The 56,218-nt window shown below is 69.9% G+C and carries 42 protein-coding genes (1 of these 42 only partly in view); 21 read left to right on the top strand and 21 right to left on the bottom strand.

The annotated features are described in order from the left end of the window. Positions 1-4,771, bottom strand: a 4,771-nt coding sequence (locus tag EV148_RS08740) for a cadherin domain-containing protein (protein WP_199222743.1), incomplete at its 3' end; no start/stop codon positions are given. Positions 4,772-4,879: 108 nt separating this feature from the next. Next, entirely contained in the window at positions 4,880-5,404 is a 525-nt protein-coding gene (locus tag EV148_RS08735) for a hypothetical protein (RefSeq protein ID WP_131996625.1), read from the bottom strand. 453 nt (positions 5,405-5,857) lie between these two features. Between EV148_RS08735 and EV148_RS08730 the strand changes: the two genes are divergently transcribed. Then, entirely contained in the window at positions 5,858-6,214 is a 357-nt protein-coding gene (locus tag EV148_RS08730) for an HU family DNA-binding protein (RefSeq protein WP_131996622.1), read from the top strand. Between the two features lie 82 nt (positions 6,215-6,296). Here the strand turns inward: EV148_RS08730 and EV148_RS08725 are convergent, their stop codons facing one another. Beyond that, the gene (locus EV148_RS08725; RefSeq protein ID WP_158287399.1) at positions 6,297-8,663 is read right to left on the bottom strand and encodes a DUF3772 domain-containing protein; all 2,367 of its coding nucleotides are present in this window, start codon (positions 8,661-8,663) and stop codon (positions 6,297-6,299) included. Positions 8,664-9,036: 373 nt separating this feature from the next. Continuing rightward, the gene (aceE, locus tag EV148_RS08720; RefSeq protein ID WP_131996616.1) at positions 9,037-11,730 is read right to left on the bottom strand and encodes a pyruvate dehydrogenase (acetyl-transferring), homodimeric type; all 2,694 of its coding nucleotides are present in this window, start codon (positions 11,728-11,730) and stop codon (positions 9,037-9,039) included. Positions 11,731-11,931: 201 nt separating this feature from the next. Here aceE and EV148_RS08715 point away from each other — a divergent pair, with 201 nt between their 5' ends. Together EV148_RS08715 and EV148_RS08710 are read left to right on the top strand one after the other, a co-directional pair. Further along, the gene (locus EV148_RS08715) at positions 11,932-13,134 is read left to right on the top strand and encodes a glycoside hydrolase family 18 protein (protein WP_131996613.1); all 1,203 of its coding nucleotides are present in this window, start codon (positions 11,932-11,934) and stop codon (positions 13,132-13,134) included. Positions 13,135-13,261: 127 nt separating this feature from the next. Continuing rightward, on the top strand, positions 13,262-14,197 hold the full coding sequence (locus tag EV148_RS08710) for a glutaminase (protein ID WP_131996610.1): 936 nt from the start codon (positions 13,262-13,264) through the stop codon (positions 14,195-14,197). A gap of 72 nt (positions 14,198-14,269) precedes the next feature. On the opposite strand, the gene EV148_RS08705 is transcribed toward EV148_RS08710, so the two are convergent. From EV148_RS08705 to EV148_RS08685, 5 genes are all read right to left on the bottom strand, one after another. Next, positions 14,270-14,797, bottom strand: coding sequence for an ECF-type sigma factor (locus EV148_RS08705; protein WP_131996607.1), 528 nt, complete (start codon positions 14,795-14,797; stop codon positions 14,270-14,272). 85 nt (positions 14,798-14,882) lie between these two features. After that, the gene (locus EV148_RS08700; protein WP_131996604.1) at positions 14,883-15,935 is read right to left on the bottom strand and encodes a choice-of-anchor Q domain-containing protein; all 1,053 of its coding nucleotides are present in this window, start codon (positions 15,933-15,935) and stop codon (positions 14,883-14,885) included. 98 nt (positions 15,936-16,033) lie between these two features. Further along, positions 16,034-18,328, bottom strand: coding sequence for an NADP-dependent malic enzyme (locus EV148_RS08695; RefSeq protein ID WP_131996601.1), 2,295 nt, complete (start codon positions 18,326-18,328; stop codon positions 16,034-16,036). 131 nt (positions 18,329-18,459) lie between these two features. Next, the gene (locus EV148_RS08690) at positions 18,460-19,773 is read right to left on the bottom strand and encodes an amidohydrolase (protein ID WP_241988029.1); all 1,314 of its coding nucleotides are present in this window, start codon (positions 19,771-19,773) and stop codon (positions 18,460-18,462) included. 70 nt (positions 19,774-19,843) lie between these two features. Then, entirely contained in the window at positions 19,844-21,100 is a 1,257-nt protein-coding gene (locus EV148_RS08685; RefSeq protein WP_131996595.1) for a peptidase MATCAP family protein, read from the bottom strand. A gap of 104 nt (positions 21,101-21,204) precedes the next feature. Here EV148_RS08685 and EV148_RS08680 point away from each other — a divergent pair, with 104 nt between their 5' ends. Next, on the top strand, positions 21,205-23,361 hold the full coding sequence (locus EV148_RS08680; RefSeq protein WP_131996592.1) for a choice-of-anchor Q domain-containing protein: 2,157 nt from the start codon (positions 21,205-21,207) through the stop codon (positions 23,359-23,361). Between the two features lie 4 nt (positions 23,362-23,365). On the opposite strand, the gene rsgA is transcribed toward EV148_RS08680, so the two are convergent. Next, positions 23,366-24,436 (bottom strand): ribosome small subunit-dependent GTPase A, encoded by a 1,071-nt coding sequence (rsgA, locus tag EV148_RS08675; RefSeq protein WP_131996589.1) that lies wholly within the window; start codon positions 24,434-24,436, stop codon positions 23,366-23,368. Between the two features lie 165 nt (positions 24,437-24,601). On the opposite strand from rsgA, the gene EV148_RS08670 reads away from it, so the two are divergent. The 4 genes from EV148_RS08670 to EV148_RS08655 all read left to right on the top strand — a co-directional run bounded on the left by EV148_RS08670 (position 24,602) and on the right by EV148_RS08655 (position 28,452). Further along, positions 24,602-25,840, top strand: a complete 1,239-nt coding sequence (locus EV148_RS08670; protein ID WP_131996586.1) for an aminotransferase class I/II-fold pyridoxal phosphate-dependent enzyme — start codon at positions 24,602-24,604, stop codon at positions 25,838-25,840. Positions 25,841-26,029: 189 nt separating this feature from the next. After that, positions 26,030-26,650, top strand: a complete 621-nt coding sequence (locus tag EV148_RS08665; RefSeq protein ID WP_131996583.1) for an SGNH/GDSL hydrolase family protein — start codon at positions 26,030-26,032, stop codon at positions 26,648-26,650. Between the two features lie 181 nt (positions 26,651-26,831). Next, positions 26,832-27,434: a C40 family peptidase gene (locus EV148_RS08660; RefSeq protein ID WP_241988028.1), complete on the top strand. Its 603-nt coding sequence runs from the start codon at positions 26,832-26,834 to the stop codon at positions 27,432-27,434. A 76-nt stretch (positions 27,435-27,510) separates the two neighbouring features. After that, complete coding sequence (locus EV148_RS08655; protein WP_131996577.1) at positions 27,511-28,452, top strand: aldo/keto reductase; 942 nt, start codon at positions 27,511-27,513, stop codon at positions 28,450-28,452. Positions 28,453-28,506: 54 nt separating this feature from the next. On the opposite strand, the gene EV148_RS08650 is transcribed toward EV148_RS08655, so the two are convergent. Next, positions 28,507-30,546 carry an Ig-like domain-containing protein gene (locus EV148_RS08650; RefSeq protein ID WP_158287398.1) on the bottom strand — a complete coding sequence of 680 codons (2,040 nt, stop codon included), beginning with the start codon at positions 30,544-30,546 and terminating at the stop codon, positions 28,507-28,509. Between the two features lie 249 nt (positions 30,547-30,795). On the opposite strand from EV148_RS08650, the gene grxD reads away from it, so the two are divergent. After that, positions 30,796-31,719: a Grx4 family monothiol glutaredoxin gene (gene grxD, locus EV148_RS08645; RefSeq protein WP_131996571.1), complete on the top strand. Its 924-nt coding sequence runs from the start codon at positions 30,796-30,798 to the stop codon at positions 31,717-31,719. A 120-nt stretch (positions 31,720-31,839) separates the two neighbouring features. Then, entirely contained in the window at positions 31,840-32,355 is a 516-nt protein-coding gene (locus EV148_RS08640) for an adenine phosphoribosyltransferase (protein WP_131996568.1), read from the top strand. Between the two features lie 244 nt (positions 32,356-32,599). Here EV148_RS08640 and EV148_RS08635 read toward each other — a convergent pair whose 3' ends face one another. The 3 genes from EV148_RS08635 to EV148_RS08625 form a co-directional block, all read right to left on the bottom strand. Next, the gene (locus tag EV148_RS08635; RefSeq protein ID WP_131996565.1) at positions 32,600-33,310 is read right to left on the bottom strand and encodes a VIT1/CCC1 transporter family protein; all 711 of its coding nucleotides are present in this window, start codon (positions 33,308-33,310) and stop codon (positions 32,600-32,602) included. A gap of 43 nt (positions 33,311-33,353) precedes the next feature. After that, on the bottom strand, positions 33,354-34,142 hold the full coding sequence (locus EV148_RS08630; protein ID WP_131996562.1) for an AMP nucleosidase: 789 nt from the start codon (positions 34,140-34,142) through the stop codon (positions 33,354-33,356). A gap of 145 nt (positions 34,143-34,287) precedes the next feature. Next, positions 34,288-35,625: a hypothetical protein gene (locus EV148_RS08625; RefSeq protein WP_131996559.1), complete on the bottom strand. Its 1,338-nt coding sequence runs from the start codon at positions 35,623-35,625 to the stop codon at positions 34,288-34,290. A gap of 101 nt (positions 35,626-35,726) precedes the next feature. On the opposite strand from EV148_RS08625, the gene EV148_RS08620 reads away from it, so the two are divergent. Both EV148_RS08620 and EV148_RS08615 read left to right on the top strand, forming a co-directional pair. Continuing rightward, on the top strand, positions 35,727-38,147 hold the full coding sequence (locus tag EV148_RS08620) for an acyl-CoA dehydrogenase (RefSeq protein ID WP_131996557.1): 2,421 nt from the start codon (positions 35,727-35,729) through the stop codon (positions 38,145-38,147). 2 nt (positions 38,148-38,149) lie between these two features. Next, positions 38,150-38,812 carry a 2-hydroxychromene-2-carboxylate isomerase gene (locus tag EV148_RS08615; protein ID WP_131996554.1) on the top strand — a complete coding sequence of 221 codons (663 nt, stop codon included), beginning with the start codon at positions 38,150-38,152 and terminating at the stop codon, positions 38,810-38,812. A gap of 57 nt (positions 38,813-38,869) precedes the next feature. On the opposite strand, the gene EV148_RS08610 is transcribed toward EV148_RS08615, so the two are convergent. Both EV148_RS08610 and EV148_RS08605 read right to left on the bottom strand, forming a co-directional pair. After that, positions 38,870-40,549, bottom strand: coding sequence for a sensor domain-containing diguanylate cyclase (locus EV148_RS08610; protein WP_131996551.1), 1,680 nt, complete (start codon positions 40,547-40,549; stop codon positions 38,870-38,872). Between the two features lie 111 nt (positions 40,550-40,660). After that, the gene (locus EV148_RS08605; RefSeq protein WP_131996548.1) at positions 40,661-41,716 is read right to left on the bottom strand and encodes a threonine aldolase family protein; all 1,056 of its coding nucleotides are present in this window, start codon (positions 41,714-41,716) and stop codon (positions 40,661-40,663) included. Between the two features lie 94 nt (positions 41,717-41,810). Here EV148_RS08605 and EV148_RS08600 point away from each other — a divergent pair, with 94 nt between their 5' ends. Next, positions 41,811-42,443 (top strand): DUF4124 domain-containing protein, encoded by a 633-nt coding sequence (locus EV148_RS08600; RefSeq protein ID WP_131996545.1) that lies wholly within the window; start codon positions 41,811-41,813, stop codon positions 42,441-42,443. Between the two features lie 49 nt (positions 42,444-42,492). Here the strand turns inward: EV148_RS08600 and EV148_RS08595 are convergent, their stop codons facing one another. The 3 genes from EV148_RS08595 to EV148_RS08585 form a co-directional block, all read right to left on the bottom strand. Continuing rightward, positions 42,493-42,996, bottom strand: coding sequence for a methylated-DNA--[protein]-cysteine S-methyltransferase (locus tag EV148_RS08595; protein ID WP_131996542.1), 504 nt, complete (start codon positions 42,994-42,996; stop codon positions 42,493-42,495). A 121-nt stretch (positions 42,997-43,117) separates the two neighbouring features. Continuing rightward, the gene (locus EV148_RS08590; RefSeq protein ID WP_131996539.1) at positions 43,118-44,584 is read right to left on the bottom strand and encodes a DNA-3-methyladenine glycosylase 2; all 1,467 of its coding nucleotides are present in this window, start codon (positions 44,582-44,584) and stop codon (positions 43,118-43,120) included. 194 nt (positions 44,585-44,778) lie between these two features. Next, positions 44,779-45,558, bottom strand: coding sequence for an SDR family oxidoreductase (locus EV148_RS08585; protein WP_131996536.1), 780 nt, complete (start codon positions 45,556-45,558; stop codon positions 44,779-44,781). Between the two features lie 75 nt (positions 45,559-45,633). Here EV148_RS08585 and EV148_RS08580 point away from each other — a divergent pair, with 75 nt between their 5' ends. From EV148_RS08580 to EV148_RS08550, 7 genes are all read left to right on the top strand, one after another. Then, positions 45,634-45,885 carry a lipoprotein gene (locus EV148_RS08580; protein WP_131996533.1) on the top strand — a complete coding sequence of 84 codons (252 nt, stop codon included), beginning with the start codon at positions 45,634-45,636 and terminating at the stop codon, positions 45,883-45,885. Positions 45,886-46,012: 127 nt separating this feature from the next. Next, positions 46,013-47,842, top strand: a complete 1,830-nt coding sequence (locus EV148_RS08575; protein WP_131996530.1) for an FAD-dependent oxidoreductase — start codon at positions 46,013-46,015, stop codon at positions 47,840-47,842. 55 nt (positions 47,843-47,897) lie between these two features. After that, entirely contained in the window at positions 47,898-49,775 is a 1,878-nt protein-coding gene (locus tag EV148_RS08570) for a 2-oxoacid:acceptor oxidoreductase subunit alpha (RefSeq protein ID WP_131996527.1), read from the top strand. Further along, positions 49,776-50,054 carry a hypothetical protein gene (locus EV148_RS08565; protein WP_131996524.1) on the top strand — a complete coding sequence of 93 codons (279 nt, stop codon included), beginning with the start codon at positions 49,776-49,778 and terminating at the stop codon, positions 50,052-50,054. 2 nt (positions 50,055-50,056) lie between these two features. Further along, positions 50,057-50,572 carry a hypothetical protein gene (locus EV148_RS08560; RefSeq protein ID WP_131996521.1) on the top strand — a complete coding sequence of 172 codons (516 nt, stop codon included), beginning with the start codon at positions 50,057-50,059 and terminating at the stop codon, positions 50,570-50,572. Further along, complete coding sequence (locus EV148_RS08555; protein WP_131996518.1) at positions 50,565-51,065, top strand: hypothetical protein; 501 nt, start codon at positions 50,565-50,567, stop codon at positions 51,063-51,065. The genes EV148_RS08560 and EV148_RS08555 overlap by 8 nt, the downstream gene beginning before the upstream one ends. Further along, complete coding sequence (locus EV148_RS08550) at positions 51,062-52,117, top strand: 2-oxoacid:ferredoxin oxidoreductase subunit beta (RefSeq protein WP_131996515.1); 1,056 nt, start codon at positions 51,062-51,064, stop codon at positions 52,115-52,117. Before EV148_RS08555 ends, EV148_RS08550 begins: the two co-directional genes overlap by 4 nt. A 279-nt stretch (positions 52,118-52,396) precedes the next feature. On the opposite strand, the gene sppA is transcribed toward EV148_RS08550, so the two are convergent. Then, complete coding sequence (sppA, locus tag EV148_RS08545) at positions 52,397-54,241, bottom strand: signal peptide peptidase SppA (RefSeq protein WP_131996512.1); 1,845 nt, start codon at positions 54,239-54,241, stop codon at positions 52,397-52,399. 137 nt (positions 54,242-54,378) lie between these two features. Next, positions 54,379-55,782 carry an MATE family efflux transporter gene (locus EV148_RS08540; protein ID WP_131996509.1) on the bottom strand — a complete coding sequence of 468 codons (1,404 nt, stop codon included), beginning with the start codon at positions 55,780-55,782 and terminating at the stop codon, positions 54,379-54,381. 96 nt (positions 55,783-55,878) lie between these two features. Between EV148_RS08540 and EV148_RS08535 the strand changes: the two genes are divergently transcribed. After that, positions 55,879-56,218, top strand: partial view of a DUF3667 domain-containing protein gene (locus tag EV148_RS08535; protein ID WP_131996506.1) — the 5' portion only. The gene runs 875 nt beyond the window's last position; 340 of the gene's 1,215 nt are visible here — the first part of the coding sequence; its start codon is at positions 55,879-55,881; the stop codon falls past the right edge of the window.

Raw genomic sequence — 56,218 nt, 5'->3', positions numbered from 1 at the left:
GCGCCACGTTCTCGCCCGGCTCGATCACGTTCGTCACGTTCACCGTCACCGTGCCCGTGCCGCTCAGCGCACCGTCCGACACCTCGATCGTCAGCCCATAGCTCGACTGCGTCTCGTAGTCGAGCGCACCGGCCACCGTCAGCGCACCCGTCGCCGGATCGATCGCGAACGCGCCGTTCGTGTTGCCGGCCGTGATCGCGTAGCTCAGTGCCGGCGGTGTCGGCAGACCGTCGTCGGTCGCCTGCACCGTGCCGATCGCGGTACTTGCCGCAGCATCTTCCGCAACCGTGAACACCTGGGCCGGTACCTGCGGCGCGATGTTCTCGACGCCCGGCCCGCCGACCACGTCGGTCACGTTCACCGTCACCGTGCCCGTGCCGCTCAGCGCACCGTCCGACACCTCGATCGTCAGCACGTAGCTCGACTGCGTCTCGTAGTCGAGCGCACCGGCCACCGTCAGCGCACCCGTCGCCGGATCGATCGCGAACGCGCCGTTCGTGTTGCCCGCCGTGATCGCGTAGCTCAGCGCCGGCGTCGGCAGACCGTCGTCGGTCGCCTGCACCGTGCCGATCGCGGTACTTGCCGCAGCATCTTCCGCGATCGCGAACACCTGGCCCGCCGTCACCTGCGGCGCGATGTTCTCGACGCCCGGCCCGCCGATCACGTCGGTCACGTTCACCGTCACCGTGCCCGTGCCGCTCAGCTGACCGTCCGATACTTTTATCGTCAGCGTGTAACTCGATCTCGTCTCGTAATCGAGCACCGTCGCGATGGTCAGCATTCCCGTCGTCGGATTGAGCGCGAACCCGCTGTTGAGCGTCGTAATGGAATAACTGAGAGCTGATGACTTCGGTAGGCCATCGTCCATCGCCTGCACGATACCGACCGCCGCGCCGGTCGACGCATTTTCCGCGATCACGAACACCTGGCCAGGGACCACCTGTGGCGCGGCATTCTCGGCACCCGGCCCTCCGATCACGTCGGTCACGTTCACCGTCACCGTGCCCGTGCCGCTCAGCGCACCGTCCGACACCTCGATCGTCAGTGCGTAGCTCGACTGCGTCTCGTAGTCGAGCGCTGCCGCGACCGTCAGCGCACCCGTCGCCGGATCGATCGCGAACGCACCGTTCGTGTTGCCCGCCGTGATCGCGTAGCTCAGCGCCGGCGGCGTCGGCAGGCCGTCGTCGGTCGCCTGCACCGTGCCCAGGCTCGTGCCCGCGGTCGCGTCTTCGGCGATCGCGAACACCTGGCCGGCCGGCACCTGCGGCGCGATGTTCTCGACGCCGGGACCGCCAATCACGTCCATAACGTCGATGGAAACGGTGGCAGCAGTACTCAACATCCCATCCGAAACATTGACAGCAAGCGAATACGACGACAACGTCTCGTAGTCGAGCGCATGCGCAATCGTGAGCGCGCCCGTCGCCGGATTGATCGCGAATACGCCGCCGACGTTACCCGCCGTGATCGCGTACGTCAGCTGCGCCGGCGTCGGCAAGCCGTCATCGGTGGCTACGACCGTACCAATGGACACTCCCACGGGCGTACTTTCGGAAACCTGGAAAAATTGGTTATCGACCACGGGCGGGGTGTTTTCGCCGCTGGGGTAATAGAGCCAGCCACCGGCGCCAGGAACGCCCATCAGCATGGACGAACCGGTCCAGTGCGCTGCCTTGGAGTAGAGAGGCGCACCGACACTGGTGATCGCTTTCCAGGTATCGAGCGCGGGGTCGTATCGCCCACCGTTGGCGCCATCGGCGAACACGATCATTTCCGTGCCGGACCATACGACAGCCTCGGCGTCCACTGCGCCAGGCGGCGAGCCGGTCGCGGTCGCATTGGCCCAAGCGTCAGCGACGGGGTCATAAAGCTTTGCACTGAAAGCGGGCTGATCAAAACAGCAAACGAGCATTTTGCCGCCCGTCCAGACGACGTGCCGGTCGGCCGAAGCGGGCGGCGCGCCGACAAGACTGGTCGTCTCCCAAGCATTGGCTCCAGGATCGTAGCGCCCCCCCGAGCTCGTCGGGTTCGGGCTCAAGCCGCCCTGAATGACCATTCTGCTGCCCGTCCATACGGCGACGTGGCCCTTGCGGGCACTGGGTGCAGGCGTGGCGGCGCTGATCAGAGTCCACGAATTCAAGCTCGGGCTATACGACGCACCATCCCCGAGCAGTTGCCCGCCATCGCCTTCGCCACCCCATATGAACGCGCGGTCACCCGCCCAGACGGTGCTGTGGCCAGCCCTTGCTGCGATCGGAGCTGCGGCAATCGCACTCCATGCATCGAAGAATGGCGAGTAGCGCGCACCATCGCCAAAATGGACAGCCCCGTTCACGCCACCCCACACGAGGACATCGGTTCCCGTCCAAATCGCTCCATGATCGTGCCGTGCCGATGGCGCACCTGTATTCGACAACCTTCTCCAACTTGATGCTGCCAGATCGAATGCGTAGCCCGTGTTGTAGCTCCCGCCCCAACCGACAAGTTCCACTCCCGTCCAAACAAAGCTTTGATTCGCGTCTCCCGGAGGCACACCGAAGCTGGTTTCACTCCAGACGCCTTGCTCGGCCGCCAGCGGATCGAACAGCGCCACGCGCGCCAACGACCGGTTGTTTTCTGCGAACGGGTTGGTGCCTCCCCAGATGAGCATCTTGCCGTCGGCATCCCCTCCCGAAGCCCAGACAGCTGCATGCTTCGAGCGTCCATATGGCACACCAACGGTAGTGGTGGGGACCCAGCTGCCCGGTGCCCCATCGGCACCGCCGGGAAAGTACTGCGCACCGGAAGCCAGATAGCCGAGGAAGTAGTAGCCGCCCCAGACGATCATCCTGTCGCCGGCCCAGATGACGCTGGCCCCGGTCCTGAGACTTGGGGCATTGGTAGTGGCCATCGCCGTCCAGGCACCGGTTGCGGGATTGTAACGATGGCCGGTATTGGTCAGCGCATATTGCGCGCCATTCCACAATTCCCCTCCCCACACCAGCATTTCGCTACCCGTCCAGACAGCGGAACGGTTTCGGCCAGATGCCGGAGCGCCGGCCAATTCAAAAATGTTCGACCAAGTGTTCGTGAGGGGATTGTACCGCGCACCTCGCCGGTAGCTTCCCGTACAGGGCACGTACGTCGTGGCATAGTCGCCGGAACTGGAATCGCATTCCCCGCCCCAGATCACCATGACCGGCGACGCGATTCCGTCCGTCCAGATTGCCGTATGTCCGCGACGCGGTGCCGGAATCTGCCCACCGGACGTTGCCGTGGCCTGCCAAATTCCCGTCTGCGGATTGAATCGTCCGCCGCTGTTCTGCGGACATTCCCAATGCGTAATGATTGGCGGCTCACCTTCGACATGCGAGCAGTCTCCCACTCCGCCCCATACAATCATCTCGGAACCGGTCCACACAGCCGTATGGCCGCTGCGAGCCGTCGGTGTCGAGTCCGTTACGGGCACAGATGTCCAGCTCGCTTGACCCGGACCCCACATACGACCGGCATTGGAGTAGGCGCCTTCTGCGCCACCCCATACAATCAATCGCACGCCGGTCCAGATTGCGGATCCTCCATGCTGCGGCTCATTGGCGGTGGGCAGGGAGGTCCATACATCGGCCGCAAGGTCATAGGCGTAAAACGAACCGCCCTCCCCTTGGGGAATGACGATCATCTGATCGCCGGTCCACACAGCCTTGTAGGCATCGTCACCGTATGGCCGAAGCTCTTCGGGGAAATGGAACCAGTGCTCGCCCTCGAGTGACTGTGTCGGGACCGCGAGCGCAGCTGCAATGTCCGGCATGTGGAGGGCCTTGGCTGGCAGCCGGCCCAGCCGACCGATGGGAATCGACCTTGATGTTTGTATCCACCAGTCGTCGAAGCCCAGCGTCGGCACCAAGTAGCGCCTCACGTCCAGGCGCCCCGGGGACTGGGCAACAAGGCGCTCGACCAGCATTCCGGCAGGAGTCGCACGTACCTCTGGCGATACGGAAAGCCGCTCACGAACAAGTGCGAACTCCCCAGGGTCGAGGGCTGACTCACCATCAGCGCCAATCGAACTGTCATGACGCTCGCCGTAAGCGGAACCCTTCGCAGTGCTCTTCGTCTCGACATAGGCGTAATCCCACGCCTGGATGTCACGCGATCTCAGTTCAGCATCATTCACTTCCGACGACCTGGCGATCTTCTCCGCCAGCTTGCGCGATGCCACGTTCTTGGTCTCGTCAGCAAGGAAGGCAGCCGTCAGGTGACGGCGCACGAGATCCGGCCTTACCAGACATTCGCCAATCCGTACTGGATCATTGCCCAGAGCATCGAACAAGGCCCGCAACTGGTCCGGTGCGCGCGTCTGCGCGACCATCCGGTCAAGTTCCGCCTGCAGGTCAGAGGCAGCAATCTCGCGCCCATACAAGCGCCGCAGAGCCTCCTCCATGCGCAGATCATTCTCGACGCTCGCCCGAATCCCCGCCTGGCTCATGACTTCGGCCAGCGGCGGCTTTGCACCCGGATTTTCCTTCGGCCAGATACGATACGACCAACGCACGCCCTCAATGGCCGTACGACACTCGACCAGTCGATCCACGGCGGGCGACGCGGCCAGCGCGCTGCCATGAAACTGCAGCAGGAGGAAGAATGCGACCGTCCACGTCAGCCAGACAGCGAATCGTCCAGCGTGACATCGGGCGCGACGCAGGATATTTGCGCCATTCCCACCGTATCCGCCTGCCTGCTCCGCAACAGCGAAGACATCAAATTCAAAAGCCGTTTGCTGCGTGGAAATGCACATGAACAACCCCCGATGAAATGTCGCTGCGTCCCGACCGGAATGACCTTCAGCGCTCGGTACAAATGCCCCTTCAAGCGGCCCCGGCCTCCCGGTCCGCATGGCCTGTAATCACGGCGCTCTCGGAATCTCCCAGCACCCCCCAATGGCCGCAGATGAAATGCTTCCTGAACCGCTGGCGGTGCTCACGTCGCCGTATGAAACGACCACTCCAGCTATCGGGCGCAGGCACAACCGATCGCATCTGAGCGTCATGAAAATGTCGATCGACCGGATTTTCCAGTCGCCGCCGCCCGCATAGGTGGACACGTTGGAATGCGCGATGGAGTGGCCGTCGCCGATCTCTTCCTCGACCCTGAATTGCTCTTGCCACCCGCATATCCGCCCAATGAGAAACTCGCGCGCCTTAACCAGTTTCCCCTCGACGTCGGCGCCAGGCTTCAGCAAAAGGGACCGGTCGCTGCTCGCCGCCATCGTGAAGACGATCGTCGCGTCGCTGCCGCACAACCGGTGCAGTGGGAGCGCCTGCCGCTTCGTCAATTGACCAAAGAGAGCGGACAGGAACCTGTCCATCATGGTCGACGAATCCGTTTCGCCAAAGGCGCGTTCGCGAACGGAGTGCGCGGGACTACTCATGACTGCTCCAATCCATTCCCTGGACATGACCTGCTCTTTCAAAGAGACCGTCCGTCGCCGGACCCCGGAATTTGGTCAGTATTTTTTTTTTGAGCCGTACGTGGCAAATGAAAAGATGCGATCGATCCATCAAGATGGCTGATCGCAATTCACGCGATGCATGCGGTGATTACAGGTGGGAATTAGCGATTCGACCGACGTCGCTTCATTGCCGGCAACGACTGGGCGAGGCAGAGGCCGAACAGCAGCAAGCGATGGCTCACTTTCGACCTTCGCGCCATACCCCGCCCTGATCGGCCGGCCCGCCCACCACGCAGAGGTGCATTGCGCACGTCGCAGCGCACAAACCGCCTATTTCAAGCATTCTCTTGCGCGCAGCCCCCGAAAACACGCTACGCTAGGCCCAGCGGCGCGTGCACTGCGCCGCGCTACCCCCACGGAGAAACGAAAACCATGGCTACATCCAAGAAGCCGGCCGCCAAGAAGGGCGCGTCGAAGCCGATTACCGAACCGCTGAGCAAGTCGGGCCTGGTCGCGCACCTGGCCGAGCAGAGCGGCGTCGAGACCAAGGGTGTCCGCGCCGTCCTCGCCGCGCTCGAGCAGACGGTCGCCAATTCGCTGCACAAGAAGGGCGCCGGCGTGTTCACGCTGCCGGGCCTGCTGAAGATCACCGCGGTCGCCGTGGCCGCCAAGCCGAAGCGCAAGGGCATCGACCCCTTCACGAAGGAAGAGCGCTGGTTCGCGGCCAAGCCGGCCAGCGTGAAGGTCAAGGTGCGCGCGCTCAAGAAGCTGAAAGACGCCGCGCAGTAAGGCGTTCGCTGCATTGCCGTACCCGCCGCCGGCCTCGTGCCGGCGGCGTCGTTTCGGGACCCGGGCCCGCGCCCGGCGCGGGTCAGTCCGCGCCCGCGAGCGGGCCTTGCGCGCCGAGATCGCCGACGCGGCCAAGGTTTACCTGGTACGGCGTCGACAGCGCGATGTCTTCCGCGCGCAGGCGCGCGAGGATATCGAGCAGCAGGTCGCTGCGCACCTGGCCCGACTGGCGCGGGTTGGCGATGAAGCCGACCACGACGAACATGAGACTGCCGTTCTCGATGCTCTCGAGCAGCACGTTCGGTGGCGGCTGGCGCAGCACGCCCGGATGCGCCGCGAACGCGGCCTTGATGATCCCGACCACGCGCGCGGGATCGCTGTCGAGCGGCAACGGCACGCGGAATCGCACGCGCCCCTCCGCGTTGGCGAGCGTCACGTTGCGCACGCTCTTGGTGATGAGTTCGGAGTTGGGCACGATCACGGTCGAACGGTCGCCCATCTGGATCTCGGTCGCGCGCACGTTGATGCGCCGGATGTCGCCTTCGGCGTCGCCGAGCACGACCCAGTCGCCGACCTTGACCGGCCGCTCGACCAGCAGGATCAGGCCGGACACGAAGTTCTGCACGATCGCCTGCAGGCCGAAGCCGATGCCGACCGACAGCGCGCTCGCGACCCACGCGATGCGGTCTAGGCCGAGGCCGAGCGCCGACAGCGCGAACGCGACGACGACGACGATGCCCGCGGTGCCGAGCAGGGTCGTCATCGAACTGCGCATGCCCGGATCGAGGCGCGTCGTCGGCAGGTAGCTCACGAGCAGCCAGCGCTGCAGCGCGCGTACCGCGGCAATGCCGAGCACGAGCACGGCGAGCGCGCCGAACACCGCGACCGGCGTGACTTCGATCTGGCCGATCTTCAGGCCGGCCGCGCCGCGGGCGAGTTGGGCGACGAGGTCGCCGGGCTCGGTGCCGAACGGCGCCAGCGCGGCGAACAGCGCGATCGCCAGCGCGAACACGCGGAACACGCCGGAACCGAGCACCGCGACCTGGTCGAGCACGCGCGGATCGAGGCCGAGCGTGCGTTGCACCCAGCTCGCCCGCGACGAGAGCGCGGCCGCAAACAGGTCCTCGACCACGTGCACGACGAGGTAGAACGTCGCCGCGACGATGCCGAGCCCGATCATCTGCCGCGTGACCTGGTGCGCGAACGCGACGTAGCCGGCCAGCGACGCGACGATCGCGAGGGCGACGCCGATCCACAGCAGCGACATCGCGGCGCCGACCCACGCCGGCCGGCGCAACGACTCGGCATGCGCACCCGCGACCGCGGGCGTGCGCGCCGCGCGCAGCAGGCCCCAACCGATCAGCCCGGCGTAGACGAGCGCGACGACGAGGCTACCGGCGATGGTCGCCGACAGGCTCGTGCCCGCGGTCTGGTTGAAATGCTTGATCAGCACGCTGAGCGCGACCGCGCTGCCGAGCATCAGTGGCCAGTGGCGCAGGCGCACGGCGACGTCGTCGGAGATCGGCGGCAGTCGCCACGACGGCCGTGCCGCGGCGAGCAGCGCGCGGCCGAGGCCGGTCACGTAGCTGCCGAACACGACCGCGGCGACGACCGAGCGCGCGAGCGCGCGCGCGTCGTCGCCGAACACGCCGTGCCAGTCGAGCGCCACGACGATCGCCTGCGCGCCGAGGCCGGTCAGCAGGGTCGTCGCGACGACCAGCGCGACGGCGAGCGCGGAGCGGCGCAGGCGGCCATGCGGCACGCGATCGGCGGTCCAGCGCAACAGCGCGCGTTCGACCCACCAGCGCCCGAGCAGCACCAGCAGGACGCCGAGGCCGACGCCGACGAAGCTCGCGACGCGGTTGGCCGGCGCGAACGCGGCCGTGGTCCCGGCGACCATGCCGGCGACCAGCTCGCGCGCGCGGGCGAGGTCGCGATCGAGGCTCGCCCCGAGGCCGCGCCAGAACGTCGGCGTCAGCGGCGACGGCGTGCGCTGCGACAGTCGCGCCTGGAAGTTCGCGCGGCGCGTGTCGGCGACCTGCGCGACGACCTGGCCGCTGTCGACGATGAGCAGCTTGGCGCGCTTGATGTCGGCATCGAGCGCGCTGCGCTGCTTCTCGAGTTCGGCGCGCTGCACGGCGATGTCGCGCGCCTCGCCGCCCTTCGCGGGCGCGGGGCCGAGCTGGTCGATGCGCGCGGTGATCGCCTCGAGCTTCGGCGCCAGCTCGCCGAGCAGCGTGTTCGCGTGCGTGTCGACCGCCCCCATCTGCTCGCGCAGCTGCGCCAGCGTCGCATCGTCGACGTCGCCGCCGTCAAGCTGCTTGCGCGCATCGGCGATGCGCTGGCGCGCCTCGTCGAGCAACTTGCCGGTGTCGGACGACTGGGCCGCCACATCCATCGCGGCGAGCACGAAGGCGAAGACGAGGAACAGGCGGCGGGCGAGCATCATCGGCGGATCATCGAAGCGCGCAAGGCGCGCCGTCAATGCGAGGCGCGCCGGCGGTCGGCTGCGCTTCAGGGGAACGGCCGGCGAGCCGCGTCGTACGGGGGACGCAGCGGCGTGGAGCGGACGGACGAACGAAGAGCATCGCGACTGGAGCCGCTCCCACGGGAGCGCCGTCATCCGAGTCGCGCGTGGCGGACCTGTATCGACGGAACGTAGCCGGAGCGAGCCGCGAAACGGCGGATCCGGCGCTGCGCGCCTAGATCCGCCCTGGCTGCCCGCCGAGGGCCGCCATGCCCTGCGACGAGGCCGCTCCGTCGACGCCGGCGGGACTCCCGGTCGCGCACCGACGCAACCTGCCGCGCACCGCGCCGCTGCGTCACACCGTCAACGGATTCGGCTTGTCCGGATCGAGCTTGTACTGCTTGATCGCGCGCGCGACGTCTTCCGGGTTCATCTGGCCGTCCGCGGCGAGCGCGGCGATTGCCGCGTGCGCGATCCACCAGCGATCGACCTCGAAGAACGAGCGAAGGTTCGCGCGCGTGTCGCTGCGGCCGAAACCATCCGTGCCGAGCACGACGTAGCGCTTGCCGTGCGGCATGAACGCGCGGATCTGGTCGGCGTACTCGCGCACGTAGTCGGTCGCCGCGATCGCCGGGCCGGCACGCGATTCGAGGCATGCGGTCACGTGCGCCTTGCGTGGCTTCTTGTCCATCGGATGCAGGCGGTTCCAGCGCTCGGCGTCGAAGCCGTCCTTGCGCAGTTCGGAGAAGCTCGGGCACGACCAGATGTCGCTGGCCACGCCGAAGTCCTTCTCGAGCAGCTCGGCCGCGGCGATCACCTCGCGCAGGATCGTGCCGGAACCGAGCAGCTGCACGCGCGGCTCGTTCTTCTTCGGCTTGCCGCCGTCCTTGAACAGGTACATGCCCTTGACGATGTCGGCCTCGACCCCGGCCGGCATGTCCGGATGCACGTAGTTCTCGTTCATCACGGTGACGTAGTAGTAGACGTCCTCCTGCTCCTGCAGCATGCGGCGCGCGCCGTCCTGCAGGATCACCGCGACCTCGTAGGAGAAGGTCGGGTCGTACGCACGGCAGTTGGGGATCGCGCCGGCGAGCAGGTGCGAATGACCGTCCTCGTGCTGCAGGCCTTCGCCGTTGAGCGTGGTGCGGCCGGCGGTGCCGCCGACGAGGAAGCCGCGCGTGCGCATGTCGCCCGCGGCCCAGGCGAGGTCGCCGATGCGCTGGAAGCCGAACATCGAGTAGTAGATGTAGAACGGCAGCATCGGCACGTCGCTGACCGAGTAGCTCGTGCCCGCGGCGATCCACGCGCTCATCGCGCCGGGCTCGCTGATGCCTTCCTGCAGCACCTGTCCCTTCTGGTCCTCGCGGTAGTACATGAGCTGGTCGGCGTCGACCGGCTTGTACTTCTGGCCGAACGGCGCGTAGATGCCGATCTGGCGGAACATGCCTTCCATGCCGAACGTGCGCGCCTCGTCGGCGACGATCGGCACGACGTGCGGCGCGAGCGCCTTGTCGCGCAGCATGAGATTCATGCCGCGAACGAACGCCATCGTGGTGGAGATCTCACGTTCGCCGGTGCCCTTGGTGATCTGCTCGAACGCGCCCAGCGCGGGCACGGTGATCGACGTACTCTTCGTGCGCCGCTGCGGCAGGAAGCCGCCGAGCGCGCGGCGGCGCTCGAGCATGTACTGCACCTCGGGCGAATCCTTGCCCGGGTGGTAGTACGGCACGTCCTTGAGCTTTTCGTCGGGAATGGGGATCTGGAAGCGGTCGCGGAAGTGACGCACCGCGTCGTCGTCGAGCTTCTTCTGCTGGTGCGTCGGGTTCTGCGACTCGCCGGCCGAGCCCATGCCGTAGCCCTTGACGGTCTTGGCGAGGATTACGCTCGGCATGCCCCTGGTGTTCGTCGCTTCGTGGTACGCGGCATACACCTTGTGCGGATCGTGGCCGCCGCGGTTGAGGCGCCAGATGTCGTCGTCGGACAGGTTCGCGACCAGCGCGGCGGTTTCCGGGTACTTGCCGAAGAAGTGCTCGCGCGTGTACTTGCCGCCGAACGCCTTGCAGTTCTGGTATTCGCCGTCGACGGTTTCCATCATGAGCTGGCGCAGCTTGCCGGACGTGTCGCGCGCGAGCAGCGGATCCCAGTAGCTGCCCCAGATCGTCTTGATCACGTTCCAGCCGGCGCCGCGGAACACGCCTTCGAGTTCCTGGATGATCTTGCCGTTGCCGCGCACCGGGCCGTCGAGGCGCTGCAGGTTGCAGTTGACGACGAAGATGAGGTTGTCGAGTCCCTCGCGCCCGGCGAGCGAGATCGCGCCGAGCGTCTCCGGCTCGTCCGACTCGCCGTCGCCGATGAAGCACCAGACCTTGCGATCGCTCGGCGCGATCAGGCCGCGGTGCTCGAGGTACTTCATGAAATGCGCCTGGTAGATCGCCTGCAGCGGGCCCAGGCCCATCGAGACGGTCGGCACCTGCCAGTAGTCGGGCATCAGCCACGGATGCGGATACGAGGACAGGCCGCGCCCGCGCCCTTCGACTTCCATGCGGAACAGGTCGAGCTGTTCCTCGGAAATGCGTCCCTCGAGGAACGAGCGCGCATAGATGCCCGGGCTCGAATGGCCCTGGTGGAAGACGAGGTCGCCCGGATGGTCCGCGCTCGGCGCGCGCCAGAAATGGTTGAAGCCGACGTCGTACAGCGTCGCGCTCGAGGCGAAGCTCGCGATGTGGCCGCCGAGCTCGCCCGGCTTGCGGTTCGCGCGCACGACCATCGCCATCGCGTTCCAGCGGATCAGGCAGCGGATGCGCCATTCCATGTTCGGGTCGCCGGACATGCGCGCTTCGCGCTCCGGCGGGATCGTGTTGACGTACTCGGTCGTCGGTGCGAACGGCAGGTGGCCGCCGGCGCGACGCGTTTCCTCGACCATGCGCTCGAGCAGGTAGTGCGCACGGTCGGTGCCGTCCGCCTTGATCACGCCGTGCAGCGCCTCGGTCCATTCGCGCGTTTCGCGCGGGTCGAGGTCCTGGTCGAGGATGTCGTTGAGCTGGTTCATGCGTACTCTCGATGCAGCGTGCGGGCGCGCTGCGCTGTGGCCGCGGGCGGCGCCGGACGACGCCGCGGGCTGTCCAGTTTAGTCGCCCGGCGCGCTGCTTGCATGCTGCGCAGCCGTGCGGCGCCGCACGGATGGCGCGGCGGTGGCTGATATCGTGGCGATTGCGCGTAACGGAAGCTCGACACCCCGAGGAGAACGGCCATGCGGACCATCCAGCCCACCCTCGCCGCGATCGCCATCGCGATCGCGTGCACGGCCCCCGTGCAGCGGGCGCGCGCCGCGGACGCGATCTTCGCCGACGGCTTCGAACCGGCGCGCTGGGTGCTCGGCTATTACGTCGGCTACGAGCGCACGCTGCTCGCGCCCGCGGACATCCCGTTCGATGCGGTCACGCACCTCATGGTCGGACGCGTGCGCCCGCTCGCCAGCGGAACGGTGACGAACGACTTCGACATCGACGACGCGAACGGACCGGCATTCGCGCATGCGGCGGTCGACGCAGCGCACGCGGCGGGGCGCAAGGCGATCCTCATGGTCGGCGGCGCGGGCGAAGTCGACGGCTGGCGCGGCGCCGCCGGCGCGGCGCATCGCCCGGGCTTCGTCGCGAACCTGCTCGCACGCATGGACCAGTATGGGCTCGACGGGCTGGATCTCGACTGGGAGCCGCTCGAAGACGGCGACAAGCCCGCCTTCCAGGCGCTCGCCACGGCGCTGCGCACCGCGCGCCCGCACATGTTGTTGACCGTACCGGTCGGCTGGTTCAACCCGAACTACATGCAACCCGATCCGTTCTGGGCCGAGGTCGCGCCGCTGTTCGACCGCATCGACATCATGACCTACGACATGGCGGGTGCGGCCTCGCAGGGCTGGGACGGCTGGAAAAGCTGGCACAACTCGGCGCTCTTCAATACGGACCCGCCGACCGTGAGCACGCCGTCAGCAGTCGACGTGAGCTTCCGCCTCGGTTACCAGCCGACCGGCGTGCCGGCGTCGAAGCTCGGCATCGGCCTCGCGTTCTACGGCTATTGCTGGCAGGGCGTGACCGGCCCGCACCAGGACGGCGGCAGCATCGCGTCGGGCGACGGCACGATGAGCTACGCGACGATCGCGACCCAGTACCCGGTCGCGACGACGCGCCAATGGGATGCGACCGCACGCGTGCCCTACCTGTCCTCGGTCGCCGGCATCGGCGCGCAGGGCTGCAACTTCGTCAGCTACGACGACGCGCAATCGGTCACCGAAAAGGGCGCGTACGCGAAGGCGCACGGCATCGGCGGCGTGATCATCTGGACGATCGGCCAGGGCCACGTCGCGGCGAATCCGCCGGGTTCGCGCGATCCGCTGCTCGATGCGTTGCGCGGGAGCTACCTGCCGCAGGGAGGTCCCTGGCCCACCACGAGATGAGGCACGGCGGTGCGTCACCGACCGGTGGGAATCACGGTCAAGGCCCGCCCTGCACGGAGCGCATGGGCCCCGCTGCACGACCTGTCGCCGATCGCGTAGGCTGCGCGCTCCCGCTGACGCGCTCGCCATGACCCTCGATCTTCCGACACTGCTGCAGGACATCGCCGCCGACGTGCGCCCGCTGCTCGGCGAGGGCGAGGTCGCCTCGTACATCCCGGCGCTGTCGCGCATGCCGCGCGACCGCTTTGGCATCGCCGTCGCGACGATCGACGGTCGCGTGTACGGTGCCGGCGACAGCGGGCACCGCTTCTCGATCCAGAGCCTGTCGAAGATGTACGCGCTCGCGCTCGCGTTGCAACGCGAAGGCGATGCGCTGTGGCAACGCGTCGGCCGCGAGCCCTCGGGCACGCCGTTCAACTCGCTCGTGCAGCTCGAGCGCGAGCGTGGCGTGCCGCGCAACCCGTTCGTCAACGCCGGCGCGCTCGTCGTCACCGACGTGCTCTGCCGGCGCTACCTGCAGCCCGAGCGCGCCGTGCTCGAATTCGTGCACCGCCTGCTCGGCGAGGCGGACGTCGCGATCGACGCCGAAGTCGCACGCTCCGAACGCGGGCACAGCGACCGCAACGCGGCGATCGCGCACTTCATGCGCAGCTTCGGCAACCTGCACGGCGACGTCGGCGCGGTGCTCGATGCGTACTGCGCGCAATGCGCGATCGCGATGTCGTGCCGCGAACTCGCGCGCGCAGGCCTGTTCCTCGCCGCCGACGGCGTGCAGCCACCGGGCACGCGCGTGGTCGACGCGCTTGCCGCGCGCCGCATCAACGCGCTCATGCTCACCTGTGGCGCCTACGACGCGGCCGGCGACCTCGCCTGCCGCATCGGCCTGCCGGTCAAGACCGGCGTCGGCGGCGGCATCGTCGCGGTGGTGCCGGGACGCCTGTGCGTATGTGCATGGGCACCCGGCCTCGACGCCAACGGCAACTCGATCGCCGCCGCGGCCGCGATCGAACGCTTCGCCACCGCGATCGGTGCGTCGATCTTCGCTGCGGACGCGTCGCCCTGACCGCGACGCGCGCGAGGGACGATGCGTCGTGTGACTGCCGGCGACGGTCGGGCGCCAATCCCTCCCATCGGTTCAGACGCCGAGCGCCTCGTACAGCAGCGCCTTGGCCATGACCCAGTCGCGCTGCACGGTGCGCTCGCCGATGCCCAGCGCGAGCGCGGTCTCCTTCTCGGAATACCCGGCGAAATAGCGGCACTCGACCACGCGCGCGAGTCGTGGCGACACGCGTTCGAGCGTGCCGAGCGCTTCGTCGAGCGCGACCACCCGCTCGTCGCTCTCGGCGAGGATGTCGACCGATTCGATGTCGACCGCATCGCGGCCCTCGCCACGCTTGACGCGCATGCGCGAGCGCGCGTGCGAGACCAGTGCCTGGCGCATCGCGAGCGCGGCCGTGTTGAGGAAATGCGCCTGGTCGGTGAACACGCTGCGGCGCGCGAGCTTGAGGTACGCCTCGTGCACGAGTGCCGTGGTGCCGAGCGTTTCCGCCGGCGCGGCGACGCGGCCACGCTCGCGCCGGGCGAGGCGTTGCAGGTCCGCGTAGAACACCTCGACCAGCAGCTCCACGGCCTGGTCGGGCGTCGCACTGGATGGCTCGGGCATGCGCCGATTGTGCAGGAATTCGCGGAGCCCGGCGCACGGGTCGGCGGACGCGGCGCTCGTTCGTCGCCCGCGGGACCGCGCCCATTCAGGACGCCGGACTGAACTGCGGGTCGAAGCCGTCGCTGAACAGCCGGTCGAGTTCGTAGGCGCCGATGTCGACGTGCGGTCCGGCGACGCGCGGTCCGCCGTCGGCGTCGAACGCGGTCAGGCCGTCGATCGGCGTGTCGTAGCCGGCGTCGATCAAGGGCGACGTGCGTTGCAGGCGCAGGTTGGCGGCGGAGACGAACTGCGGATCCACCTGCACGTTGCCGATGCTGGTGGCCGGCGCCTCGGCGCCACCGATGTCGGCGAGGTCGTTGTGGTACAGGCGCACGCCTTCGGCGTACAGGGCGAGATCGAGTCCCGTGTTGCCCCAGAGGATGTTGTTCGCGACCTCGACGAGGCAGTCGCCGCCGATCCGCACGCCCGCTGCGCTGGTCGCGCTGCCGGTCGACGCCTCGTTGCCGGTCACCGTGTTGCCGGCGATGCGGGCGAGCAGCCCCTGGCAATGCAGCAGTGCCGCGCCGCCCCAGTTGCGCGCGTAGTTGTCGACGAACGCGTTGTTGCTGACGACCAGCGTGCCGTCCGCGACCGTGCGCAAGCCGCCACCACCGCCGTTGACGCTGTCGACGGCTTCATTGCCGGCGAAGCGGTTCGCGTCGATCGTGACGTCGAGACGGACGGCCACGTAGGGATTGGCGGTGAGGCCGCCGGCATGGATGCCGTCGCTCAGACCGTTGACGAAGTTGAGGTGGCTGATCGAGAGGTGGCCGTCGGACGTGCTGGTGCCGAGGAGGACCATGCCCGGCCTCGATCCCTGCCCGTCGATCGTGCTGCGCGCGCCGCGCAGGCGCGCGATGCAACCCGGATACCAGCCGCCGCTGATGTCGAGGTCACCGGGTGCATCGAGTTCGGCGTGGAAGCCGTCCACCGAGGTCGGCGCATACACGCCCATGACGACGCGGATCGTGTCGTCGGCGTTGCTCGCCGCCGCCGCGGTGAGCGCGGACTGGAGTTCCGCCGCCGTGTCCACGCAATGCACGAGCGCGCTCGCCGGCGCCGCGCCTGCGAGCGCCGCGCATGCGCCGAGCCATGTCATCCGTCGAATGCCGCGTCGCGTGTCCGCCATGCTGCCCGCCGCCGTGTCGCCGTTCCCTCGCTCGTCCACGAGGGAACGCGGCGCGCGGGGCCACGCCGCTAGCGGCCCGTCGCGACCTGCGCGCGGATCTGCGCCTCGACCACCGCCAGCGCGGTCATGTTGAATACGCGCCGCACGGTCGCCGCGGGCGTCAGCACGTGCACGGGCTTGGACGGGCCCATGAGGATCGGGCCGATCACGACGCCGTCGGTCATCACGCGCGTCATGTTGAATGCGATGTTGGCCGCGTCGAGGTTGGGGCAGACGAACACGTTCGCGCTGCCCGACAGGCGCGAGTGCGGGAACAGGCGCTCGCGCACCTCCGCGTTGAGCGCGGTGTCGGCGTGCATCTCGCCTTCGATCTCGACCCGCGGCAGGCGCTCGCGCAGCAGCTCGACGACGCGGCGCATCTTCAGCGCGCTGGCGTCCTCGTGGCTGCCGAAGTTGGAATGCGACAGGATCGCGACCTTCGGCACGATGCCGAAGTACTTGAGGCGCAAGGTCGCCTGCGCGGTCGCCTCGGCGATGCGCTCGGCGTCGGGATCGATCGCCACGTGCGTGTCGAGGAAGAAGAACACGCCGCGCTCGTTGAACACCGCGCTCATCGCGGACATCGACGCGACGCCGGGGTCGAGCGGGATGATGCCGCGCAGGTAGCCGAGCTTCTTGTGGAAGCGGCCGACGATGCCGCAGATGAGGCCGTCCGCCTCGTTGCGGCGGACCATGAGCGCGCCGATCACGGTCGCGCGCGAGCGCACGATCTGCTTGGCGCTCTCCGGCGTCACGCCGTTGCGCTGCATGAGCTCGTGGTAGAGCGTCCAGTAGTCCTTGAAGCGTGGGTCGCTCTCGATGTTGCACAGCTCGAAGTCGACGCCGGGGCGGATACGCAGGCTGAGCCGCTCGATGCGCGACTCGATCACCGACGGGCGGCCGATGAGGATCGGCCGCGCGATGCCTTCGTCGACGACGTGCTGCACTGCGCGCAACACGGTCTCTTCCTCGCCCTCGGCGTAGGCGATGCGCCGCGGGTCGGCCTTGGCGCGCGCGAACACCGGCTTCATCAGCAGCGTCGTGCGGAACACGAATTCGTTGAGTTTCTCGGTGTACGCGCGCAGATCGGCGATCGGCCGCGTCGCCACGCCCGATTCCATCGCCGCGCGCGCCACCGCGGGCGCGAGTTCGACGATCAGGCGCGGATCGAACGGCTGGGGGATGATGTAGTCGGGGCCGAAGCACATCGTGCGGCCGCCGTAGGCGCGCGCGGCGACGTCGCTCGCCTCGCGCCGCGCCAGCGCGGCGATCGCGTGCACGCAAGCGATCTTCATCGCCTCGTTGATCGTCGTCGCGCCGACGTCGAGCGCGCCGCGGAAGATGTACGGGAAGCAGAGCGCGTTGTTGACCTGGTTCGGATAGTCCGAGCGGCCGGTCGCGATGATCGCATCCGGCCGCACCGCGCGCGCGTCCTCGGGGAGGATCTCCGGCGTCGGGTTGGCGAGCGCGAGGATGATTGGCCGCTCGGCCATGCGCGCGACCATCGCAGGCTTGAGCACGCCCGGCGCGGACAGGCCGAGGAAGACGTCGGCGCCGTCGATGATCTCGTCGAGCGTGCGCGCGTCGGTGTCGCGCGCGTAGCGGCACTTGTTCGGATCCATCTCCTCCTTGCGGCCCTTCCAGACCACGCCGAGGCGATCGGCGACCCAGACGTTCTCCATCTTCACGCCGAGGCTGACCAGCATGTCGAGGCAGGCGATGCCGGCCGCGCCGGCGCCGGTCGAGACGAGCTTGATCCTGCCGATGTCCTTGCCGGCCACGTGCAGCGCGTTGACGAGCGCGGCGCCGACGATGATCGCGGTGCCGTGCTGGTCGTCGTGGAAGACCGGGATCTTCATCCGCTCGCGCAGCTTCTTCTCGACCTCGAAGCACTCGGGGGCCTTGATGTCCTCGAGGTTGATGCCGCCGAAGCTCGGCTCGAGGCTGGCGATGATTTCGACCAGCTTGTCCGGGTCGTTCTCGGCGATCTCGAGGTCGAACACGTCGACGCCGGCGAACTTCTGGAACAGCACGCCCTTGCCTTCCATCACCGGCTTGGCGGCGAGCGGGCCGATGTTGCCGAGGCCGAGCACCGCGGTGCCGTTGGTGATGACCGCGACGAGGTTGCTGCGCGCGGTGAGCGTGGCGACTTCGGCCGGGTCGCGCACGATTTCCTCGCACGCGGCGGCGACGCCGGGGGAATAGGCGAGCGAGAGTTCGCGCTGGGTGACGACGGGCTTGGTCGGGGTGACCTTGATCTTTCCGGCCGGCGCCTTGCGGTGGTACTCGAGGGCGGCCTTCTTGAGTTCTTCGATGGTCGACATGGGTCGGGACGGCGCGCGGTGGCGGCCGCGCGATGGGGAATGAGGTCGCTGGACTATAGCATCGCGCCGGCACCGGCCCGGCGCCGATCGGCGCGGCGCAGGGCCGCACCGATCCGGCCTGCGGGCTGCGACTACGGGCGCGCCGGGTCGCTGCCGAGGAAGTCGAGCGCGGCCTGCAGCATCGCGCTCGTGCCGACGGCGAGCGCGCCCTCGTCGAGGAAGAATTTCGGCGAGTGGTTGGTCGGCGCAGCGGCCGGGTCCTGCCCCGCCGGCGTCGCGCCGACGAAGAAGTAGACGCTCGGCGCGTGCGCGCCCTGGCCGAGCTGCGGGAAGTCCTCCGACGCGGTCCAGCGCTGCGCCTCGAGCACGTGCTCGCGACCGACCGCGGTTTCAAGGCTCGCGCGCACGCGCGTGGTCAGCGCGGGATCGTTGTAGTTGACCGGGTTGCTGCCCGGCGCGGGAACTTCCGCATCGACGCTCGCGCCGTTCGCCGCGGCGACGTGCTCGGCGATGTCCTTGAGCGCGTCGAGCGCCTGCTTGCGCATGTCTTCGTCGAACGCACGCACGGTGCCTTCGAGGTGCGCGGTGTCCGAGACGATGTTGAAGCGCTGGCCGCCATTGAACACGCCGAAGGTGACGACCGCCGGGTCCTTGTTGATGTCGAGCCGGCGGCTCACGATCGTCTGCGCATGAGTCACGATCTCGGCCGCGGTGACGACCGCGTCGACGCCCTTCCACGGCGTCGCGCCGTGCGCCTGGCGGCCGTGCACGGTGATGCGGAACGTGTCCGAGCTCGCCATCGCGCCGCCCGCGCGCAGCGCGACGTCGCCGACCGGGTAGGCGCTGACGACGTGCATGCCGAACACCGCGTCGGGCTTGAAGTCCTTGAACACGCCGTCCTTGACCATCAGCGGCGCACCGCCCTCCTCGCCCGCGGGCGCGCCTTCCTCGGCCGGCTGGAACACGAACATGACCTCGCCGGCGAGGTCCTTGCGCTGCCTGGCGAGCACCGACGCGACGCCGAGCGTCATCGCCGTGTGCGCATCGTGGCCGCACGCGTGCATGACCCCGACGGTCTTGCCCATGTACTCGCCCTTCGCCTTCGAGGCGAACGGCAGGTCGACTTCCTCGGTGACCGGCAGCGCGTCCATGTCGGCGCGGATCGCGAGCTTCGGCCCGGGCCTGCCACCCTTGAGGATGCCGACGACGCCGGTCCTGGCGATGCCGGTGCGCACCTCGAGGCCGAGCTTCCTCAGTTCCGCGGCGACGAACTTCGACGTGCGCACCTCGCGGTTGCTGAGTTCGGGATGCTGGTGCAGGTCGCGCCGCCACGCGGTGATGCGCGGCAGCAGCGGCTCGACCTGCGCGCGCGCATCGCCGGCGGCATGCGCGGGGGCGGCTGCGAAGACGGTGGCGAAGGCAGCGGCAAGCAGTGGCGTGTTCACGGTCGGATTTCCCCTGGTGGACGAGTGCCGCGGAGCGGCGTGAAGGGTGGGTGGAACGGTGCCGGCGCGGTCACAGGCCGAGCACGAGATCATCGGCCTCGACGCGGTCGACGCGGATGCGGTTGGCGAACAGCGAGAACGCGAGCATGCCGGCGAGGCCGTGCGCATGCTGAACCCACGGCGGCAGGTAGCGCGGCTGCGCGATGTAGCCGTCGTCGAAATGCGGCTCCAGCGCGATCACGTCGTGCAATGCGAGCTTGCCGGCGAACAGGTTGCGGCACAGCGCCATGCGCTGGTTCTTCAATGCCCAGCGGAAGAACGTGTGCACCGACAGCAGGCCGCGCAGGTAGACCGCGTCCTTCGTGAACGCGGCGCCGCCGCCGACCGGCGCGCCGCGGAACACGCGCTGCGCCGAGGTGAAGCTGTCGATCTCGCCCTGCCCGGCGTCCATGAAGAAGCGGAACACCTCGATGAAGTCGGCGCCCTGGATCGCCATGTCGATGCCGAGGATGCGCAGGCTGATGCGCTTCATGCGCGCGATGTCGATCGAGCCGGACATGAGCTCGGCGAACACGGCGAGGCCTTCCTGCGTCGCGGTCGTGCGCGGCGAGGAGCGCGCGAGCGACTTCAGGCGCGGCTGTTCGCGACCGTTCAGCGCGGTCAGCGAATGCACGAACGCCTCGTGCGCGAGCAATTGGTCGCGGTCGTAGTTGGAGAACGTCGTCGCCGAGCGCAGGCGGATGCGCGTCGCGCCGGCGGCCGCCTTGGCGATGAGCTGGGGATCGACCTCGACGCGGATCGCGTCGACGCCGAAGAAGCCGTCGAGGCGCTGCTTGAGCTCGATGCGCAGCAGTTCGGCCGGGATCTGCGTCTCGATCTCGTCCAATGGCGCACCGCTGTTGTATTCGTCGGCGATCGCGATGAAGTGGCGCGCCGCGTCGACGTTGGTGAGCGTCGCGCCGGGCACGCGGTCGCCGGGCAGGCCGTACAGCTTGGCCGAATGCGCGGTGACCGACGGCGTGCCCATCGCCTCGAGCAGGTCGGTCGCCACGCGCCACGACTCGGCCGTGCGCCGGATGTAGTCGCCGACCGGATGGGCGGGATCGGCCGCGGCGGAGATCGCATCGAGTTTGGCGCGCGTGTCGCCGAAGTCGAGGCGCGGATAGCTCACCTCGGGCAACTTGGCGCGCCCGGCCTTCCACGCCGCGATGAAGCCGAGCTCGATCGAGGCGGGCCAGCTCACCGAATCGAGCAGGCGGATGCCGCGCGTCGCCTCGACGAGGCGCGCGTCCAGCGTCGCATGCAGATCCGCGGCACTCGCAGCCATGTCCATCCGGGCGTTCGTTCAGGACAACCTTAGCAGACCGCCTGCTAGGATGGACGACGGGGCGGGGGATGCTTGGCGACACGACACGACATCCGGAGATCGACATGCCCCGACGCCTGCGCGTATTCCATCCCGTTCCACTCGCCGCCGCGCTCGCCTGCGCGTTCGCCGCCGAGGCCGCCGCTCCCGTGGCGCCCGGCGCGCATGCGTCGCCGCGCTACGCGCTGCGCCTGGAGGCACGCCGCCGGCCGCCGCGCGCGCACGCGCCGCGCGCCGCCACGACACCGCGCGGCGCGACCTTGCCGGTGACGAACTGCCTCGACGACGGCAACGCCGGCAGCCTGCGCAGCGTGCTCGCGGGCGCCGCCGAAGGCGACGTCATCGACATGTCCGCGCTCACCTGCAGCACGATCACCCTGACCCAGGGCGCGCTCGACACGAGCGTGCTCGGCGACCACCACCTCTACGACGTGACGCTGCAAGGCCCGGGCCGCGACGCACTCACGATCGAGGCCGGCGGCCAGTCGCAGGTGCTCGTGATCGGCGGCTTCTCGAGTGACCAGGGCACGTTCACCGCCAACGACCTCACGATCGCCAACGGCAGTTACGCCGGCAGCCTTGCCGCGTGCATCGAAGGCTTCGGCGGCACGCTCGCGCTGAACCGCGTCGCCGTCACCAACTGCCACGCGAGCGGCACCTACCCGCTCGTGTTCGGCGGCGCGGTCGACGTGACGACCCTGGTCATGACCGACAGCACGATCACGAATTCGACCCTGGCCGCGACCGGCGCGCACGGCACCGGCGCCGGCGGCGGCGCCTACGCGAGCGACGGCGCGACGCTCGTGCGCAGCACGATCTCCGGCAACGCGGTCGTCGCGCCGTACGCGTCCTACGACGGCTACGCGACGGTCGGCGGCGGCCTCTATTCGCGCGGCGAACTGTCGCTGGTCGACAGCACGATCTCCGGCAACACGATCGAAGCGACGCTCGATGGCCAGGCCGCGAACGGCGGCGGCGTGTACGTGCGCGGCGTCGCGACGATCGCCGGATCGACGATCGACGGCAACGGCGCCGACGGCGACGGCGGCGGTGTCTACAAGGCGGTGTTCAGCGTCTACGGCGATCCGCCGCCGCCGCAGGACACGAAACTCGTCGTCCACGACAGCACGTTTTCCGGCAATTCCGCCGCGCGCGGCGGCGGCATCGCGAGCGCGCGCCCGCTCACGCTCGCCAACAGCACGGTCGCGTTCAACACCGGCGCATCCGGCGGCGGCGGCGTGATGTTCCGCCTCGCCGGCATCTACGACGCCGAAGGCGTGCTCGACCTGCGCAGCTCGATCATCGCGACGAACACGGCCGGCCCGTCGCCCGCGTTCGCGGCCGACCTCGGCGCGGACGGCACCGTGGCCGTGACGGGATCGCATGCGCTCGTCGGCGCCGCGGACACGGCGATCGCGTTGCCCGCGGACACGATCGCCGACGACCCCGAGCTGTTCCCGCTCGCCTGGAACGGCGGGCCGACGCGCACGCACGCGCTCACGGCGACGAGCCCCGCGCGCGATGCCGGCAGCAACGACGACGCGCTCGCGTTCGACCAGCGCGGCACGGGCTTCGCGCGCGTGTCGGGCACCGCCGCCGACATCGGTGCGTTCGAGACGCAGCTGCCGGCCAGCGACACGATCTTCGAGGACGGCTTCGACGGCGCGATCGTGCCGACGGTCGTCGACCACCTCTACGACGACGGCGACGGCGATACCAACCAGGGCCCGCCGTCGACGTTCGACCCGGACATGTTGTGGGGCAACTATTTCCTCGCCGCGCCCGGCGGCGAGATCGTCACGCGCATCTCGGTCGCGTTCGGCCCGACTTTCCCGGCGCTCGCGAACGGCCCGGTCACGTTCTGGCTGCTCGAGGACGACGACGCCGACGGCGATCCGCGCAACGCGCACGTCGTCGCGAGCACGTACGGCACGCCGAACGTGTTCAACGACACGTTCTTCGAGGTCGACATCCCGCCGACCTGGGTACATGGCGGTTTCTTCGTCGGCGCGAGCGCGAAGCTCGACGGCGGCGCCGACCGCCCCGCGCGCGCCGACACCAGCGCGTCGGGGCACGATTCCTGGTTCTTCTACGCGCCCGACATCGCCGCGACGATCGACGACCTTGCTGCCGCACCATTCGGCACGCGCAACGACGATCCGCAGTACGTCGCGCTGCCGGCGGCGTTCATGGTGCGGGCGCGGGGCATGACGGTGCCGTGATCGCTCAGCGCCGCCCGTACTTCTCGCCGAGGCGCTTGCCGAGCGCCTTGGTGAGCACCTTCGCCTCGCTGCGCCGACGCAGCTGCGCCTCGAGCGTGTCGGCGGTCGCGGCGAGTTCGTCGCGGAGCTTGAGGTAGTTGCGCCAGCGGTCCGGATCGAGGCGACCGTCGGCGAGCGCGGCCTGCACCGCGCAGCCGGGTTCGCTCGCGTGCGCGCAGTCGCCGAAGCGGCACGACTGCGCGAGTTCGTCGATGTCGGCGAACTGGCCCCGGTCGATCTGCTCCTCGCCGGTGAGCTTGAGCTCGCGCATGCCCGGCGTATCGATGAGGCAGCCGCCGCTCGGCAGCAGGATCAGCGCGCGGTGCGTCGTCGTATGGCGACCGCGGCTGTCGTGTTCGCGCACGGCACCGGTGGCCTGGCGTGATTCGCCGAGCAGCGTGTTGGTCAGCGTCGACTTGCCGGCACCGGAGGAGCCGACCAGCACCGCGGTGTGGCCGGGCCCGAGGTGGGCGAGCAGCGGCTCGACGCTGGCGGCCGACTTCGCATTGATCGCATGCACCTCGACGCCGGGCACGCGGCGACGCAGGTCGTCCGCGATCGTGTCGACCGCCTCGGCGCGGTCGGCCTTGGTGAGCACGAGCACGGGCGTCGCGCCACTGCCCTGGATCAGCAGCAGGTAGCGCTCGATGCGCGCGGGGTTGAAGTCGTGGTCGAGCCCGCTCAGCACGAACACCGCGTCGACGTTGGCGGCGATGAGCTGGCGCTGGTGGCTTTCGCCGGCGGCGCCGCGCTTGAGCTCGGTGCGCCGCGGCAACACGCGTTCGATCGTCGGCGGCGAGCCGGCGGCGACGACGACGAAGTCGCCGACCGCGGGTCGCGCGGTCGGGTCGACGTCGCGCTTGAGGAAACGCGCGGCGGGCTGCGCATTGAACGTGTCCTCGCCGTCGTGCAGCTGGTAGCCGGTGCGATGCTGGGCGACGACGCGCGCGATCGCGGCGGGATCGACATCCTCGGGCAGCGCCTGCGCACGCCAACCGATGCGGGCGAGACGCTGTGGGGGATCCTTGATCGGCATCGCGCCGATTCTAGCAAGGCGGCGCCCCTGCCCGTGCGGCCCCGGATGGAGCGCCGGGCCGGCGGAAGCACATGACGCTACTCACGCCACGAACCGCGCGCGGCGTGCGTGCGGCGCAGCAAACGCGCTGCTAGGATCGTCCGACGTTCAATGCCGGGAAGGGACATGCCGCATCCAACGGTCGCGACCAGCCGTCGCCTCGAAGACGTGCGCTACGACATCCGTGGGCCGCTCAGCCGTCGCGCACACGAACTGGAAGCCGCGGGCAAGCCGATCCTGCGCCTCAACATCGGCAACCCCGGCCTGTTCGGTTTCCGCGTGCCGCAGCACCTGCGCGACGCGATCGCGACCGCGTTGCCGAAGAGCGAGGCGTACTGCCACCAGCAGGGCCTGCTCGAAGCGCGCGAGGCGGTCGCCGCCCAGCATCGCCGCAACGGTGCCGAAGCGCGGCCCGAGCACGTATTCATCGGCAACGGCGTCAGCGAGCTGATCGACCTCAGCCTGCGCGCGCTGCTCGACGCCGGTGACGAAGTGCTCGTGCCCGCGCCGGACTACCCGCTGTGGACCGCGGCGACGCGCCTCAACGGCGGCGTGCCGCTGCACTACCCGTGCCCGCCCGAGCGCGCGCACCTGCCCGACCCGGCCGAGATCGAGGCGATGGTCACGCCGCGCACGCGCGCGCTGGTCATCATCAACCCGAACAATCCGACCGGCGCGGTCTACCCGCGCGAACTGCTCGCCGCGCTCGTCGACGTCGCGCGCCGCCACCGTCTCGTTCTTCTCTGCGACGAGATCTACGACAGCGTGCTCTACGACGGCGCCGCATTCACGCCGCTCGCGCCGCTCGCGGGCGAGACGCCGTGCATCAGCTACGGCGGCCTGTCGAAAGTGCACCTCGCCTGCGGCTACCGCGTCGGCTGGCTGTCGGTCACCGGCCACGAGCACCGCGTGCACGATCTCGTGCGCGCGCTCGACCTGCTCGCCAGCTTGCGCCTGTGCAGCAACGTGACCGCGCAGTGGGCGATCAGGCCCGCGCTCGAGGGACCGAACGAAATCGGCGCGCTCACGCGCCCCGGCGGTCGCCTGCACGCCGCCCGCGCGGCGGTCGTCGACGCGGTCGAGCGCAGCGAATTCCTGCGCATGGTCGCGCCCGACGGCGCGCTGTATGCGTTCCCGGGCGTCGATCCCGAACGGCTGCCCGGCTTCGACGATGCCGCGTTCGCGCTCGACCTGCTCGAGCACGAGCAGATCATCCTCGTGCCCGGATCGAGCTTCAACATCGCCGCGCGCAACCATTTCCGGCTTACCCTGCTGCCCGAACCCGCCGTGCTCGCCGATGCACTCGCGCGCATCGAGCGCGAACTCGCGCGCATCGCACGCAACGCCGCGCGGCGCGTGGCCTGAAGCCGGCGGAAGCACGGAACGCACCGAGCATGCGGTAGGGGGCGGTATCGCCACGCTCTTTTCTTTTCCTCTCCGTGTGCTCCGTGTGCTCGGTGTTTCAATCTTTGTTGCGTGCTTCTTGTCCTTCGGGTCCTTCGTGCTTCAATCTCAGCCGTAGCCGTTGCCACCACCGCCATTGCCGGGACCTCGATGAATACCGCGACCTATCTCGCCCTCGGCGACTCCTACACGATCGGCGAAGGCGTCGAAGCGGGCGAGCGCTGGCCGGCGCAGCTCGCGCGGCGCCTGCGCGCGCACGGCGTCGCGCTCGCCGATCCCGCGCTCGTCGCAACCACCGGCTGGACCACCGACGAACTCTCGGCCGCGATGGATGCCGCGACCTTCGCGCCGCCGTATGCGCTCGTGAGCCTGCTCATCGGCGTCAACAACCAGTACCGCGGCCGCCCGCTCGATGAATACCGCGCGCAGTTCGGCGCCCTGCTCGGGCGCGCCGTCGCGCTGGCGGGATCGCCGGCGCGCGTGTTCGTCGTGTCGATCCCCGATTGGGGCGTGACGCGTTTCGCACGCGCCGAGGGCCGCGATGGCGCGGCGGTCGGCGCCGAGATCGACGCGTTCAACGCGGCCGCCCGTGCGATTGCCGCGGACGCGGGCATCCCGTTCGTCGACGTGACCGCCGCGTCGCGTGACGCCGGCGACGCCGAGGCGATGCTCGTCGCCGATGGCCTGCATCCGTCCGCCGCGCAATATGCGCTGTGGACCGACGAAATCGTCCCGGTCGCGCGGGCCCTGCTCGCCGCCGCTCCAGCCTGATTTCCGCCAGCCGGTTCGCACCCGCGAGCGGAACCGCGTCACGGAAATCGGCTGGAATCGCCGTTGGCTTAACGCGAGCCAAACAACTCCGTGCATGTCGTTTGCTACTTTCCCCGCTCCACGGGGGTGGGCCGGACTGCGCATGCGGTATCGCCTCCCTGTCGATCCACGGAGCGTACCGATGCCATTCCAGCGAATGACGGCCTTGTTTTTGCTCGCTTTTGCCGCGATGCAGGGCAGCGAAGCCGTCGCCGCGCCGTCGGCCGTCGATGTTCGCCCGTGGCAGCTCGAATCCGCCTCCGCCATCGCTTCGACCCCTTGGCCGGCCTCCGGCCAGTGGCTCGTCGACAGCCCGGCGACCACCGATGCCGCGCCGGCGCAGCCGAAAGCGGCTCCGACCGGCCTGCGCAGGCTGCTCGCGGATTTCTCGATGACCCTGCAGAACATCCGCTACCGCCGCGGCGGCCGCGATCCGAAGACCGGCTTCGACTGCAGCGGCTTCGTCCGCTACGTGTTCCGCCACAGCGCCGGCGTGGACCTGCCGGTCGACTCGGCGAGCCAGTATCGCGCCGGCATCAATGTCGCGCGCGCCGACCTCAAGGTCGGCGATCTCGTGTTCTTCAAGACCCGCGGCAAGCGCGTCTCGCACGTGGGCATCTACCTCGGCGAGGGCCGCTTCATCCATTCGCCTTCGACCGGCAAGTCGGTCAGCATCAGCCGGCTGGACGAGAGCTACTGGACGCGTCGCTACGTCGGTGCCAAGCGCCCCGACGTGCTGTCCTGATCCCGCTGCGCCGCCGCGCCCGCGGCGTCGCGACCCCGGCGCGCAGTGCGCGCCCGTTCGCCAGGAGTCGCGTGCAATGAATCGACGACCGCTCGGCCGTTCCGGCCTGTCCGTGGCGCCGCTCGCGCTCGGCACCAACGTATTCGGCTGGAGCGTCGACGAGGCCGGCGCGTTCGCCGTACTCGACGCGTTCGTCGATGCCGGCCTCGACCTGCTCGATACCGCCGACGCCTACCCCGCCTGGGTGCCCGGCAACGAGGGCGGCGAATCGGAGACGATGATCGGCCGCTGGCTCGCGCGCAGCGGCAAGCGCGACCGCGTCGTCGTCGCGACCAAGGTCGCGAAATGGGCGCGCCATCCCGGCCTTTCGCCGGCGAACATCGAAGCGGCCGCCGACGATTCGCTGCGGCGCCTCGGCATCGACACGATCGACCTCTACTTCGCGCACGAAGACGATGCGGGCGTGCCGCTCGCCGACACGCTCGGTGCATTCTCGCGCCTGATCGAGCGCGGCAAGGTGCGCGCGATCGGCGCGTCCAACTACACCGCGGCGCGCTTCGCCGAAGCGCTCGCGACGAGCGCGCGGCTCGGCCTGCCGCGCTACGAAGTGCTGCAGCCGGAATACAACCTCGTCGCGCGCAAGGAATACGAGACGTCGCTCGCGCCGCTCGTGCAGGACGCCGGCGTCGGCGTCGTCTGCTACTACGCGCTGGCGAGCGGCTTCCTCACCGGCAAGTACCGCAGCGAGGACGACCTCGGCAAGAGCGCCGCGCGCGGCCGCGCGGCGGGCAAGTACCTCAATGGCCACGGACTGCGCGTGCTCGCCGCGCTCGACGACGTCGCGCGGCGCCACGACGCGACGCCCGCGCAGGTCGCCCTCGCCTGGGCGATGGCGCGCCCGGGCATCACCGCGCCGATCGCGAGCGCGACGACGCCGGCGCAGGTCGCCGAACTCGCCGGCGCGGTGCGCCTGCGCCTGTCCGACGAGGACATGCGACGCCTCGACGTCGGCGCGTGAGCGCGTGCCTGCCGGCGCGACGGCGGCCGCGGGCCGCCGCCGGCGCCGCAACGCTCAGTACGGCGGCCGCTCGTACACGTAGACCGCGATCGTCCCGGTCGCGGTGCCGCCCTTGCCGTCGGACACGGTGTACTCGAAGTAGTCCTGGCCGAACCAGCCGTGGATCGACGTGTAGTGCACGGTGTAGTCCGGGTTGATCGTGACCGTGTTGTCCGGCAACGGGCCGGTGTGGTTGACCGCGATCACCGTGAGCGGATCGCCGTCGGGATCGGAGGCAGCCTGCAGCACCGGGATGTCGATCGATGCACCCTTGAGCACGCGCACCGACAGCGGCCCGGCGACGGGCGGATGGTTCGGCGCGGTCACGCTCACGTGCACGGTCGCGCCCGCACTGCCGCCGCGGCCGTCGCTGATCGTGTAGGTGAAGCTGTCGTCGCCGAGATAGCCCGCGGCCGGCGTGTAGTCGACGCCTGCCGCGGTCGCGACCGCGACGCCGTGCGCGGCGGCGCCGACCGCGGTCACGACGAGCGTATCGCCGTCGGGATCGCTGTCGTTGGCGAGCACCGCGATCGGCGTCGCGGGCGCATCCTGTTCGACGGTGACGGCATCGTCCTGCGCCACCGGCGGGTGGTTGGTGTAGTTGCGCGGGCCGAGCGTGGTCGTCTTCGTTGTCTTCTCGAAGCGGTACACGTCGACCGTGCGCTTGTGCTCGGCCGGATTGCGCAGCGCGCGCTCGATCCATGCCGGCGGCGCGGCCACCGGTTCCCTGACCCACTCGACCTCGGGCGTCGGCGGCGGCGCGGGCGGTTGCGTCGTCGTCTCCTCGATCGTGAGGAATCCGATGTCCACGCGGCGGTTCTTCTGGCGGTTCGCCGGCGTGTCGTTCGGATGCGACGGGTTCAACTCGCCTTCGCCACGCGTGTCGATCTCGGCCGCATCGATGCCATGCGCGACGAGATAGCGCTTGGCGCTCGCCGCGCGCCGCTCGGACAGCTTCTGGTTGTAGGCGACGGTGCCGATCGAATCGGTGTGGCCGACGACGGCGATTCGGCTCACGCGGTCGACCGACTTCAGCCGCGCGATGAGTTCGTCGAGCGCTGCGCGCGCGTCGGGGCGGAGGTCCGAATGGTCGAAGTCGAAGAACGCATCGCCGTCGAGCCTGACCTCGTTGCGCACCACCTGCGGCTCGGGTGGAACGGCCGGCGCAGCGGCGCGCTCGACCTGCACCATGCGATACGGTTCGCGCGCACGGTAGTTCTGGCCGATGTCGTAGCGCAGCAGGAGCCAGCCGCGCGTGTCGTTCCTGTCGCGCTCGAACTTGCCACCCTTGTGCAGGCTCTCGCCGAGCAATGAGACGCTGAAACCGGTGTTCGCGAAATACTTGTCGAGGCCGAGCGACACGGTCCACTGGTCCGAATCGTACTTGCCGCGCTCGTAGTCGAGGCCGCCTCGCACGCGCAGCAGCGGATCGTCGAAGTACTTGCCGAAGCGTACGCCGACGCCGTTGTCGTAAGGGTGCTCGAACGCCTCGGTCAAGGTGTCGATCGTCTGCGTCTGGGTGTAGTCGCCGTGCTCGTCGGTACCGGTCAGCTGGATCACGTCGGTGACGAGGGTCGAACCCGCATGACGCGCGCCCGAGGTCGCGTGGCTGGCGTAGGCGTCGATCGAGAAGTCGTTCTTCTCCCAGCCGACACCGAGCGTCGCCTTGCGGTCCTTCCACGCGTTCTGGTCGAACGCACCGAACGCCTTGCAGACGCCACGATGATCCGGTCCGCCGTCCGTCGCCCGCGACCCGCACAGCCGGTGGTAGTCGACCTGCACGCCGCCGGCGCCACCCTGGCCGAGCCAGAGCTGGGCGAGCCAGGCGTGGTCGTCGGTCTTGCCGAGGATGCCGAGGATTTCACCGAGCACGTCGCCGTCGTCGTCGACGCCGAGCGAGACGCGCGCATTGGCGCCGACATAGGTGATAGGCACGACGCCTTCGGCCGGCGGCGCGGGCTGCGCGTGGGCGCTCCAGGCGACGAACGCGGACGATCCGGTGAACGTGGACAGCGCGGTCGCGACCGCGACCGTGAGCGACTTGCGACGAACCATGACACTCCTCCCCAGCTTGCGCCGATCCATGCGGAATCCGCGGCGCGATGCCGCCGGCCGCCTCGCGGCGGACGGATTCCGAGCCTGTGCTGCGTATTGCGGGCCTTGCGGCCCTGCCCCTGCCCTGGCCGCCGCGCGTCCGGCGCGGCGTCTTGCGGTGCCGATTATCGCCCATAAATATGCGGCCGTCCCCCGGCCGCCGCGGCCCGCGCGCCGGTATCATTGCCGACCCGCCCCACGGAACCTGCCATGTCGCTCTCTCCCGCCACGCGCGCGCGCATCGAAGCGCTGCTCGCCGCCCACCCCGTCGTGTTGTTCATGAAGGGCACGCGCCACGCGCCGCAATGCGGGTTTTCCGCCGCCGCGGCCGACCGCCTCAACGCGCTGCTCGACGACTACCACAGCGTCGACGTGCTCGCCGACGAGGAAATCCGCGCAGGCATCAAGGAATTCGGCCAGTGGCCGACGATTCCGCAGTTGTACGTCGGTGGCGAACTCGTCGGCGGCTCCGACATCGTGCAGTCGATGTTCGATTCGGGCGAACTGCATCGCCTGCTCGGCGTGGCCGAGCCGGATCGCACGCCGCCGCAGCTGACGATTTCCGACGCCGCCGTCGAGAAGGTGCGCGCCGCGCTCGCCGATGCCGGCGACGCCAAGCTGTTCCTCGTCGTCGACGGTCGCTTCCAGCCGCAGTTCCAGCTGCGCGAGGCGGGCGACCACGACATCGTCACCGTCGCCAATGGCCTCGAAGTGCGCTTCGACGCGGCGAGCGCGCAGCGCGCGCGCGGCGCGAGCATCGACTGGACGCGCACGCCACACGGCGAAGGCCTCGCGATCTTCCTGCCGCAGGCGCCGCAGGCGATCCGCTCGCTCGACGTGCACCAGCTCAGGCAGCGCATGCAGGCGGGCGACATCATGGTCATCGACGTGCGCCCCGAGCAGGACCGTGCGTTCGCCCCGTTCGCCGGCGCCGAGGTGTTCAAGCCGGAAACGCATGCGCGCCTGACGTCGCTGCCGAAGGACACGGCGCTGGCCTTCATCTGCCACCACGGCAACTCCAGCCGCAACGCCGCCGAGCATTTCCGCGAGCACGGCTTCACCAACCTGTGGAACGTCGAAGGCGGCATCGACGCCTGGTCGGTCGAGATCGATCCGTCCGTTCCGCGCTATTGAGCGCCAGGCCGCGCAGGGCGGTACGCGCAGCGCGCGTGCCGCCGCTACGTGACGGCGGGACTCGCCGCTACGTGCCTCGACCCGCCCTACCCGCCATTCTTCGCGTGTCCGGACGTACCCATGCAGAAGCTCGCCAGCCTGATCCGCGCCGTGCCGGATTTCCCGACACCGGGCATCGTGTTCCGTGACGTCACGCCGCTGCTCGCCGACGCGGGCGAGTTCGCGCGTTGCATCGCCCTGCTGGCCGAGCCCTGGCGTGACGCGCGGGTGCAGGCCGTGTGCGCGATCGAGGCGCGTGGCTTCATCTTCGGCGCCGCGCTCGCGACCGCGCTCGGCGCCGGCTTCGTGCCGCTGCGCAAGCCCGGCAAGCTGCCGCCACCGGTGGTCGCGGTCGACTACGAACTCGAATACGCGCGCGATCGCCTCGAAGCGCGCGAGGGCGCGTTGCGCGCGGGCGAGCGCGTGCTCATCGCCGACGACGTGCTCGCGACCGGCGGCACGCTGTGCGCCGCCCGCGCGCTGGTCGAGCGCCTCGGCGCGACCGTTCTCGGCGCGAGCGTCCTCATCGAACTCGCCGCCCTCCCCGGCCGCGCCCGCTGGGGCAACGCCCCCCTGCACGCCCTGCTGTCGTACTGATCATCGCGCCGCTTCGCGCGTCGGCATGGGAAGCCGAGCACACGCCTGGAACACGACGCACACGAAGGAAAAGAGAGCAGTCCAAGGACTGGAACACGGGGCACGCGGAGGAAGAGCCCTCCAATGGAAATCGCTCTTCCTTGCCCCGCGCTCCGTGTCCGGAGCTTTTTTTCCTGATTCCGTTTTTCCCTCGTGTCCTTCGTGTTTCGGGCCTCGGCCCTGCCTGCTTTCCGGCCACCGGGAATCACACCGCGACGCCGGACAGCCTGCCGATCGCCGCGGTGGCGGCCATTGCGAGCGCGCCCCAGAACAGCACGCGCGCGGCACCGGTGATCGCCGGCGCGCCGCCCGCGCGCGCGGCGACCGCGCCGAGTACGCCGAGGGCGAACAGCGCGACGCCCGCGACGACCGTCGCGACATGGTCGACCGGCGCCGGGACGACCGCGAGCAATGGCAGTGCCGACCCCGCGGCGAACGTCGCGGCCGAAGTCAGTGCAGCCTGGATCGGCCGCGCGCGCAGCGTCTCGCTGAGCCCCAGCTCGTCGCGCAGGTGCGCGCCGAGCGCGTCGTGCGCCATCATCTGGTCGGCGACCTTGCCGGCGAGTGCGCGGTCGAGGCCGCGCCCGACGTAGATGTTGACGAGTTCCTCGCGTTCGCCCGCGGGATCGGTCGCCAGTTCATGCTCTTCGCGCGTGCGGTCGGCGGTTTCGGTGTCGGTCTGCGAACTCACCGAAACGTACTCGCCCGCGGCCATCGAGAAGCCGCCCGCGACGAGGCCGGCGAATCCGGCCAGCATCACGGCACTCTTCGGGGCTTGCGCGCTCGCCACGCCGACGACGAGGCCTGCGGTGGACAGGATGCCGTCGTTCGCACCGAGCACGGCGGCGCGCAGCCAGCCGATGTGTTCGCTGCGGTGACGCTCGCTGTGGCGGGTGGTGCGCTTGCGTCTGGGCATGTGCGGGGCTCCGGTTCGCCGTGGCGCGCGTCGACGCGATCGATCAGGCGTCGTTGTCGTCCTCGAAACGCAGGTGCTTCACGCTGCGGCCGTTGCGCCGCACGAGCCTGAGCGCCTCGATGCCGACCTTGATGTGCGCCTCGACGAAGTTCGCGGTGATCAGCTTGTCGCTCGCCTCGGTCTTCACGCCCTCCGGGATCATCGGCTGGTCGGACACGAGCAGCAACGCGCCGGTCGGGATATGGTTGGCGAAACCGGCCGCGAACACCGTCGCGGTCTCCATGTCGATCGCCATGCAGCGCGTCTTGCGCAGGTATTCCTTGAACGCGAGGTCGTGCTCCCACACGCGCCGGTTGGTCGTGTAGACGGTGCCGGTCCAGTAGTCGTGGCCGAGGTCGCGGATCATCGTCGACACCGCGCGCTGCAGCTGGAACGCGGGCAGCGCCGGCACTTCCGGCAGCAGGTAGTCGTTCGACGTGCCTTCGCCACGGATCGCGGCGATCGGCAGCACGAGGTCGCCGAGCTGGTTCTTCTTCTTGAGGCCGCCGCACTTGCCGAGGAACAGCGCCGCCTTCGGCCCGATCGCCGACAGCAGGTCCATCACGGTCGCCGCGTTCGGGCTGCCCATGCCGAAGTTGATCATCGTGATGCCGTCCGCGGTCGCGTTCGGCATCGGCCGGTCGCGCCCCTGCACCTCGACGTCGTGCCATTGCGCGAACAACTCGACGTAGTGGCCGAAGTTGGTGAGAAGGACGTGCTCGCCGAAGCGGTCGAGCGGCGATCCGGTGTAGCGAGGCAGCCAGTTGTTGACGATGTCGGACTTGTTCTTCATCGACGGATCTTCGCAGCTTCCCGCGGCGCGTCGCAACGTTCGCGCGGCGCGGCACGGTGCGGCCCGAACGGGCCGGAGCCGCGTCGTTCCCGCCCACGCGGCACCCCGGCAGGCGTTGCGGCGCCCGCGGAAACGCCGGGCTTCGCTAGCGGCGGAACGCCGACCACAGCGCCCACGACGCGAGCACGGCGTAGGCGATCGCGGTGATCACCGCCAGCGCGCCCGCGGCCGCGGCCCAGCGCGCGTGGATTACCGCGGGATGGGGGCGGGTGCGCATTGCACGCCAGTCCGACAACGGCGCACGCAACGACCACGCGAGCGCGACGAGCCCGGCGCACGCGGCGATCCAGACCGCTGCATGCAGCGGCCGGAGCGGATGCACGTCGCCTGCGCCCGCGACCAGTGCGCGCATGCCGGCGCTGACCGTCGTGAGCAGCGCGAGCAGCACCGCGGTCGCGCGCCACCGGCCGAGCGTCGCCGCGGCCGCGCATACGGCGAGCGCGGCGAGAGCCCATGCGCACGTCGCGCGCCACTGGCCGGTGCGGGCGAACATGTCGCGCAGGCAGGTACCGCGCTCGTGGCAACCGCGCTCGCCCGCGCGATGGCGCGCGAACTCGGCGGCACGGTCGAGTTCGGGCGTGCGATAGTCGTTGCCACCGCGGCGCAGCGCGAGGCCGAGCGCAGGAATCGCGAGCGAGGAGGCCTCGGCGACGAGCTCGAGGCGATGATCGTCGGCGGCGGCGCCGCTGCGCAGCCATTCGACCGGCTCCTCGGCGGTCGTCCAGCCGAGGTCGGCCATGCTCCTGCACCAGAACGTGACTTCGATGCCCGGCTCGAGGCGCGGTTCGCGCGGCGACTCGCAGCGTACGCTCTTGTCGCGCTCGCCGTCCCACGCGATCACGAGGCGAAGCGGCGCGAGCGGCGTGCCGACGATCGGTGCCCGGGAAAGATTGCGCACCTTGACCGCGACGCGGTAGGCGTGGAAACGGCCCGCATCGATGCTCCACAACCCGGGCGCGACCGCGGTGAGCACGCGCCCGCGCGACATGTCCTCGCCGGCGACGTACAGGTCGAGCAGGGCCGGCGCGAGCGCGGTTTCGATGCGCACCGCGACGACCGCGGCGAGCACGTCGGCGCGCAGCGCGGCGAGCCCGGCCTCGCCGTCGCGACCGGCGTCGATCGCCGCGCCGACGTCGGCGAGCGCAGGCTCGGGGCGACCGAGGAATGCACGCCATGCGCGCGCCTGCATCCAGCGCGCATAGGCGGTCGCGTCCTCGTGCTGCTGCAACGCGACCAGTTCGACGAAGACGTCGTCGCGCGCGGCGTCGTCGGCGGGCAGCGGGCGCGCACGCAACGCGCGCATCGCCGGGCTGTCTGCCGCAGCCGGCGGCACGTAGCGCGGCCCCTCGTAACGCGCGGGCCGGAACAATCCGACGGCGAAATACACGGTCAGGCCGAGCAGCAGCAGGGCGATGATGCGCATGCGACGTTTCCCCCGGTTCGAGCGCGCATTCTACGCAGGGCATGGCCACGGCCAGCGGCCGCAACGGGCATAATCATCGTTCCGACGACGGAGGTGGCGACATGATCTGGATCGTCCTGCTCCTCGCGCTCGCGCTGTTCGCGGCGCTCGCGTTCCGCGGCCTCGGCTTCCTCGCCTGGGTCGCCGCCACGGCAGCCTGGCTGCTCGGCTGGCGCTTCGCCGGCGTCACGCACCCGACCCTGTTCGCCACCTGCGTGTTCGTCGCACTCGTCCTCGCGCTCGTCTTCGGCGTGCCGCTGCTGCGGCGCGCACTCGTCTCGCGCTTCGTGATGCCGGTGTTCGCGAGGGTGCTGCCGCGCCTCGGCGACACCGAACGCATCGCGCTCGAAGCGGGCACGGTGTGGTGGGACGGCGACCTGTTCGGCGGCATGCCCGACTGGCAGAAGCTGCTCGACTTCGCGCCGGCGCCGCTCAGCGCCGAGGAACAGGCGTTCCTCAACGGTCCGGTCGAGGAACTGTGCCGGCGCCTCGACGACTGGGACGTGTACCAGCGGCGCGACCTGCCGCCGGAGATCTGGCAGTACATCAAGGAGCAGCGCTTCCTCGGCATGATCATCCCGAAGGAGCACGGCGGGCTCGGCTTCTCGGCGATAGGCCATTCGCGCGTGGTCACGCGCCTCGCGAGCCGATCGATCACCGCGGCAGTCACCGTGATGGTGCCCAATTCGCTCGGCCCGGGTGAACTGCTGCTGCACTACGGTACCGAAGCGCAGAAGCGGAAGTACCTCGCGCGGCTCGCGCGCGGCGAAGAGATCCCGTGCTTCGCGCTGACCGGCCCGGAGGCGGGCTCGGACGCGGCGGCGACGCAGTCGGTCGGCGTCGTCGAGAAGCGCGTCGTCGACGGCGTCGAGGTGCTCGGCCTGCGCCTGGAGTGGAAGAAGCGCTACATCACGCTCGCTCCGGTCGCGACCCTGATCGGCCTCGCGTTCCGCCTCAAGGATCCGAACCGGCTGATCGGCGAGCAGGAAGACCGCGGCATCACCTGCGCGCTGATCCCGCGTGCGACGCCGGGCATCGAGATCGGCCTGCGCCATGATCCGATGGGCGTGCCGTTCATGAACGGGCCGATCGTCGGCAAGGACGTGTTCGTTCCGCTCGACGAGGCGGTGATCGGCGGACGCGAGCAGATCGGTCGCGGCTGGCGCATGCTCATGGAATCACTCGCCGCGGGTCGTTCGATCTCGCTTCCGGCACTGTCCATCGGTGCCGCGCAACTCGCCACGCGCATCTGCGGCGCCTACGCGACCGTGCGCGAGCAGTTCGACACGCCGATCGGCCGCTTCGAAGGCATCGAGGAACCGCTCGCGCGCATCGCCGGCACGACCTACCTCATGACCGCGGCGCGCACGCTCACCTGCGGTGCGCTCGATGCGGGCGAGAAGCCCGCGGTGATCGGCAACATCTGCAAGGCGTACCTGACCGAAGCGATGCGCGGCGTGGTCGCCGACGCGATGGACATCCGCGCCGGCAGCGCGATCCAGCGTGGCCCGCGCAACGCGCTCGCGCGAGCGTGGGACGCAGTGCCGATCGGCATCACGGTCGAGGGCGCGAACATCCTCACGCGCTCGATGATCGTCTACGGCCAGGGCGCGATCCGTTGCCATCCGTTCGTGCAGAAGGAGATCGACGCGGTCGCGAAGGACGACCTCGTCGCATTCGACCGCGCGATCTTCGGCCACGTCAACCTGTTCGTCACGCGCGCGGTGCGCGCGAAGCTGCTCGCGTGGAGCGGAGCGCGCCTCGCCGGCGTGCCGCGCACCGAGGACACGCACCGCTACTACCAGCACCTGTCGCGCTTCTCGGCCGCGTTCACGATCGTGTCGGATACCGCGATGGGCACGCTCGGCGGCTCGCTCAAGCGCCGCGAGAAGCTGTCGGGCCGCCTCGCCGACGCGCTCGCCTACCTCTACCTCGCCAGCGCCGCGCTCAAGCGCTACCACGACGAGCCGAAAACGCGGCCCAACCACGCGCTCGCGTGCTGGTCGGCGGAGCTGTGCCTGTACCGCATCCAGGAGGCCCTGCTCGGCGTGCTCGACAACCTGCCGGTGCGCTGGGCCGCGGTGCTGCTCAAGCTCGCGATCTTCCCCCTGGGCGCGCGCTTCCGCCCCCCGTCCGACCGCCTCGGCAGCGAGGTCGCGCGCGACATCCTCGAGAACCGCGAGGCGCGCACCACGCTCACCGCCGACGTGTTCGTGCCGCCGCCCGGGGAACCCGGCCTCGGCTCGCTCGAAGCCGCACTCGACAAGGCGGTGCGCGCGATCCCGATCGAGACCAAGCTGCGCGACGCGGTACGCGCGGGCAAGCTCGACCGCGCGCCAGGCTACCTGCTCGACGAGCTCGGCGTCACGGCGGGCGTGATCAGTGGCGCCGAGTACGAGCTGCTCAACGATGCGCGTGATGCGCGCGACGAAGTGATCGCGGTCGACGCGTTCGATCCCGAAACCTACAAGACATTGCACTGACGATGCCCACCGCCAGCTGGTATTTCGATTTCGTTTCGCCGTTCGCGTACCTGCAGCTGCCCGCGCTGCGCGCCCTGCGCGAACGCCTCGTGATCGAGCCGGTGCCGATCGTGTTCGGTGCCGTGCTCGCGCGGCACGGGCAGCTCGGCCCGGCCGAGATCGCGGGCAAGCGCGAGTTCACCTACCGCTTCGTGCAGTGGGAAGCCGGGCGCGCCGGCATCGGCTTGCGTTTCCCGCCCGCGCATCCCTTCAATTCGCTCGCCGCGCTGCGCCTGTGCATCGCCGCGGGCGGTGGTTGGGATGCCGTGACCGCGATCTTCGAACATCTCTGGCGCGATGGCCGCAGCGGGACGAGCGCGGGCGAACTCGCCGACGTCGCCGCTGCGCTCGGCATCGACGATGCGTCCGCGGCGATCGCCGCGGACGACGCCAAGGCCCGCCTGCGCGCGAACACCGATGCGGCGCTCGCGGCCGGCGTGTTCGGCGTGCCGACGCTCGCACTCGGAGGCGAACTCTTCTGGGGCAATGATGCGACGCCGATGATCGAGGCCTGGCTCGCCGATCCGCGCCTGTTCGACGGCGCGGAATACCGGCGCATCGCCGCGCTGCCGGTCGGCGTCGAGCGTGCGCGCGCCGCGCATGCCGAGGGCGCCGCATCGCCGTAGGGAGGGTCGCGCCGCACGGCGCCGAGTCCCGCCGGCATCGCGCCGCCGCGCAGCGCATCACTCGGCCGGGCCGTGCGCGGTTTCGGCAGCCGGCGCCAGTGGGCCGCGGTGCGTGCTGACGAGGTTGCGGCCGCCGCTCTTGGACAGGTACAGGGCCGCGTCGGCGCGCTCGATGAGGTCGTCCGGCGTCGCCACGTCCGGCTCGAGCGTGGCGACGCCGATGCTGAGGGTGAGCCCCACGCGCACGCCGGATATCAGCATCGGCATCTCCTCGACGCGCCGGCGGATGCGCTCGGCGACGCCTTCGGCGTTGGCCACCGTCGCGCCGGGCAGCACGACGAGGAACTCCTCGCCGCCGTAGCGGCCGAGCGCATCGCCCTGGCGCAATTCGGTCGCGATCGGCGCGATCACCGCGCGCAGGCACTGGTCGCCGGCACGATGGCCGTAGCTGTCGTTGACGCGCTTGAAGTGGTCGAGGTCGAGGAACAGCACCGCGAGCGGCCTTTCCTGCGCGCGCGCGACGACGAACGCGCTGCGCAGGCGTGCGACGATCGCGCGGCGGCTGAGCACGCCGGTGAGCATGTCGTGCTCGGCGAGCCGGTGCGCGATGTCGCGCTCGTGGCGGATCGACACGATGTGGTCGGCAAGGCCGAACGCGAGCACGATGGCGGCGAACGCGAACGCGGCCGGCAGCGCGAATTCGAGCCACACCGGCTGCGGCCAGTGCAAGGTCAGCTGGAGCGCGCGCAGGATCACGAGCAGCAGGCCGGGCACCCACGCGCACAGGTAGTAGCCGCCACGCCGACCGCCCTGCTGCCAGGCGAGGAGTCCGGCGACGAGCAGCAGCGGCGCGAGCAGCAGGAACGCGAACGACAGCACGTCCTCGAGCCAGCCGGTCGCTTCGATCCCGGGCGCGACCACGAGCAACGCGAGCGCGACGAGCGGCCAGCTCGCGGCCGCGAGCACGCGATCGAGCCGCGGCGCGCCGTGCGGCAGGTCGAGGAACTGGCGCGCGAAATCGGTCGACAGGATCGCCGCGAGCAGCGACATCAGCCAGGTCGCGCGGATGCCGAGCGGCGCGAGCCAGGCGAGCGGGGCGTACTCGAAGCCGACGCCGGACTCGTAGAACTCGAACAGCACGATGAACAGCATCTGGCCGACGAAGTACGCATACACGCGTTCGCGCAGCACGATGAAGAAGCTCAGCATGACCAGCAGCGTGGCCAGCTGGATCGCCGGGAACAGGATGTCGAGCCGCGCGCTGACGAGGTCGCGCGTACGCGCCTGCGCCATGTCGGTGATCGCGAGCCGGCGCGGCACGGCACTCGCCGGCCCGAACCACAGGTACACCGGCTGGTCCGCGCGCAGGTCGTCCGGCAGCACGATGGAGATCGCATGGCGCGTGAACTCGCCGCCGTCGGCGCGGTAGACGCTGCGCTCCACGCCGGCGTACGCGGGTGGCAGGAAGACGGTGACTTCGAGTCCCTGCGGATCGGCGATGTCGAGCACCGGTGGGCGCGGATCGCGCCAGTCGCTGGCGAGCCGCAGGCGGTACCAGACGCCGGCGAGGCGCGACGGCGTCGCGGCCGCGTACGGCTCGGCGACGAAGTGGGCGTCCTCGGCCCCGGCGACGATGCGCGCGGCGGCTTCGCGCGGCAGCGGCGGCTCGAGCCGCGCCACGAACATCGGCGCCTCGCTCGCCCCGGCTCGCAGCACGGCGAGCAGCAGCAACGCCATCACTGCGTGGCCCAGCCACCCCGACCTTCGTGAACGATCATCCAAGACACGCCCTTCTTCGCTGCCTCACCCCCAGGGAAAGCAAATCGCGGGCCAGTCAGAAACCCTGCGTCATGACGCGTTTCGTCGCTTTTCCTCGCACAATGCCCGAACCACCGCCGCGGCCCGTTCGATGGCGCCCGCATCGACGTCCAGGTGCGTCACCGCGCGCACGCGCGACGGGCCCATCGCGACCATGCGCACGCCACGCGCCTGCAGCGCAGCGACGAACGCACCGGCACCGCCGGCCTCGACATCGAAGTAGACGAGGTTGGTCTGGACATCGTCCGCTGCGATCGTGATCCCCGCTGCGCCCGCGATCAGCCCGGCGAAGCGGCGCGCATTCGCATGATCCTCGGCGAGGCGTTCGACATGGTGGTCGAGCGCGTACTCGCACGCGGCGGCGATGATGCCGCTCTGGCGCATCGCGCCACCCCAGCGCAGCTTGATGCGGAACGCCTCGTCGCAGAACGCGCGGGTGCCCGCGAGCACGGCACCACCCGGCGCGCCGAGCCCCTTGCTGAAGTCGATCCAGACCGAGTCCCAACCGCGCGCATGCTCGGCCGCGGCGACGCCGCTCGCGATGCAGGCGTTGAGCAGGCGGGCGCCGTCCATGTGCGTCGCGAGCCGCGCTTCGTGCGCGGTCGCGGCGACCTCGTCGAGCGTCGCCCGCGGCCATACCGCGCCGCCACCGAGGTTCGACGTCTGCTCGGCGACGACGAGGCGCTGGCGCGGCGCATGCGGCACGTCGGCGCGGATCGCCGCGCGCAGCGCCGACGCGTCGAAGATGCCGCGCCGGCCGGCGATCGGCTCGATCATCACGCCCGCGAGCGCGGCGGGGCCGCCACCTTCGAAGCCGATCAGGTGCGACGTCGCATCGCACAGCACGGCGTCGCCGGGCCGGCAGTGCACGGCGAGTGCGATTTCGTTGGCCATCGTGCCGGACGGCAGGAACACCGCGGCTTCCTTGCCGAGCAGCGCGGCGCAGCGCTCGAGCAGGCGGTTCACGCTTGGATCCTCGTGCGCGCGCTCGTCGCCGACCTCGGCCGCCGCCATCGCCGCACGCATCGCAGCCGTCGGGCGCGTCTTCGTGTCGCTGGCCAGGTCGATGAAATCGGCGACGGTCATCCGGATCTCCAGCAGGGTGGCAGACGCGCATCGTAGTCCGATTCCGCCCGCGCCGGGACGCGCCGCCCGTCATGCACGGGCGTACCATGCGCGCATGCCACGCCTGCTGCTCCTGCTCGCCTGTTTCCCGCTCGCCGCCGCGGCGACCGAGGTGTACCGCTGCACGGGTCCGGACGGCATCGGTTACCAGGACACGCCGTGCGCGGATGCGCGCGGCCAGTCGGTGATCCACCTCGCCGATCCACCGCCGGTGGTCCAGGCTGCGCCATCCGATGTGGTCGATGAAGAACCGGCGCCGCCCGCTGCGCCGGCGCCGCCGCCGACGGCGGTGCCGGCGATACCGCCTCCGTCGTTCTACCTCTGCGTCGCGACCGATGGCAGCCGCTACGTCAGCGAAGACGGCATCGGCCGCCGCAGCCTCGTGCCGTACGCGATGCTCGCCGACTCGGGCCGGAGCCTCGCGCAGGCGTACGGCCCCGGCGGCATCGGCGTCTCGGCTCCGGAACTGCAGCATCCGTCGTCGATCCCCGCGCATGCCGACCCGCTCGGCGCGAGCTGGGTCTGGGTCGTCGACGACTGCCACCACGCCGACGCGGTCGAAGCCTGCGCCTACCTTCGCAACGAACTCGACAAGGTCACCGGCCAACTGCGCCGCGCCTTCAGCGACACCGAGGCCCGGCTCGAACAGGAGCAGGCCGAGCTACGCGAACGCCTGCGCGGCTGCTGACGCGTTTCGCTCCGGAGCCAGGCTCCCAAGCCAAAGGCTTCGGCTTGGGTTACGCCAGCGCGAACGGTGCGCGCGGGGCGTGGCGGCGTTCGTGGGCGAGCAGCCATTGCTTGATGGGCAGGCCGCCGCCGAAGCCGGTGAGTTTGCCGTCGGCGCCGATCACGCGATGGCAGGGCACGATGATCGGCAGCGGGTTCGCGCCGTTCGCGGCGCCGACCGCGCGGCTCGCCGACGGGTCGCCGATGCGGCGCGCGAGTTCGCCGTAGCTGATCGTTTCGCCGTAGGGAATGCGCACGAGCGCGTCCCAGACCGCCTTGCGGAAGGCCGTGCCTTCGGCCGCGAGCGGCAGGTCGAACGCGTGCAGCTCGCCGGCGAAATACGCGCGAAGCTGCGCGATCGCGTTCTCGAGGCCGCGGCGACCGCGACGCCACGACGGATCGATGCGCTCGCCCCGGTCCGCGCGTTCGAATCCGACGTGGCGCAGGCCGGCTTCGTCGGCGGCGAGCAGCAGGCGGCCGATCGGCGTATCGAGATGGTCGTAATTGACGGTCATGGCCTCGGGACTCCGGGGTGTCGAATCGCGGTTGAAGCCGCTCCCACGGCATTGCGGACGATGCGGCGGAACGAGCACCGCGGGCGTGGCTCCGGCCGCGATGCTCCCCCTCCGCAGGAACCTAGCTGCTGCGCCACAGCAGCATCACCGCGTACGCGCGCCACGGTCGCCAGTTCTCCCCGAGCCGCTCGAGTTCACGCGTGGACAGGGTCCGGCCCTGCCCCGCCGCGCGGCGCAGGATGAGGTCGGCGGCCGGAAATGCGTCCGGCTGGGCGAGCGCGCGCATCGCGATGTAGTGCGCCGTCCACGCACCGATGCCGGGCAACGCGACGAGGTCGCGCTCGAACGCGGCAAGCGGCTGCTCGGCGCGGAACGCGAGCCGGCCGTCGAGCACCGCGCGTGCGATGCCGCGGATCGTCGATGCGCGGGCGCGGATGATGCCCTGCTGCTCCAGCGGCGCATCGACGAGCCGCTCCGGCGTCGGGAACAGCACGCCGACGCCGTGGGCCTCGCCGTCCGCATACGGCGTGCCGTATGTCGCCGCGACGCGCGCCGCGAACGTGCGCGCCGCGGCGACGCTGACCTGCTGGCCGAGTACCGCGCGCACCGCGAGTTCGAACCCGTCCCATGCGCCCGGCAGGCGCTGGCCGGGCCAGCGCCGGACCAATGGCTTCAGCAATGCGCTGCCGCGCAGCGCGAGTTCGAGCGCGCGCGGGTCCGCATCGACGTCGAACATGCGCTTGACGCGCGCGACGATCGTGCCGACCGCGCTGCTCGACGGATGATGCACGCGCAGCGCGAGCGCGTCGTCGCCGGGGAGCGCGGCGACGTCGAACCAGCCGGGCACGCCGGCGACGACGACGCTGCGCCGGTAGCTGCGATCGTCGACCGCCTCGACGCCGGGGATCGTGCGGCGGCCGTAGAAGCCCAGCAGGTGGTCGAAATCGTACGGCGCGCGGTACGGCAGGCGCAGCACGAGCTCGTCCGCGCCGGCGTCCGCCGCCGCGCGGCCGCGCCGGAAATCGCGCGGCGGCTTGCCGTACGTCGCGACGAACGCGGCGTTGAAGCGGCGCAGGCTCGCATAGCCGGATGCTTCCGCGATGCGCGCGATCGGCATCGCGGTTTCGGTCAGCAGCTGCTTGGCGAAAAGCAGGCGACGCGTCGCGGCGACGTCGAGCGGGCTCGCGCCGAGTTCCTCCGCGAACACGCGGCGCAGGTGGCGCTCGCCGACGCCGACGCGCGCGGCGAGTTCAGGCAACGAGCCATCGTCGAGCGCACCCTGCTCGATCAGCCGCAATGCGCCCGCGACGAGTTCGCTCTTCGCCCGATGCAGCGGCGAGCCCGGCGCCGCCTCCGGCCGGCAGCGCAGGCACGGTCGGAAACCCGCGGCCGCCGCGGCCGCCGCGCTGTCGTAGTAGCGGATGTTCTTCACGCGCGGCGACGGCGCCGGACAGACCGGGCGGCAATAGATCCCGGTCGACGTGACCGCGACGTAGAAGAGGCCGTCGAAACGCGCATCGCGCGTGAGGCGCGCCTGGTCGCAGACGCGCGGATCAAGGGACGTGGCGGGTACGGCGGCGGCTTGCATGCGACGATGCTAGCGCAGGTGGACAGGCGCGACTCGCCGTTTTCGGCTGTGGTTGCCAGTCACCCGGACGCCCTTCGACTCCGGCCTGCGGTCCTGCGCTCAGGGCGAACGGTTAAAGCCTGCGCGGAGCACGGCTCCCGTGGGAGCGGCGCGGGTCTCGATGCTCTTCAGCCCGACCAGCCATCGGCCCCCGCTCAGAACCCGTAACGCAGGAACCCACCATCGACTGCAATGCACTCGCCCGTCACGTAGCTCGATGCGGGCAGGCACAGGAATGCGACTGCGCCCGCGACTTCTTCCGGTTCGCCGATGCGGCCCATCGGCGTGCGCAACAACACGTCATCGAGATAGTCCGGGTCGGCGAGCTTGCCCTCGGTGCGGCGCGTGCGGATGTACCACGGCGCGACCGCGTTGACGCGGATGCCATCCTCGGCCCATTCGCACGCGAGGTTGCGCGTGAGCTGGTGCAGGGCCGCCTTGGTCAGGCCGTACGGCGCGCCGGTGCGCACGTGCACGAGGCCGGACACGGAACCGACGTTGACGATCGCCGCATTGCCGTGTTCGGCGAGGTGCGGGTGCGCGAGGCGGCACAGTTCGAATGCGCTGAGCACGTTGAGGTCGACCAGCGCGCGCACCTCGTCGAGCGTGTAGTCGAGCGCGGGCTTCGACTCGTTGCCGCCGACGTTGTTGACGAGCAGCGACAGGTCGACGTCGAGGTCGGCGATCCAGTCGAACACTTCGAGGCGCTGTTCCTGCACGGCCAGGTCGGCGTCGCACGCGAAGAACGCGCCGTCCGGGAATTCCTCCGCCAGTTCCGCGCGCGCCTGCTCGAGGCGCACCTCGTCGCGCGCGACGAGCAGCACGTCCGCGCCGAGCGCGGCGAGCTCGCGCGCGCACGCGTAACCGATGCCCTGGCTCGCGCCGGTCACGAGCGCGGCGCGGCCATCGAGCCGCCAACGTGACGGATTCGCCATGCGTGCTTCCTCCTGCTTGTGGCCGGCGCCGGCCGCGGCGCAGACTCTAGCGGATACCGCCACCGGGAGTCCGCCATGAACCGCACCATCCTGCTCGCGGGCGCGCTGCTCGCCCTCGCCGCCTGCGGCGGCAAGCACGACGCCGACGCCGCCAAGGCGGATGCCACCAGGGCCGACGCGCCCGCGCCGCCTGCACCGAGGCAGAAGACCGTGTTCGACGACCAGCTCAAGGCGATCGACAAGGCCAAGGGCGTCGAGCAGCAACTGCAGCAGGAGAAGGAAAAGCACGACCGCGACATCGAGGCGCAGGAGAACGGCGACGGATAGCCGCGCGCGGAACGTCGCTTCCGCGGTTCGCGCCATGCGCGCATTTGGTGCGCTGCGCTTTGCACCACGCCGGGACTAGGTCTAGTCTCGGCGACCGCAACACTGTGCGTTTCCAGAGGGGACCGTAGTGCAGCCGACCGATACGCGTGACCCCGCCTATTTCCACAAGGTCGTCGATTGCCAGTGGGCCTGCCCGGCCCATACGCCGGTCCCCGAATACATCCGCCTGATCGCGGCCGGCCGCTATTCGGACGCCTATCTCGTCAACTGGAAGTCGAACGTGTTCCCGGGAATCCTCGGGCGCACCTGCGATCGCCCGTGCGAACCCGCATGCCGGCGCGGCCGCGTCGAGGCGAGCGCGGGCGGCAAGCCCGAGCCCGTCGCGATCTGCCGCCTCAAGCGCGTCGCGGCCGACTTCAAGGACGACATCCGCCCGCGCCTGCCGAAAGCGCCCGCGCAGCGCAACGGCAAGCGCGTCGCCTGCATCGGCGCCGGACCCGCCTCGCTCACCGTCGCGCGCGACCTCGCGCCCCTCGGCTACCACGTGACCGTGTTCGAGTCCGACGCGAAGGCGGGGGGCTTCATGCGCACCCAGGTACCGCGCTTCCGCCTGCCCGAGCACGTCATCGACGAGGAGACCGGTTACGTCCTCGGCCTCGGCGTGGACTTCGTCGGCGGCCGCCGAATCGAATCGCTGAAGGCGCTGCTCGCCGAGAACTACGACGCGGTGTTCGTCGGTTGTGGCGCGCCCCGCGGGCGCGACCTCGACCTGCCCGGCCGGCGCGAAGCGGCCGCGCACATCCACGTCGGCATCGACTGGCTCGCCTCGGTCTATTTCGGCCACGTCGCGAAGGTCGGCCGGCGCGTGATCGTGCTCGGCGGCGGCAACACCGCGATGGACTGCTGCCGTTCCGCGCGCCGCCTCGGCGGCGACGACGTCAAGGTGATCGTGCGCTCCGGCTTCGACGAGATGAAGGCGAGCCCGTGGGAGAAGGAGGACGCGATGCACGAGGGCATCCCGATCCTCGACTACCGCGTGCCGAAGGCATTCGTGCACGAGGGCGGCCGGCTGACCGGCATGACGTTCGGGAAGGTGCGCGCGGAGCGCGATGCGAACGGCCGGCGCACGCTCGTGCCGACCGGCGAAGCCGACGACTTCTTCGAGTGCGACGAAGTGCTGATCGCAGTCGGCCAGGAAAACGCGTTCCCGTGGATCGAACGCGACATCGGCATCGCGTTCGACCCGCGCTGGGACATGCCCGTCGTCGACAGCGTGACGATGCAATCGAGCCTGCCGCACGTGTTCTTCGGCGGCGACGCGGCGTTCGGCCCGAAGAACATCATCTGGGCGGTCGCGCACGGGCACGAAGCCGCGGTGTCGATCGACGCACTGTTGTCGGGCGGCGACGTGCGCGCGCGGCCCGCGCCCGCGGTCGAGATGATCTCGCAGAAGATGGGCATCCACGAGTGGAGCTACGACAACGACGTCTCGCCCGACGAGCGCTACAAGGTGCCATGGGCCGACGCGGGGAGGACGCTCAGGAGCATCTCGCTCGAAGTCGAGCTCGGCTTCGACACCGAAACCGCCTGGAAGGAGACGCAGCGTTGCCTCAACTGCGACGTGCAGACCGTGTTCACCGAGCGCGTCTGCATCGAGTGCGACGCCTGCGTCGACATCTGTCCGATGGACTGCATCACGTTCACGCAGAACGGCGACGAGGCCGCGCTGCGCACGCGCCTGTCCGCGCCGGCGCTGAACGCGACGCAGGATCTCTACGTGTCGGGGCCGCTCAAGACCGGCCGCGTGATGGTCAAGGACGAAGACGTCTGCCTGCACTGCGGCCTGTGCGCCGAACGCTGCCCGACCGGCGCGTGGGACATGCAGAAGTTCCTGCTCGGCATCACGCACGCCGGCGAGGGCTGCCGCTCCGGCGGGCCGAAGGAGAAGGCCGCATGAGCGCGCGGCCGGCATCACTGCGCGCCGCGGCATCGGCGATGCCGGGAGTCGGTGCATGAACCCGATCTGCGCAGTCAACGACTTCGTCGTCAAGTTCGCCAACGTCAACGGTTCCGGTTCGGCCTCCGCGAACGAGCTGTTCGCGAAGGCGATCCTGCGCATGGGCGTACCGGTCAGCCCGCGCAACATCTTCCCGTCGAACATCCAGGGCCTGCCGACCTGGTACGAAGTGCGCGTGAGCGGCGAAGGCTGGCTCGGCCGGCGTGGCGGGGTCGACCTCATGGTCGCGATGAACCCGCAGACCTGGGACGCCGACGTGCGCGAGATCGAGCCCGGCGGCTACCTCGTCCACGACTCGACGCGCGCGCTGCCGAAGTCGAAGTTCCGCGACGACGTGCACGCGATCGGCATCCCGCTCACCGAGATCTGCAACCGCAGCTGGACCGATCCGCGCCAGCGCCAGCTGTTCAAGAACATCATGTACGTCGGCGCCCTGTCGGTGCTGCTCGACATCGACGTGGCGATCATCGAGCGCCTGCTCGGCGAACAGTACAAGGGCAAGGAAAAGCTGCTCGACGCCAACAAGCAGGCTTTGCACCTCGGGCGCGAGTATTTCCTTCATGCGGATCCGTCCGCGACAGACCGGCCCTCCACGGCCGGGCTTTTCGACAAGGAGCACTTCGGCCTGCGCGTGCAGCACGCCGACGGGGTCGGCGACCGCATCTTCGTCGACGGCAACAGCGCCGCCGCGCTCGGCTGCGTCTACGGCGGCGCGACCGTCTGCGCGTGGTATCCGATCACGCCGTCGTCCTCGCTCGCCGAGGCGTTCCAGAAGTACTGCATGAAGTATCGCGTCGATCCCGGAACCGGCGCGAACCGCTTCGCGATCGTGCAGGCCGAGGACGAAATCGCCTCGATCGGCATGGTCGTCGGCGCCGGCTGGAACGGCGCGCGCGCGTTCACCGCGACCTCGGGCCCGGGCATCTCGCTGATGACCGAGTTCATCGGCCTCGCCTACTTCGCCGAGATCCCGGTCACGATCATCGACGTGCAGCGCGGCGGCCCGTCGACCGGCATGCCGACGCGCACGCAGCAGGCCGATCTCGTCGCCTGCGCCTACGCCTCGCACGGCGATACCAAGCACGTGCTGCTGTTCCCGTGCGACCCGACCGAGTGCTTCGCGTTCTCGGCCGACGCGCTCGATCTCGCCGATCGCCTGCAGACGCCGGTGTTCGTGATGACCGACCTCGACATCGGCATGAACCAGCGCCTGTGCGCGCCGTTCACGTGGGACGATGCGCGCACGTACGACCGCGGCAAGGTGATGAGCGCGGCCGAGCTCGAGTCGGGCAAGGACTTCGGTCGCTACAAGGACGTCGACGGCGACGGCATCCCGTACCGCACCTACCCGGGCACGCATCCGGACAAGGGCGCGTACTTCACGCGCGGCACCTCGCGCGATCCGTACGCGCGCTATTCCGAGCGCGGCCCCGACTACGTCTACAACATGGAGCGCCTGCTGAAGAAGTTCGAGACCGCCAAGTCGCTGGTGCCGCAGCCGTTGTTGCGCAAGGCGGCGCAGCCGACGACACTCGGCGCGATCCACTTCGGCTCGACCGCGCCGGCGATGGACGAGGCGATCGTCGCGCTCGAGCGCAACGGCGTGCACCTCGACACCCTGCGCGTGCGCGCGTTCCCGTTCGCCGACGCGGTTGCCGAGTTCATCGCCGCGCACGAACGCGTGTTCGTCGTGGAGCAGAACCGCGATGCGCAGCTGCGCTCGATGCTCGTCAACGAGTTCGGCATCGACCCCGCGCGGCTCGTGCCGGTATTGCACTACGACGGCACGCCGATCACCGCGCGCTTCATCACGCGCGCGATCGAAGGCCGGATCGGCGTGCAGCAGCCGCGCGAAGCGGACAAGGTGGCTTGAATGAACGCATTGTCACCGTCGTTGCAGTCGCTGTTCTCGATCATCATCCCGGCGCTGGTGCTCGCCGCACTGGTCCTGCTCTGGCGACGCGACCGCTCCGCGTGGCTGGTCGTCGCGCTCGGCGCGGAAGCAGTCGGGCTCCTGTTCCGTTTCGCGCTGACGCTCATGCCCGATCTCCTGCACTCCGCGCCTCTGATGTTGTCGGCATGGACCTTGTCGGCGCTCGTGTTCGCGGTCGGCCTGCTCGGCTATGCGATCGAAGTGAACGGGAAGCGCTGACCATGCCCTGCCTGCGCTTCGCTTCGCCAGTCCTCGTCCTCGCACTGCTCGCGCCCGCGCAGGGCGTTCTCGCCGCGACGGGGCGCGGCGTGGGCGACGCGGAACTCGCCCGTGCAGCGCGCGTGGCGCGCGTCGCCGACATCGACTACGTGCGCGGCGAATGCGGCGACGAGCGCACGGTCGAGGCCTGGCTCGACGACGCGGTCGGCGACACCGCGCGCGTGACCTGGCGTGGTGGCGCCTGCACGCTCGCCAATCCGGGCAATCCGATCGACGCCGGGTCCAAGTGGTGCGGCGGCGCGACGATCGTGCCGAAGAAGGATCCGAAGCACGTGGCCAGCATCGAGGTGTACTTCGAGCAGCCCGTGGACGGCAAGCCGGGCAAGGCCTACGCGTTCCGCGCCGTGAACCACGACCTCGACGGTCTCGACTACAAGCGTGACACGCGCTCGTTCGAGATCGGTTACGGCCAGCGCTTCGTCGACGGCTACGTCGCACCGGGGGACGACTGTGACTGAGCGCCGGCATGCACCGTGGTGGCTCGTCGCCGCGGTCCTGTTCGCGGCGGCCGCGCCGGCGCAGGATCGCTATGCGGGCCGCTGGACGATCGCGCGCGCCGAGCCCGCGCCCTGGGCCGCTGCCGGTGGCGCGGTCGACCCGGCCGAAGTGAAGCGCCTCGTCGGCCAGCGCGTCACGTTCGAGGCGAAGCGCATCCGCGGGCCCGATCCGCTCGGTTGCACGGCACCGCGCTACGTCGTCAAGGACGTGCCGGCCGAAGGCCTGTTCCAGGGCGGCCTCGCCGAATACGGCGACCATGCGGTCGACGCCGACACGCTCGCGACGCGGCTCGGTTTCAACGGGCGCCCGATCGCGACGCTCGACACCGGCTGCGAGGGCGCGATCGATTTCCACGCGACCGGCGACGACGAATTGCTGTTCGCGCTCGACAACGTGATCTATCGCATGCACCGCGACGCCGCGCGCGCGACGCGGCCGAGGAAGACGCCGTGACCTGGATCGCCAAGCCCAAGCTGCACCACCCCGCCCTCGGCTGCAACGCGATCGGCTTCACGCGTCGCGACTACGAGGGCAAGATCTCGACCCTGTGCGCGGGTTGCGGCCACGACTCCATCTCCGCCGCGATCATCCACGCGTGCTGGGAACTCGCGATCGAACCGCACCGCGTGGCCAAGCTCAGCGGCATCGGCTGCAGCTCGAAGACGCCCGACTATTTCCTCGGCCAGTCGCACGGTTTCAACACCGTGCACGGACGCATGCCGTCGGTGCTGACCGGCGCGAACCTCGCCAACCGCGACCTCATCTACCTCGGCGTGTCGGGCGACGGCGATTCCGCCTCGATCGGCATGGGCCAGTTCGTGCACGCGATCCGCCGCGGCGTGAACATGGTCTACATCGTCGAGAACAACGGCGTGTACGGCCTCACCAAGGGCCAGTTCTCGGCGACCGCGGACCAGGGTTCGGTGTCGAAGAAGGGCGTCGCGAATACCGATTCACCGATCGACCTCGTCGGCCTCGCGATGCAGCTCGGCGCGAGCTTCGTCGCGCGCGGTTTCTCCGGCGACAAGCAGCAGCTCGTGCCGATCATCAAGGCCGCGATCGCGCACCGCGGCGCAGCATTCATCGACGTGATCAGCCCGTGCGTGGCATTCAACAACCATGCCGGCAGCACGAAGAGCTACGAGTACGTGCGCGAGCACAACGACGCGGTCAACCGCCTCGACTTCATCGAGCCACGCGCCGAGATCGTCGCCGAGATCGCGCCCGGCGACGTCGTCGAGGTCGAGCAGCACGACGGCAGCGTGCTGCGCCTGCGCAAGCTCGACGCGAGCCATGACCCGACCGACCGCGTCGCCGCGATGAACTACGTCAACGCGCACCAGGCGAAAGGCGAGGTCGTGACCGGCCTGCTCTACGTCGACAGCGCCGCGCACGACCTGCACGGCCATCTCAACACGGTCGCGACGCCGTTCAACACGCTCGACGCAACCACGCTCTGCCCGGGCGCGGCGACGCTCGACCGGATCAACGCATCGTTGCGCTAACCGCGGATTGCGCTACCGAGGTTACCCCGTGGGGGCGGCGGAAGCCGCGACGCCACTCCAGGTTGGGCTCCTGCAGGCGAAACGACGAAGCACTTCGCGCAGATCATCGCTCCCGCGGAAACACGGCACGCACGACGGGCTCATCCGTTCGTCCGTGGCGCAGACCGCAGGCCCGGGCCGAGAGCCGTCGCCTCGACAGCGGGCGCTTCGACTCCGCCCGCTTCGCGGGATGCGCCCGGCGCGAACGGAAATGGGCGCACATCTTGCGCGACGAGACTCTCAGTGCAGTTCGCAAAAACAATGCGCGAACGCACCATAACGCTTGCCGCGCAGCGACTCGACCGTCGCCGCTACCTGCCTGAGTTCGGCGCCGTCGAACATCCCGGCCGGCAGGCGGAAACCGGTCCAGCGCGCGATGCGGGTCATCGCCTCGCTGTCGCTGAAGCTCAGCGCGAGGCGCTCCCACGTCGTCATCTCGCGTTCGATGTAGCGCACCTGGTAGTGCTCGCCGAGCTTCGCGCGCGAAGCGGCCGCGGCGATCGCGTCGTCGAGGCCGCCGAGCTTGTCGACGAGCCCGCGCTCCTTCGCCTGCGCGCCGCTCCACACGCGGCCCTGTGCGATCGCGTCGACCTCGGCCGGCGTCTTGCCGCGCGCCTGCGCGACCTTGCCGATGAATTCGCCATAGCCGCGCTTGATCACGCTCGTGATGATCGCCTCGAGCTGCGGCGACAGCGGCCGGCGGATGTCGAGCGTGCCGGCGAGCGGCGTCGTGCCGACGCCGTCGGTATGGATGCCGAGCTTGGCGAGCGTGTCGGGCACGGTCATGACGAGGCCGAAGATGCCGATCGAGCCGGTGATCGTGTTCGGCTCGGCCCAGATTTCGTCGCTCGCCATCGAGATCCAGTAGCCGCCGCTCGCGGCGACGTCGCCCATCGAAACGACGACCGGCTTGCCCGCTTCGCGCGCCTGCGCGAGTTCGCGCCGGATCTGCTCGGACGAGTACGCGTCGCCGCCGGGCGAGTTCACGCGCAGGACGATCGCCTTGACGCCGTCGTCCTCGCGCGCGGCGCGCACGAGTTGCGCGGTCGACTTGCCGCCGACCATGCCGGGCGGCCGTTCACCCGGGACGATCTCCCCCTGCGCGACGATCACCGCGACGTCGCTGCCGACGCGCGGAAGCTTGGACGGCGCGAGCGTCGCGAGATACTGGCGGAAGCCGACCTGGCGGAATCCCTCGTCGCCTTCGGCCGCGCCGAGCGAACGCAGCTGCTCGCGCACCTCGGCGCGCGTCGCGAGCTGGTCGACGAGCTTCTGCTCGAGCGCGAGCCTGGCGAGGTCACCGTCGTGCGCGGCGACGCGCTCGTCGTAATGCGCGATGTCGTCGGCGATCACCGCCGCGTCGATCTTGCGCAGCGCCGCGATTTCGCCGAGGTATTCCTGCCAGATGCCGCCCATCCAGTACGCATCGGCTTCCTTCGCCGCATCCGACGCCTGGTTCAGCACGTATGGCTCGGCCGCCGACTTGAACGTGCCGACCTTGATCAGGTGCACCTGGACGCCGAGCTTGTCGAGCGCATCCTTGTAGTAGCTGCGGTAGTTCGCGAAACCCTCGAGCAGCACCGCGCCCTCGGGATCGAGCAGGATGCGGTTCGCATGCGCGGCGAGCAGGTATTCGTTCTGCCCCATGCCGGCGGAAACCGCGATCACCTCCTTGCCGCCCGCCTTGAAGCGGTCGAGCGCGGCACCGAGTTCGCGCGCGGTGGCGAGGCCGAGCCCGGTGATCTCGTCCGGGATCAGCACGATGCGTTCGATGCGCGCATCCTTCGCCGCGGCGTCGATCACGCGCAGCAGGTCGCGCAGCTGCACCTCCGGCGACTCGTTGCCGGCGATGCTGGACAGCGCGCGCTGGGTCGGGTCGGTCGAATACTGCTCGACGATCGCACCACTCGGGTCGAGCACGAGCGCGGTACGCGGCGCGAGCAGCGGGCGCGAGGCGAAGAACGCGCCGAAGAACGCGAGCAGCACGAGCAGGAAGACCAGGTTGAAGACGAGACGGCGCGTGAAATTGAGCGCGTCCCAGAGTGCGCGGAAGAAACGGCGGATCACGCCGGGCTGGCTGGGCATCGGAATTCCTCGATGTCGATCGGGTCGACAGGCATGGCGGCAGCCTACCGCATCCGCTGCAGTGCGGCATGGCGCATCGGTCACGGCCGCCGCAGGCACGCGCGGCCTGCCGCGTGCATCGCAGGCACGCGCGCCTCTCAGTGGAACAGGGTCGGCGACGCGGCGGCGGCGCCGGCGGTGCCCGGCAGGGGGCCGCGGGCGAGCTTCCAGAAGCGCCACGACAACAGCAGCGCGGCCATGCTGAGTCCGGCGATCAGGCCCATCCACATGCCGCGCGCGCCGAAACCGTGCGGGAACGCGAGCCACCAGCCGACCGGCATGCCGACCCCCCAGTAGGCGAACGTCGTGATGAGCATCGGGATGCGCGTGTCCTTGAGCCCGCGCAGCGCGCCGTTCGCCGCGACCTGGATGCCGTCGGAAAACTGGAACAGGCCGGCCAGCACGAGCAGTTGCGCGGCGAGCGCGATGACCACGGCATCGTCGGTGTAGAGCATCGCGATCGCACGCGGCAGCAGCAGCATCGCACCGGCCGATACGGTCTGCGCGAGCAGGGTGAGGCTGATGCCGACGAGGCCGGCGTCGCGCACGCCCTGGGCATCACCGCGGCCGACCGCATGGCCGACGCGCACGGTCGTCGCCATCGCCAGGCCGAGCGGCACCATGAACGTCACCGAGGCGACGTTGAGTGCGACCTGGTGCCCGGCGACGACGTCGGTGCCGAGCGTGCCGATGACGAGCGCGACCGCGACGAACAGGCTCGCCTCCATGAACAACGACACGCCCATCGGCACGCCGATGCGCAGCAGCTCGGCGAGCGCGTGCGGGTTCGGCCGCTCCCAGCGCTCGAACAGGCGCAGGTCGCGGTAGTGGCGGCTGCGCACGACGTAAGTCGCGAACGCGATCATCTCGAGCCAGAGCACGAGCGCGGTCGCCATGCCGCTGCCCCGCGCACCGAGCGAGGGCAGGCCGAGGCGGCCGTACATCAGCACGTAGCCGATCGGCCCGAGCAGGAGCAGGCCGAGGCCACTGAAGTACATCGTCGGCCGGGTCAGGCCGATGCCTTCGCCGAGACCACGCAGGGCGAAGAACAGCGCGAGCGCCGGGGCGCCCCACGCGACCGCGTGCAGGAAACCGATCACGTCGGGCACGAGCTCGGCGTCGATGCCGATGCGCGCGACGAGCACGGCGCCGCCCTCGTGCACGGCGATGCCGAGGACGAGGCCGAGCACGAGCGCAAGCCAGACCGCCTGGCGGAACAGCGGACCGATCGCCTCGCGCCGGCCGGCGCCGGCGAGCTGGGCGACCGACGGCGGCAGCGCCATCATCACGCCGATCGCGGCGACGAGCGCGAGCGACCAGACGCTCGCGCCGACCGCGACCGATCCGAGCGTGTGGGCGTCGAGGTGCCCGGCGAGCAACGCGTCGATGAGGTTCATGCCGACCGCCGACAACTGGCCGAGCACGAGCGGCACCGCGAGACGCAGCGTGTCTTTCAGCTCGCGCGCGAGACGCGGCTGGTGGCGATGTAAAATGGTCGGCATCGGGGAACCTGTGCGCGGCATCTTAGCCGAGCACGCGGGCCCCTGCCTGCCGCGCGACGCGGTGCCGCCCTTCGATCGACGGAGCTTGCGCGACGCATGAATCACGAAGAAGCGACGGAAACCGCCGCCGCGCGACCGGCGGTGAGCGTGCCCTCCGGGCCACCTGCGCCGCCCAAGCATTGCGGCAACTGCGGCGCGCCGATGTACGGCCCGTTCTGTTACGCGTGCGGCCAGCCCGAAAAGGGCATGATCCGCCACCTCGCGAGCGTGATGGCCGACGTCGCCGACACGATCTTCAACGTCGATTCGCGCATCTTCCGCAGCATCCTGCCGCTGTATTTCCGCCCCGGCTTCCTCACCAACGAATACTTCGCGGGCCGGCGCACGCGTTACGTCACGCCGTTCCGGCTGTTCTTCTTCCTCTGCGTGATCTCGT

The sequence above is a fragment of the Dokdonella fugitiva genome (genome assembly GCF_004342425.1).
GTDB classification, from domain to species: Bacteria; Pseudomonadota; Gammaproteobacteria; order Xanthomonadales; family Rhodanobacteraceae; genus Dokdonella_A; species Dokdonella_A fugitiva.
Note: the sequence above shows the minus strand (reverse complement) of the source record. Positions and strands in the feature narration are given on the sequence as shown.

Bases quoted from the DNA above. Each gene is read 5' to 3' on its own strand.
- EV148_RS08725 (WP_158287399.1), bottom strand. From the start codon at position 8,663: ATGATGCTCGCCCGCCGCCTGTTCCTCGTCTTCGCCTTCGTGCTCGCC.
- EV148_RS08680 (WP_131996592.1), top strand. From the start codon at position 21,205: ATGCCCCGACGCCTGCGCGTATTCCATCCCGTTCCACTCGCCGCCGCG.
- EV148_RS08640 (WP_131996568.1), top strand. From the start codon at position 31,840: ATGCAGAAGCTCGCCAGCCTGATCCGCGCCGTGCCGGATTTCCCGACA.
- EV148_RS08615 (WP_131996554.1), top strand. From the start codon at position 38,150: ATGCCCACCGCCAGCTGGTATTTCGATTTCGTTTCGCCGTTCGCGTAC.
- EV148_RS08660 (WP_241988028.1), top strand. From the start codon at position 26,832: ATGCCATTCCAGCGAATGACGGCCTTGTTTTTGCTCGCTTTTGCCGCG.
- EV148_RS08625 (WP_131996559.1), bottom strand. From the start codon at position 35,625: ATGCGCATCATCGCCCTGCTGCTGCTCGGCCTGACCGTGTATTTCGCC.
- EV148_RS08685 (WP_131996595.1), bottom strand. From the start codon at position 21,100: ATGGCTGCGAGTGCCGCGGATCTGCATGCGACGCTGGACGCGCGCCTC.
- EV148_RS08695 (WP_131996601.1), bottom strand. From the start codon at position 18,328: ATGTCGACCATCGAAGAACTCAAGAAGGCCGCCCTCGAGTACCACCGC.
- EV148_RS08710 (WP_131996610.1), top strand. From the start codon at position 13,262: ATGACCCTCGATCTTCCGACACTGCTGCAGGACATCGCCGCCGACGTG.
- sppA (WP_131996512.1), bottom strand. From the start codon at position 54,241: ATGCCCAGCCAGCCCGGCGTGATCCGCCGTTTCTTCCGCGCACTCTGG.
- EV148_RS08700 (WP_131996604.1), bottom strand. From the start codon at position 15,935: ATGACATGGCTCGGCGCATGCGCGGCGCTCGCAGGCGCGGCGCCGGCG.
- EV148_RS08605 (WP_131996548.1), bottom strand. From the start codon at position 41,716: ATGACCGTCGCCGATTTCATCGACCTGGCCAGCGACACGAAGACGCGC.
- EV148_RS08665 (WP_131996583.1), top strand. From the start codon at position 26,030: ATGAATACCGCGACCTATCTCGCCCTCGGCGACTCCTACACGATCGGC.
- EV148_RS08540 (WP_131996509.1), bottom strand. From the start codon at position 55,782: ATGCCGACCATTTTACATCGCCACCAGCCGCGTCTCGCGCGCGAGCTG.
- EV148_RS08715 (WP_131996613.1), top strand. From the start codon at position 11,932: ATGCGGACCATCCAGCCCACCCTCGCCGCGATCGCCATCGCGATCGCG.
- EV148_RS08705 (WP_131996607.1), bottom strand. From the start codon at position 14,797: ATGCCCGAGCCATCCAGTGCGACGCCCGACCAGGCCGTGGAGCTGCTG.
- EV148_RS08650 (WP_158287398.1), bottom strand. From the start codon at position 30,546: ATGGTTCGTCGCAAGTCGCTCACGGTCGCGGTCGCGACCGCGCTGTCC.
- EV148_RS08655 (WP_131996577.1), top strand. From the start codon at position 27,511: ATGAATCGACGACCGCTCGGCCGTTCCGGCCTGTCCGTGGCGCCGCTC.
- aceE (WP_131996616.1), bottom strand. From the start codon at position 11,730: ATGAACCAGCTCAACGACATCCTCGACCAGGACCTCGACCCGCGCGAA.
- EV148_RS08595 (WP_131996542.1), bottom strand. From the start codon at position 42,996: ATGACCGTCAATTACGACCATCTCGATACGCCGATCGGCCGCCTGCTG.
- EV148_RS08670 (WP_131996586.1), top strand. From the start codon at position 24,602: ATGCCGCATCCAACGGTCGCGACCAGCCGTCGCCTCGAAGACGTGCGC.
- EV148_RS08580 (WP_131996533.1), top strand. From the start codon at position 45,634: ATGAACCGCACCATCCTGCTCGCGGGCGCGCTGCTCGCCCTCGCCGCC.
- EV148_RS08610 (WP_131996551.1), bottom strand. From the start codon at position 40,549: ATGGCGTTGCTGCTGCTCGCCGTGCTGCGAGCCGGGGCGAGCGAGGCG.
- EV148_RS08635 (WP_131996565.1), bottom strand. From the start codon at position 33,310: ATGCCCAGACGCAAGCGCACCACCCGCCACAGCGAGCGTCACCGCAGC.
- EV148_RS08620 (WP_131996557.1), top strand. From the start codon at position 35,727: ATGATCTGGATCGTCCTGCTCCTCGCGCTCGCGCTGTTCGCGGCGCTC.
- EV148_RS08585 (WP_131996536.1), bottom strand. From the start codon at position 45,558: ATGGCGAATCCGTCACGTTGGCGGCTCGATGGCCGCGCCGCGCTCGTG.
- EV148_RS08560 (WP_131996521.1), top strand. From the start codon at position 50,057: ATGCCCTGCCTGCGCTTCGCTTCGCCAGTCCTCGTCCTCGCACTGCTC.
- EV148_RS08630 (WP_131996562.1), bottom strand. From the start codon at position 34,142: ATGAAGAACAAGTCCGACATCGTCAACAACTGGCTGCCTCGCTACACC.
- EV148_RS08565 (WP_131996524.1), top strand. From the start codon at position 49,776: ATGAACGCATTGTCACCGTCGTTGCAGTCGCTGTTCTCGATCATCATC.
- EV148_RS08570 (WP_131996527.1), top strand. From the start codon at position 47,898: ATGAACCCGATCTGCGCAGTCAACGACTTCGTCGTCAAGTTCGCCAAC.
- EV148_RS08600 (WP_131996545.1), top strand. From the start codon at position 41,811: ATGCCACGCCTGCTGCTCCTGCTCGCCTGTTTCCCGCTCGCCGCCGCG.
- EV148_RS08590 (WP_131996539.1), bottom strand. From the start codon at position 44,584: ATGCAAGCCGCCGCCGTACCCGCCACGTCCCTTGATCCGCGCGTCTGC.
- grxD (WP_131996571.1), top strand. From the start codon at position 30,796: ATGTCGCTCTCTCCCGCCACGCGCGCGCGCATCGAAGCGCTGCTCGCC.
- EV148_RS08735 (WP_131996625.1), bottom strand. From the start codon at position 5,404: ATGAGTAGTCCCGCGCACTCCGTTCGCGAACGCGCCTTTGGCGAAACG.
- rsgA (WP_131996589.1), bottom strand. From the start codon at position 24,436: ATGCCGATCAAGGATCCCCCACAGCGTCTCGCCCGCATCGGTTGGCGT.
- EV148_RS08730 (WP_131996622.1), top strand. From the start codon at position 5,858: ATGGCTACATCCAAGAAGCCGGCCGCCAAGAAGGGCGCGTCGAAGCCG.